Here is a 45846-nt window from a genome sequence, read left to right as displayed (position 1 = left end):
ACGCGGTTGCCGGCGTCCAGACATATGGCTTGCGAGTTTCAGGATGAATGCCATCGACCACTACCTGCTGGCCGATACCCATGATTTCGATTCGCTGCTCGATGCCGTCGATTTTGAACCAGGACGATTGCATTTTCTCCCGCGGTTCAGGCGTCCTGAAAAGAAACAGCGACTTCGGGGCTTTTCCCACGCGCATCGGCGCATACTCGCCGCCAGGCAATTCTCGAACCATGGCAATTACCGCGGCTGCCAGCTCAGGTCGCATGATATCAACGTCGATTGCCACGACGTCGCCGGTCAATATCCCGGTGTTTGTATGCTCCGGGAACGCTGTTTCCCAATAGGCGGCATTTTCGTAGGTGGCGTTAAGATTTTGCCAGCCTCTGAATGCATCCGGAGCCTTCCCCTTGCAGGGGACGATGCGGTAGCCGTACAGAATCAAATTCTGTCGCGTCGCCAGGATACTGGACGTGTTCTGTTTTACTGTTTGGGCCACAAAAACCTCGCGTGTGTGCCATGCCCATTCCGCACCTCGGAACAGGCTTTTCTAGATTCATGATGATGGGGTTGGGGTTGTTCGCCGGGTTTCGGGCCGGTTGCGGGTTCTTCTTGGCTCGCGGGACGGGTAGGGGCTAGGCGGCGCTCGACGCCAACGTTCCCGGCTTGAACATGGTGCGCCCGTCGATATGGCCGACCACGGTGCCGTCCTGCTTAGGGGTGGACGTTGTGTTGTCGTTGGCCGCTTGCCGGTTGGCGATCTGCTCGTCTATCCAGTCCATCACCTCGGCACGCACGAACGCTATGCGCTTCACCCCGATTTTCACGGGTTGCGGGAAGCGACCCTCTTTCGCCATCAAGGCGATCAGAAAGCGGGACATGGTTGTGGCGGCTGCCGCCTCCTTTGGAGACATCAGTCGGGGGGCATTATCGTTGGCGGGAATATTCATAGCTCTCCTCTCACGCCGGATAGAATCCGGGCGCGCAAATCTCAGGTGGATGAATGGTCGATGAGATTGATTTGGCCGCTGGGCCAGAGGGTTAATCGCAGGCCCTGGTGGACCGGGTTTGGCGCTAAGCGCCGAGGGCTTATGCTGCGATAGCAGCCGCCTCAGTAGTGATAGCGATTATGTCCTATTCGGAATGAAAGTCAACCTAGATACTACATATGGTGCAAATATTTATTTTTTCACCTCATTTAGTATTTAGGTAATCGGCCCATTGATTCATCATCTCGCGACGTTTCGCCAAGGCCGAGCCGCGGCGATAAGCGGCTTCAGTCTTGTCCCGCAGCACGTGCGCGAGCGCCGCCTCAGCGACATCACGCGGGTAACTCGTTTCATCCCCCACCCAATCCCGGAAGGAAGAACGCAGGCCGTGCAGCGTTGCGTCACCGCCCCCGGCTGCTCGCAACACCTTCGTCATCGCCGTGTCGCTGATGGGACGCCCCTCGCGGCCACCTTCGAACACCAGCGGCCCAGTCGATTGCTCCTGTTGTGCCTTCAAGATCGCAATGGCGCGGTCAGACAGCGGAACCTCGTGGGGACGGGCCGCCTTCATCCGTACTGACGGAATAATCCATAAGGCAGCGTCGAAATCAACCTCAGCCCAAGTCGCGCCGCGAACCTCTCCAGACCGGGCAGCGGTTAGCGCCACGAATTCCACAGCCCGTGCAGAAACCGCTGACGCTACCCGTAGACGCGCAATAACAGCAGGAAGGTCTTTGTACCCCACAGCCGCGTGGTGGCCACGGGTAAGCTTGCCGCGGGCTGGTAGTAGCTCCTTCAGCCCACCTCGCCAATCGGCCGGATTATCTCCGACATAGAGGCCGCGTGCCTTCGCATGGTCGATCACTGCGGCAATGCGCTGGCGCGTCCGATCAGCGGTTTCTGGTATCTTGGTCCATATCGGTTTCAGTACTTCATGAACATCATCCCGCGTGACGTCGGCGATGGATTTTTTATGAAGCGGCGCCGCGTACGTCATGAGGGTCATTGCCCATTGGCTTTTATGTTTTTCGTTTCGGAAGCTGGCTTGTTTGACGTCCAAGACGTCGTTCATGATGTCCAAAAACGTTTTACGGCTATGAAGCTCTTCACCGCGCGCAAGTCGCTGGCGGATTGCTTCGGCCTTCTCGCGCGCCAGCGCCAGTGACACAGGGGCCGTTCCGTGCCCGTATCCACCGAGGCCTATCTCCGTGCGATTGCCTTGGCGCTTGAATATGAATATCCATTGTTTGGAGCCTGGTATGGCAACAGTTATGTCATCGGTTATGGCGCGACGGATCCGCAGAAAAAGCCCGTCTCCATCGCTATATACCCCCGGTTTGTTCAGGGTTCGAATCCGTGTCTCCGACAGTTTGTTGCGTGCCATGCTCGTTTCCCGTTGCCATAACTTTATTATGGAATATACGGTGAAACTGGATATATCAACGAAATCGTGTCAATAAAATCAATATCTTACAGGAACAGGCGGGCTCCCTCTCCGCCAGTTTATCCCGATCCATTCGGGATACATAGATTTGGCTCCGGCTTTTGTCGCCTGACCCTGCCTGGCTATCGGGAATAATCACCTCTGGACTGATATGTCGGAGCGATTGTGGCCGCTCCATCCAGATCAAGTCATCCGGTCCAGGATCGCGCGCTGGCGGTGCATTTCCAGGAAGATGCGGTAGTCGCGATCGAGCGCTTCGCGCGCCTCCAGCGAAGGGCGCCGTTCCAGCCCGCCCTTCTGCATGCCGGTGCAGGCGGCGGCGAGATCGGGATAGAGCCCGGCGGCGGTCGCCGCCACCATGGCGGTGCCCAGCAGCATGGCGTCCTCGGCCTGCGGCTCGATCACCGTGCAGCGTGTCGCGTCAGCATAGAGCTCCATCAGCAACGGGTTCTTGATATGGCCGCCGGTCACATGCAGCGTGTCGATCGTATAGCCCTTGGCGTTCAGCGCCTCCAGAATATGGCGCACGCCTAGCGCGATGGCGACAGCGGTCCGCCAGTAGAGGCGGCAGAGACTGTCGAAGGAAGCATCGAGCGTCAGGCCGCTGATCACGCCGACGGCATGTGGGTCGGCAAGCGGCGAACGGTTGCCGTGGAAATCCGGCAAGACATGCACCCGTCCGGCGAAGCCGGTCCCTTCCTCCGCGCGCAATTGCTGGACCCGCTCGACGATGCGCCGGTGCATGGCGGCGTCCGGTTCGCCGCCCGCTCCGTGCCAACGGATGATATGGTCAAGCAACGCCCCCGTGGCGGATTGGCCGCCTTCGTTCATCCAGCAATCCGGAAGCACCACGCCATGATAAGGACCCCAGACCCCGGGGGCCGGACGCGGCGCCTGCGAAAGCGCCATGACGCAACTCGACGTCCCGGCGATCAGCGCGAGATGCCGGTCGATCTCGGCGATATTGCCCGCGAAGCCGCCGAGCACGCCAAGCGCGCCGGCATGCGCATCGATGAGCCCCACACCGACACGGCAGGTGCGGCTCAACCCCAGCTCTGCCGCTGCTTCCTCCGTGAGCGGCCCCAGATCCTTGCCGATAGGGCTTGCCTCGTCAGGAAGGGTGCCCTTCTCCCGCATGTCGGCGATACCAAGCGTCTCGAAGAAATCCTGGCTCCAGCCCGGCTCCTCATGGGCGAGATAGGCCCATTTGCACGTCAGCGTGCACTGCGAGCGCTCAAGCGAACCGGACGCCCTCCAGGTGAGGTAATCCGCGAGGTCGAGGAAATAACTCGCATTCTCCCAACTGGCGGGCAGGTTGCGCTTCAGCCACATCAGCTTCGGCGTTTCCATCTCGGGCGACATGACGCCGCCGATATAGTCGAGGACGCGATGCCCGGTCGCCGTGCATTCGTCTGCCTCGGCGAGCGCCCGGTGATCCAGCCAGACGATGGTATCCCAGCGATTTTCACCCGAGGGCGAGACGGTCAGCGGATCGCCATTGCGGTCGCGCACTACAAGCGAGCAGGTAGCATCAAAACTGATGCCCGCCACGTCCTCCGCCGCTATACCCGCCTTGGCGACGGCAGCGCGCACGGCACGGCAGACCGCCTGCCAGATATCCTCGGAATCGTGCTCGGCGAAATCCGGCTTCGGCCGGTTCATCAGGATGGGATGTTCGGTGCGACTCAGGAGATCGCCGTTGCGCGCGAAGACGCCTGCACGCGCACTCCCGGTCCCAACATCGACCGCCACGACTCTATCGCCCATCACCAGACCTCCCCAAATGATTGAAGCCGGGAACATAGAGCATGATCCCGGAAAATTGCAGACCTTTCGGATAAGATCATGGGGCTGAACGACGACATATGCGCAGGAAAGATGGGAACTGTTTGCAGGCCAAGAGGGTGAGCACGCTATTGCGCAGGAGAAGAATGCAGCATGTCCGGCAACCGCGCCATCTGGTCGAACATGCGGTCGGGCGCGAGCAGCCGGAGCGTGTCGCGATGGCTCTTGCCGCCCGCATGCCCGCCGCCGGTAAAGGCAAAGACATGCATCCCCGCCGCCTTCGCCGCCTGCACCCCGGCCGGGCTGTCCTCGATGACGAGGCAATTCTCCGGCGCAACCTTCATCCGCTCCGCCGCATGGAGAAACAGATCAGGCGCGGGTTTACCCTTCTTGACCATGGTAGCGCTGAAAATATCCGGCTCGAAGCGGTCGATGAGGCCCGTCACCGACAGGGAAAGGCGGATACGCTCCGGCTGGCTGGAGGACGCCACGCAGAATGGCACGCCGAGCCGGTCGAGCGCCTGGGCAATCCCCGGGATCGGCTGCAATTCGGCTTGAAACACCTCGTAGAGCCTCGCCCTGCCCTGCTCCAGCGCGGCATGGGTGAGATCGACCTGAAATTCCTCGCTTAGTATCGCGGTGATGCTTGCAAGGCTCCGGCCAAGGAAACGTTCATAGGCCTCCTCGGCATCCATCGAAAGGCCCGCATCGGCGAGCGTTTCCATTAGCACCCGTATCGCCAGCGGCTCGCTGTCGACGAGCACGCCGTCACAATCGAAGATCACAAGACCGGGGTCGATCACCTTTACATCCATCAGACCATTACCAGCAGGTATAGCCGCCATCGGCAAGGATAATCGAGCCGGTTAAAAGGCTCGCTGCATCCGACGCGAGGAATTGCACCACAGAGGCGATCTCGTCAGGCTGGCCGACGCGGCCCATAGGCGTCATTTCCAGCCAGGTCTTGTACATCTCCGGATTTTCCTTGATGCCGAAGGCGGTAAGCGGGGTTTCGATATAAGTCGGCGCCACAGCATTGACGCGCACGCCCCGCGCGCCCCATTCCGCGGCAAGCGACTTGGTCAGGTGATGCACCGCCGCCTTCGACGCGTTGTAGAAGGCCTGCGGCTGCGGCTTGTTGACGATGAAGCCCGACATCGAGCCGATATTGACGATCGACCCCCTGCCTTGTTCCAGCATCTGGCGCCCGAAGGCGCGGCAACACCAGAACAGCCCGTCGACATTGACATCCATGTGGAAGCGCCAGTGCTCGTCGCTCGTATCCTCCGCACGCACGTCGCTCTTCGCAACGCCCGCATTGTTGACGAGGATATCGACCCGGCCATGCTGCTTGACGATCTCGGCGGCAACCGCGTCCACATCCGCCGATTTGGTGACGTCGAGCGTGACGCCATGCGCCTTGATCCCAAGCTTTTTCAACTCCGCGACAATCGCCTCGACGCGCTCGGGCAGCATCTCCGCAACAACGACGGTCGCGCCGGCTTCGCCCAGCGCCTGCGCGCAGGCTGCGCCGATCCCCTGCCCGCCTCCGGTCACCACCGCCACCCGTCCGTCGAGTTTTAGCTTATCCATATACATCGGTATGCCCTTTCAGCTCATCCAGTTTCCGCCATCGACATTGTAGGTTTGCGCGACGACGTAATCGCTCTCGGACCCGGCGAGGAATATCGCCATGCCCGTCAGATCCTCAGGCTTGCCCATGCGCCCGAACGGCACGGCCTCGCCGGCCAACCGCTTCTTTTCGCCGAGCGGTCGGTTTTCATATTTGGCGAAAAGCGCATCGACACCGGCCCAATGGTCGCCATCGACCACGCCGGGCGCAATCGCATTGACGTTGATGCCGTATTTGATCAGGTCGAGCCCCGCGGACTGGGTGAGGCTGATGACGGCGGCCTTGGTCGAGCAATAGACCGCCACCAGCGCCTCGCCGCGCCGACCCGCCTGGCTCGCCATGTTGATGATCTTGCCGCCGCGCCCGCGCGCGATCATCGACCGCGCGACCGCCTGCATGGTGAAGAGCACGCCATGCACATTGACGGCATAGAGCCGTTCATAGCTCTCTCGTGTGATTTCGACGATCGGCGCCATGTCGAAGAGCGCGGCATTGTTGATAAGAATGTCGATGCCGCCGGCCTTCGTTTCCGCCTCCGCGACAGCCCGCTCGATCGAGGTAATATCGGTCACGTCGATATGCACGGCATGAGCGCGCTCGCCGATCTTTTCCGCGCTTTCCCGCGCCCGGGCGAGATCGATGTCGGCCAGGACAACGGTGGCGCCCTCGCGCGCAAAGGCTTCCGCGAAGGCGAGGCCGATGCCGCGCGCCGCGCCCGTGATGAACGCGGTCTTTCCTTCAAGACGGCCGCTCACAGCGCATCTCCGTTTTCGCCGAAGCGATAGATCTTTTCTGCCTCCGGAGTGAGGAAGACCCGCTCGCTGTGCTTGACCGCAAACTCGCCGGGCGCGCGCGCCGTCACCGGACCGACGCCATCGACATCCGCATGGACGAACGTGTCGGCACCCAGATGCTCCACGACGGTGACGGTCCCCTGCCAGGGACCTTCCCTCTTCGACAAGCCGATATGCTCCGGCCGCACGCCGATCGTCGTGGCGTTCTCCTTTGCCGCCGCCGCGCCTGTGATCAGGTTCATCTTCGGCGAACCGATGAAGCCGGCGACGAACAAATTCTTCGGATTGCGGTAGAGATCAAGCGGCGAACCGACCTGCTCGATGCGACCCGCATTCAGCACCACGATCTTGTCGGCCATGGTCATGGCTTCCACCTGATCGTGGGTGACGTAAACCATGGTGGTCTTGAGCTGATGATGCAGTTCGCTGATTTCGAGCCGCATGTTGACGCGCAGCGCCGCATCGAGGTTCGAGAGCGGCTCGTCGAAGAGAAACGCCTTGGGCTGGCGCACGATGGCGCGCCCGATCGCCACGCGCTGGCGTTGCCCGCCTGAGAGCTGACGCGGCTTGCGGTCGAGATAATCGGTGAGGTTCAGGACGCGTGCCGCGTCGCGCACCTTTTTGTCTATTGCGGGTTTCTCCTGCCCTGCCATCTTCAAAGGAAAGGCGATATTGCCGTAGACGCTCATATGCGGATAAAGCGCGTAGGACTGGAACACCATGGAGAGGCCGCGCTTCGCAGGTGCTTCGCGCGTCGCATCCGCTCCGTCGATGCGGATCGTGCCTGCGGTCGCGTCTTCGAGCCCGGCAATGATGCGCAGCAGCGTCGATTTTCCGCAGCCTGAAGGCCCGACGAAGACCACAAATTCGCCGTCGGCTATCTCCAGATCGATCTCCGGTATGACATTTGTGGTTCCAAAGGATTTCGAGACCTTTTCGAGTGTTATGCTACCCATGAAACCCTCCCTGGTTTAATTTTTTCTGGGCTCATTTCACCGCCCCGAATGTCAGGCCACGCACGAGCTGGCGCTGCGAAAACCAGCCCAGAATGAGGATCGGCGCGATAGCCAGCGTCGAGGCGGCTGAAAGCTTCGCCCAGAACAATCCCTCGGGGCTCGAATAGGACGCGATGAACGCAGTGAGCGGTGCGGCACTGGCCGCCGAGAGGTTCAGCGTCCAGAAAGCCTCGTTCCACGCAAGAATGATATTGAGGAGCAGCGTCGAGGCGATACCCGGTACCGCCATGGGCGTCAGCACATAGACGATTTCCTTCGCGAGCGAGGCGCCGTCCATGCGCGAGGCTTCAAGGATCTCACCGGGAATTTCCTTGAAATAGGTGTAGAGCATCCAGACGATGATCGGCAAATTGATCATCGTCAACACGATGACGAGACCGAGCCGCGTGTCGAGCAGGCCCCAGTCGCGGAACAGGAGATAGATCGGAACGAGCACGCCCACCGGCGGCAGCATCTTGGTGGAGAGCATCCACATCATGATGTCCTTGGTGCGCTTCGTCGGCGAGAACGCCATCGCCCAGGCGGCAGGAATGGCGACCAGCAATCCAATAAAGGTGGAGCCGAAGGAGATCACCACTGAATTCATCATGTGTTTGAAATAGTTGGAGCGGCTCTGCACCTCGTAATAGCTCTGCAACGTCCAGTCGAAGAACAGGAAATGCGGCGGCGAGGCGATCGCCTCGCCCTCCGTCTTGAAGCTGGTGAGCACGGTCCAGAGGATCGGAAAGAAGATCACGAAGCCGACGAGCCAGCCGATGGCGGTGAAGGTCAGTTTCCTGCGTGTGGAGATTGCGCGGGCCATCGGATCATGCCTCCAGATTCTTGCCGATGAGGCGAATGAGGAAAATGGCGACGATATTGGCGAGGATCACCGCGACGATGCCGCCGGCTGATGCTCCGCCGACGTCGAACTGCAGGAGCGCCTGCGCATAGACAAGATAGGTGATGTTGGTGCTCTCGGTGCCGGGACCACCATTGGTCGTCACCAGGATTTCGGCAAAGACGCTGAGCAGGAAGATCGTCTCGATGAGAACGACCACCGTCATGGCCCGCGCCAGATGCGGCAGGACGATATGGATGAAACGCGAGACCGGGCCCGCGCCGTCCATCTCGGCCGCTTCCTTCTGCTCCTCGTCGAGCGATTGCAGCGCAGTCAAAAGGATGAGCGTGGCGAAGGGCAGCCATTGCCATGCGACGATCATCGTCACCGAGAAAAGCGGCAGGCTGGAGAGCCAGTCCACCGGCTGCAGGCCAAAGAGGCGCGCGATCCAGGCGAAGATGCCATAGACCGGGTGCATCAGCATGTTCTTCCAGACGAGCGCCGAAACGGTCGGCATGACGAAGAACGGCGCGATCACCAGAAGGCGCACGATTCCCTGCCCGAAGAAAGGCTGATCGAGGAGAAGAGCGAGCAGCGTGCCGCCGACGAGGGTGATCAGGAGAACACCGCCGACCAACAGAAGCGTGTTGAGAAGCGCTGCACCGAACGCCGGATCGGTGAGGAAATAGCGATAGTTGAGCGTGCCCGCCCATTCCTCCATCCCCGGCATCAGAAGATTGTACCGCAGCAGCGAGAAATAGAGCGTCATGGCCAGCGGCACGATCATCCATACGAAAAGCATAAGGACGGCCGGGGTCATCATGAGACGGGCGGCGGACCGCGTTTGCAGCGTTGCCATGGGGTTTGATCCCATCTTTGGGAGCATCTTGCAGCCAGATGAGATCACCTGGCGTCGCATGAATGCGGCTGAAACCAATAGAGCGGAATTGACCGGGGCTGTCGTGTCGTCGGATGAACAGCCCCGGCCCGCGAAGAGGATCCGGGTGGGATTACTTGATATACCCGCCCTTCATCATCTCGCGTTCGCTGAGCTGCTGGGCGTTCTTCAGCGCCTGGTCGACCGTGGTCTGGCCAGCAAGTGCTGCCGAGAATTGCTGCCCGACCGCTGTGCCAAGCCCCTGGAACTCAGGAATGGCAACGAACTGCACACCGACATAAGGCACGGGCTTCACCGTCGGCTTGTTCGGATCGGCGGAATTGATCGAGTCCAGCGTCATCTTGGCGAAGGGTGCAACCTTCAGATATTCCGCATTTTCATAAAGCGACGTACGGGTGCCGGGAGGCACGTTGAGCCATCCGTCCTTCGAGGCGACGAGCTCAAGATAATCCTTGCTCGTGGCCCAGTTGATGAATTTCTCGGCAGCCTCGGTCTTCTTGGATCCCGCGGGAATGGCGAGAGACCATGCCCATAGCCAGTTGCCGCGTTTGCCGAGGCCCTTGTCGGGCGCCAGCGCGAAACCGACCTTGTCGGCGACTTGGCTTTCCTTTGGATCGCTGACGAAGGAGGCCGCCACCGTGGCATCGATCCACATGGCGCACTTGCCCGACTGGAAGAGCGCCAGATTTTCATTGAAACCATTGGAAGAAGCTCCGGGAGGCCCCGCGTCCTTCATCAGATTGACGTAGAAATCGAGCGTTTCCTTCCATTCCGGCTGGTCGAATTGCGGCTTCCAGTTCTCGTCGAACCAGCGGGCGCCGAAGGAATTGGACATGGCGGTCAGGAATGCCATGTTCTCGCCCCAGCCCGCCTTGCCGCGCAGGCAGATGCCGTACATTTCCTTGTTCTTGTCGGTCAGTTTGCGGGCGGCTTCGCCCACGAAATCCCAGGTTGGCGCGTCGGGCATCTTCAGCCCCGCCTGGTCGAACAGATCCTTGCGGTACATGACGAACGAGCTCTCGCCATAAAACGGAGCGGCATAGAGCTTGTCCTCATAGGTGAGGCCGCTGCGGATCGGCGGCAGGATATCGTCGGCGTCGTAATTCTTGTCCGAGACAAGCTTGTCGAGCGGCAGGAGCCAACCCTGCTTGGCCCAGATCGGAACCTCATAGGTGCCGATGGTCATGATATCGTACTGGCCGCCCTTGGTGGCGATGTCGGTCGTGACGCGCTGGCGAAGGACATTTTCCTCCAGTGTCACCCATTCCAGATCGATATCGGGGTTCTGCGTCGTGAAGTCGTCGGCCAGCTTCTGCATGCGAACCATGTCGCCATTGTTCACGGTGGCGATCGTCAGCGTTTCGGCCTGCGCAAACCCGGCCATGGCGATGACAGAGCAGGCGCCGAGCATCAAGGATTTCAATCTCATCTGTTCCTCCCAACATTCGAAATCGAGCATTTGCTATTAGTATGGGCAATTACTCACAATAGGACGGAAAGTGTCAAGCCCCATTCGTCGCCGCAACGCAGCAACGCGGGACGCTCCGATTCGGGAAAAGCCTATCTCTCGTGTTTGAGAAGTGCGGCTGCAGTCGCCTCGTCGGTGATCAAGCCGTTGATCAGCCGGCCTTTTACCGCCGCCGAGATGGCCGGCTGCTTCTTCGCCCCTTTGGCGAGTGCGATGACGAGGGCATTCTCGCCGCTCGGAATGGGGGAACTGGCGACCCGCTCATTGGTCAGCCCCTGGAGCATTCGGCCTTCGCCGTCGAACGCCCAGCCCAGGATTTCGCCGACGCCGCCCGCCTTCTGCAGCGCCTTCAGCTCCGCCTGCGAAACGAAGCCGTCGAGATAGAGGGGGGCCTCGTCGCCGAGATCGCCGATGCCGAGAAAGGTTACATCCGCCCTCGCCGCCAGTTCGAGCACCGGGCGGATCATCGCCTGGCCGTGCAGAAGCTCGCGCTCCTCCGGCGACGAGGCGATGACCGGCAGCGGCATGGGGAAACTGCGCGCCTTGATCGCATCGGCGATGTTGAAGATGACATTGTAGAACGCCGCCGAGCCGTCGGGCGCGATATTGCCGGTCAGCGAGACGACCTTGTGCTGCGGACATTCCATCGGCGACAATTGCTCGATTGCCGCCTTCAGCGTGCGCCCGGTGCCGATCGCCATGATGATCGGCACCGGCGATTTTAACCAGCGCGCCATCTCCTCCGCCCCCACCTCGGCCACGCCGAGCGTCGTCGAGGAGGATGCGGGGTCCGTCGGAACCACCTCTGCGAAGCGCAATCCGAACTGCGTCTTGAGCCGAGACGCGAGGTCGAGGCAATTGGCGATCGGATGATCGAGGCGCACCTTGACCAGCCCCTCGGAAACGGCGAGCGACACCATGCGCTGCGCCGACTGGCGGGAGATACCGAGCTTGGCGGCGATCTCGTCCTGCGTATTGCCGGCTATGTAATAGAGCCATCCCGCGCGCGCCGCATCATCGAGCCTGGTATTGTTGGTATCGCGCCTTGAACTCACTGTTTCCCGCCTTGAGAGAGCACGATCCCGAAAAGTTGCAGACTTTCCGAATAAGATCATGCGCCTGAATAAAGACCTGCAATATCTCAAAATGCGACAGCTGGGGGCGACACGCAACTCCTTTGGTAAACACGCTACCGGTCGCCTTCGATTAAAACTTGACTTTTATTGGCATATTTTGCTTTTCTGATTGAAACAGCCGTATGGCATCGGGCTCATGACGTTCCACCCCCAGATGAAAAGCAAGGTCGAAGGCGTGTCCGTCATAGGTGGTCTTCGCTGGCGCGCGTGGAACGGCGTCATCGCCGATGTCTGGTCGGTCATCTGCACCGAAGGCGCCTCTGGTCAGTATGTCTCGAGGGCGCCGCGCCTTTTCGTCGTTCTCGACAATGACGGCGTAGGCCGCTTCGCCATCCGCCAGAGCGAGCATCAGCAGGCGGTGGCCAGGAGCGCCGCCCCCTATCGAATGAGCTATATTCCCGCCGGAATGCCGATCTGGAGCCGGGCGGAAAACACCGGCTTTCTCCGCCATCTTGACCTGCATTTCGATATCGAGACGCTGTCCCGGCGCTTTGCCGGAGCGCTGGATACGGAGAAGCTTACCGTGCCCCGGCTGATGTTTTCCGACGAACGCATTGCCAGCCTCGCTGGTCTCATCGCCGCCGAATGCCTCAATGACGATCCGCTGCACGACCTTTATGGCGATGGTCTGGTGGCCGCGCTTTTCGCCGATCTCTTCAAGATCGGGCAGGCGTCGATACGAAAACGCAGCCAGCTCTCGCCGCGCCAGTTGCGCCGCGCCATTGATTTCATTGAGGAGAACTGCCTCCGCTCAATTCGCCTGGCCGAGCTTGCCGAACTCGCCTGCCTGTCGGAAACCTATTTCAGCCACGCTTTCAAGGCATCGACGGGCATACCGCCGCATCAGTGGCAGATGCAGGCGCGCATCCGCAAGGCGCAGGAACTCATGGACCGCAAGGCGGTTTCTCTGACCTGGGTTGCGTCGGCCACCGGTTTTTCGGACCAGGCGCATTTCACCAGGGTTTTCAAACGTTTCGTGGGCATGACGCCGGCCGCATGGCTGCGTGTACAAAGCCGTTGAACGGCTTTCCGACAAAAGCCCAAAACGCTTCAACATGCAGCAAGAACCGACAATCCACGTGCAGATAGCTGATATAAATAGTCATATTATCGACAGGGTTTAAGGGGTTGCGCCTTCCGATTGCCGCTCGGATCGGAGACGACGACCCGTCAAGCAGGGGCTTATTGCAATGACCACAACGCGCCGGAAGGTCACTCTCCGCGTTCTCCTCGGCAGCGTGGCGACGCTTCCCGTTTTTCTCTCTTCGCCGCTTTATGCGCAGGAAAACGGCTCGCCTATCCAGCTCCAGCAGATCACCGTCAATAGCGGTGAAGGCGGAGAAGCGAGCGCCACCGGCCCGGTGAAGGGATTTGTCCCAGAGCGTACGGCGACCGGCTCCAAGACCAGCACGCCAATCGAGGAGATCCCGCAATCCGTGTCCGTGGTCGGACGCGAGGAGATGGACGATATCGGCGCGCAGAAGGTCGATGAGGCGCTGCGCTATACCGCCGGCGTCTTCGCTCAGCCCTTCGGCCCCGACCAGGACACCAACTGGCTCTATATCCGCGGTTTCGACGCCACCCAGACCGGCACCTATCTCGATGGCCTGCAGAATTTCAGCTATGGCTTCGGCGGCTTCCTGATCGACAGTTTCGGCCTCGAGCGCATCGAAGTGCTTAAGGGGGCCGCTTCCGTGCTCTATGGCGGCAGCAATCCGGGCGGTATCGTCAACTATGTCAGCAAGCGCCCGACAGGCGAGCGCTTGCGCTATGTCGAGGCGGGCGTCAATTCCTTCGGCAACGGCTATCTCGGCTTCGATATCGGCGACAGGGCGTCCGATGTGGTCGATTATCGCGTCAACGGCATCATCGCAGGTGGCGACGGCTACACCGATTTCGCGCAAGATTTCCGCGGCGTCATTTCGCCCAGCATTTCTTGGAGCCCGGACGCGGCGACGAAACTGACCGTCCTCGCCAACTACACCCATCTCGACGGGACGCATAATGGCGGCGCCTTCCTGCCTTATTACGGCACGGTGCAGAATACGCCTTTCGGCAGGATTTCCCGGAAGGCCAATTTCACCGAGCCGTCGATCGATACCTATGACCGCGAGCAGGCGTCCATCGGCTATGAGCTTGAACATACGTTCGAGAACGATTGGACGATGCGCCAGAACCTGCGTTACGGCTTTTCTCATGTGAAGGAGCATTCGCTCTATGCTTCGGGATATGCCGGGTGGTCCCCCACGCCGGTGAACGGCGATTACGATCTCCAGCGCGTCAATTTCCGCCACGACACGACGGTCAACACCTTCCTCGTCGACAATCAGTTGCAGGGCGCGGTGACCACGGGCGCCATCGAGCACACGCTGCTCTTTGGCGTCGAATATAAATATTTCAACATCGACCAGATGCAGCAGACCGGCGGCGCGACCCCGATCAACCCGTTCGATCCGGTCTATGGCGAGCCACAGGGACCGATGTGGGACCCCTATATCGACCAGAATTTGAAGCGCAACCAGGTCGGCATCTATGCGCAGGACCAGCTTCGTTTCGGCGACGGCTGGATCGTCACGCTCAATGGCCGCTATGACTATGTTTCGGATAAATCCGAAGGTCTTCCGGCCTATGACGACCATCAGGGCGAGGCGAGCGGACGCGCCGGCATCGCCTATGAGTTCGACAACGGCATCACACCCTATGCAAGCGTTGCGACCTTCTTCAATCCCGTGATCGCGTCACTCAGCCCGGGTGAGCAGGCTAAAGCGGAAACCGGCCAACAATATGAGGTAGGCATTAAATACCGGCCGGAGGCATTCGATGGCCTCATCACCGCTTCATTCTTCGACCTGACCAAGCAGAATGTGGTGACCGGCCCCTTTAACAACCAAACACAGATCGGCGAGGTCAATTCGCGCGGTGTGGAGCTGGAAGTCCAGGCGAACATCACCGAGGCTTGGAGGCTAACCGCCGCCTTCACCACCTACGATCTGGAAGTGATCAAGGACGATAACGCCGCGCTCGTCGGCAACCGTCCCTATCTTCTTCCGGAAACGCAGGCCTCAGTCTTCGCGCAATATACCGTCCTCGACGGCGCGCTCGAAGGGCTCCAGCTCGGCGGCGGCGTGCGCTATGTCGGCTCCTCCTATGCCGATGCGGAGAACCAGTACAAGGTTCCGGATGTCACGCTGGTCGATCTCAAGATCGGCTATGAGAAGGACAATTGGGGCGTCGATCTCAATGTCACCAACCTCTTCGACAAGGACTATGTGGCCGGTTGCCAGACGCTCACCTCCTGCGGCTACGGCGAAGGCCGCAAGGCGCTGCTAAAGGCGCATGTGAAATGGTGAGGGCGGCATCCTGGGTGCAGTTCGCTTCCCAATGAAACGTGGCGGCAGCAATACCCCTTCTGCCCTGCCAGCCAGGGGGTAATCGGCCAAATCTTGCAAAGCCAGGGACAAGCCCGTACGGGACCTGATGGTCATCGATCGCCAAACCATTACCAGACGAACCGTGCTCGCTCTCGCCGCGAGCGCGTTTGCGTATCCTGCCGGCCTTCGCGCCGCGTCCCTCCCCCGCATCGCGGCGATCGACTGGGCGATGCTGGAAACCGCACTTGCCATCGGCGCGGTACCCGTCGCCGCGACCGAGCTCATTCAGTTCCGCAAGATCGCCATCGAGCCTGAGGTGCCGCAGAGCGTCACCGATCTCGGCCTGCGCGGCGCGCCCAATCTGGAGCTGCTGCGCATCGTCGCGCCCGATCTCATCCTGAGCTCCAGCTTCTATGAGTACCGCCGGGCAACTTTCGAACGTATCGCACCCGTCCTTTCCGCTACGATCTACCAGGCGGGCACACCGCCCTTCGCGCCCGCACGGGATGCCATGCTGGCGCTCGGCCAGAGGCTCGGCCTGGAGGATGCCGCACGGGCTTACATAGCGGCGACCGAACGGGAAATTGCAAACTTACGCCAACGCGTGAAAAACCGCATCCATCGCCCCGTCTTCCTCATCAGCATCGGCGATGCCCGGCATTTCCGCGCCTTCGGCGGCGACAGCATGTTCGGCGACGTCCTCCACCGCATCGGGCTTGCCAACGCATGGAAGGGGGAAACCAGCTATTCGGCCACCGCCCCCATAGGCATCGAGGCGCTGGCCAGCACACCTGCCGCCGATATCGTGGTCATCGGTCCCGTACCGCCGGAAGCGCGCGAAATCCTGCCGCGAAGCCCCATATGGAACGCCTTGCCGGCGGTTCGCGATAAACGGGTTGCAATGTTCGATCCGATCGATCATTTCGGCGGCCTGCCCGCCGCGCGTCGCTTCGTCCGTCTGCTTGGCCAGGCAGGATCGTTCCTGCAGGCGAGTTCCGATGGCTGAAACCGCACTCCCTCGCCGGTCCATTCTCTTCTGGGCGCTCCTGGCGCTGCTCGCCGCCATTCTTTGCGCCATCACCATCGCGGCACATCTCTCCTCCGACGTCCCCGGCACGGAAGCGCTCCAGCGCGTCATCCTGCTGCACGCGATTCTGCCACGCGCGGCGATGGCCCTGCTCTGCGGGGCAGCGCTCGGCCTCTCCGGCCTGCTTCTCCAAAGGGTGCTGCGTAATCCGCTGGCTGAGCCTTCGACGCTCGGCATCTCGGCCGGCGCACAGCTCGCCATGGCGGCGGCATCCGTCTATGCGCCATTTCTCCTCGAAGCGGGCCGCGAGGGCATGGCGCTGGCCGGCGGGCTGGCAGCGGTAGCGCTCATCCTGGCGCTAAACTGGCGGCGCGACCTTGAGCCCGTTTCGGTCGTGCTGGCCGGTATGATGGTCTCGCTGACCGCCACCGCCGCGAGCGCCGCGCTCATCCTCGCCAATGGCGAATATATGTTTTCGCTGTTCATCTGGGGCGGGGGAACGCTGGCCCAGCAGGGATGGGAACCCGCCTTCGCCATCACGCTGCGTCTGGTTCTGGTCGCGGGCTGCTCGCTTCTGCTCCTGCGCCCGCTCACCATTTTGGGCCTCGACGAGGCCAATGCCCGCAGCCTCGGCGTAGGGCTCTACGCCACCCGGTTCATGGTGATCGGGCTTGCCGTCTGGCTGGCGGCGAGCGTGACCGCAGAAGTGGGCATCATTGGCTTTATCGGGCTTGCCGCACCGGCGCTGGCGCATCTGAGCGGCGCCCGCTCGCCACGCCAGAAGCTTATCGCCGCCCCGCTGCTTGGCGCCATCCTGCTGTGGCTGGCCGATGGGCTCGTCCAGCTCTTCGGGGGCTCCGGCGGCGAGCGAATTCCCACCGGAGCTGCAACAGCCCTCCTCGGCGGGCCGTTGCTCCTATGGCTGCTGCCGCGCCTCCGGATGCTCGAATGGCCATCGCTGAATGCAAAACCGCATGTCACGCGACGGGCCACACGGCCCGCTTTCCTGCTCGCCCTTCTGCTGATCCTGGCTCTAGTCGCCTCGGCCATGGCGCTGGTGCTCGGGCGCGGGCCCGACGGCTGGAACCTCGCCCACGGTACGCTGCTGAACGACCTGCTGTCCATCCGCGGCCCGCGCGTCGCCATTGCCGCCGCCGCAGGCGCGATGCTCGCCGCCGCGGGCACGATCATGCAGCGGCTGACCGGCAATCCGCTCGCGAGCCCCGAAATCCTCGGTATCGGAACCGGCGCCGGCGTCGGGCTTGCCGCCGTCCTCTACCTGAGCGCCATGCCTGGAGCAGGCGCCCAGCTCGCCGGTGCGACGGCAGGCGCGGGCACGGTGCTCGCCGTTATGCTCGTAATCGCCGCGCGCAGTGGCTTCGGCCCGGAACGCCTGCTGCTGGCTGGCATCGCCATGAGCGCTCTGTGCAGCGCCATCCTGACGGCGGCCATCGCCACGGGCAACCAGCAGGCCTTCAGGCTCCTCGAATGGCTTGGCGGCTCTACGAACGAGGCCTCGGCTGGCGAGGCCTGGCTCGCCAGCGCCGCCACTGTGCTCCTCATCGTGCCACTGTTCTTCACCTCCCGGTGGCTCGGTATCCTGCCGCTCGGCCAAACGGCAGCGCGTGCGCTCGGCTTGCCGCTCGCAATGAGCCGGTTCCTGCTCGTCATTCTCTGCGCCGGCCTCACCGCTATTGCCTCGCTGCTCGTCGGCCCGCTGAGTTTTATCGGTTTGATTGCGCCGCATATGGCGCGGCTCATCGGCCTTCACCGCCCCCTGCCCGGCCTTTTCGGTGCCATGTTCATCGGCAGCGGCCTGATGGTCTTTTCCGACTGGCTTTCGCGTATGGCGGCCTTCCCATATCAGTTACCCCTCGGCCTTTTTGCCTCGCTCATCGGCGGCACCTATCTCATCTGGATGCTAGGGCGCGGAGAAAGCCGCGAAACCGCATAATAGCTGCGGCGCCCCTCAAGCTCCACGGCACCGGCGGAACCAAATAGCCATCCGCGCGGTTTTCCGGCATGGAAGAAATTCTGGCCAATATCGTTGCCGATATGCTGCCCGGCACGGCTATCCCGTATCCTGTCATTCTGGCGCGGATTTGTGGCGCCTTGGTCCTCGTCGCGATCATCGGCATTGATCGGGAGACCCGCAACCGGCCGGCGGGGCTGCGCACCCATTTGCTGGTAGGGCTGGCCGCCGCCATTTTTGGCATCCTCGCCGGTGAAATCACCAGGGCGCCTCTTTACCAGATAGAACAGGTCCGCATCGATCCGCTGCGCGTCGTCGAGGCCGTGACGGCAGGCGTGGCGTTTCTCGCCGCCGGATTGATCGTTTTCGGTAAGGGTCAGGTGCATGGACTGACAACTGGCGCCGGCATGTGGCTCGCCGCCGCCATCGGTCTTTCCACCGGCTACGGCTTCTGGATCATCGGCTTCTTTGCAACATTGGTCGGCACCGTTGTTCTGCGCCTGCTCTATCGTGTGGAAAGATGGTTGGAATGGAAATAGCATTTCAGCAGCAGGAGAATTTCCGGCGCAGAATGTAGAAAGCCTGCCCCGCCTGCCCGACTTCGCGCCTGAGAGAACAGATCGGAACCGGGATAGATATCCGTATTATGCGATAACGCCACCGGCGACGTGCAGATCATCCGGCGTATCGACATCCACCATCGCCGCCGGACCGATTTCCACGTCGATAACAGGGGCATCGCCAGTTTCGATCAGGTGACGTGCGCCGATATCGCCGGTGAGGCGCTCGATCGCACCGAACAGGCTTCTGGGCAGGATCACCGGGTTGCCCCGCTTGCCATCGAAGGTCGCGCGGACCACGGCACCCCCGCCCGCTTCGGCGAAGGCCTCGATGAGCCGCCTGAGATGCTCCGGCCCGAGCGCCGGCATGTCGGCCAGAAGCACCATCATGCCATCCGCATCGGCCGGCACGTGCAGCAATGCGGTCTTGATCGACGAGGAAATACCTGTCGCATAGGCACCATTGGCGGCGATCACAAGGTTGAGTCCGGAGAGCGCCGCTTCGATTTCGCCGGCCATATGCCCCAGCACTGCGATGACAGGACTGCCGCCCGATTTCAACGCACGTTGGGCCGAGAGCCGGACGATGGGCTCGCCATCGATTCGCGCCAGAAGCTTGTTGGGGCCGCCCATTCGGCTTGACCGGCCGGCAGCAAGCAGCGCGATGGCGACGCACACCGCGCGGGCAGCTGGCTCCGCCTGGCGCGGCTGCGGCCGTGTCGGAATCTCCATCAAAAGGCCACCGACGCCCATGCCGATGATATCCCTCGGCGTGACGGGAATGCCCGCCATCAGCCGGTCCAGCACCCAGTCGAAACCATTCTCCTTCGGGCTGCGCGCGCAGCCGGGCGCGCCGATCACCGGCTTGCCGCCGAGTTCGCCGAGAATGAGCAGATTGCCTGGATCGACCGGCATGCCGATGTGATGCACCACGCCGCCGGCCTCACGAATTGCCTGCGGTACCGTATCCGCCGGGTCGGCCACGGCGGAAGCGCCGAAAACGATCAGCATATCGGATGTGGCCGACATCTGCCGGATAGCCTCCGCCAGATTGGTCGTCCGGTGCGAAACACGCATTTCGCCCGCAATCAAGCCGCAGTTGTGTACGACCCGCGCCTCCGTCACGCGTTTGGTCTTGTCGAGCACGCCTGATTTTACCGATGGCAGGACCGTCTGGATGAGGCCGACGCGCTGCTTGCGAAATGGACGCATGCCAAAAGCCGGACGCCTTGCGACCTGCGTCTCGATCCGTTCGATGAGCGCGGCATCGACCCCGAAGGGAATGATCTTTACCGTCGCCACCATCTGGCCGGGCTTCACCCGATCATAGTTCTTCAGCGTCGCGATCGTGACCGCGGGATCGACCGCGTTGATGCCGTGGATGATATCGGAATCGACCGTGAAGAGCCCGCTCTCGAGGGCGAGGAAATTGACCCGCCCGGTGGAAGCAGGGCCGCCCCGCACGCCGTCAAACTGAAGCGCACGGGCAAGGCGAGATGCGGCGTCGTTTTCGTCTATGTCACCCACCTCGAGCCGCGCCACCGTCACGCGCGAGACCCCGGCCTTGTGAAGCGCCTCGATATCGTCGCGCGTCAGCACATGGCCTTTCCTGAGGCTCGTTATGCCCGTCGACGCCGAATGGGCGAGGATCGCGCCTTCCGCCTCAAGGACCGGGATCTCGCCAAATCTCATGCCGTCTGTCCTTCAGCTCGATCCGCATACGATGCGAAACTGTTCAACACCGTGAGGGTCGTCTCGATTTCCGTCTTGTCATTGGTCGGATAACGACCTCACGTCCTTTCGCAATATCCCGGAAATGCAACAGATCATAGACCCCAAAACGGATTGTGGCCCTCCCCTCGCCGGTCAGACAGAACCGGTGCCGGTGGGCCTTGACCTTACTACCATGGTAATCTTATTTCTAACGTAACCACTAGCGCGCTGGGCCCGTGCCGCAAGCTACATCTTGGCGGAGCTCCGGCAGAATGAGAGGAAATCGCCGTGAATATCGGAGAAGCAGCGGCCGCATCGGGCGTTTCGGCAAAGATGATCCGCCACTATGAATTGATCGGGTTGATCAAATCGGCCGACCGGACCACATCCGGTTATCGCGTCTATTCCGGTAAAGATCTCGATACCCTGCGCTTCATCCGCCGGGGCCGTGATCTAGGTTTCTCGATCGAACAAATCCGCCACCTTCTGGCCCTCTGGCGCGATCGCAGCCGCGCCTCGTCTGACGTCAAGCGCATCGCGCTGCAACACGTGGATGAACTGGAGGCCAAGATGCGACAGCTCAGCGAAATGGCCGATACGCTCCGCCATCTCGCCACCCACTGCCATGGCGATACGAGACCCGATTGCCCCATCATCCAGGATCTGGCTCATGCAGATGGCGACGATCTCGCAGGGTCCGTTTCGTCCAAACGGCCCGGCGGGCTCAAGGGAACGCTGGCCAACTGATCACACCGGGTTATCCGGCCAGATATCAGGATTGCGCCGTGGGCGGACCTCTGCTACGTCGAATAATCGGAAGTTTCCGTAACGGCAGATGCGCGTATCCAGGCGTGGAGCGAGACGCTGGTCGTCCGGAAAACCTGGCCTCTCTTTAGGTAAGGATGTCGGCAAGAGCGCCATCATTTCGGCCAATCAGGGCATTAAACGGCCGCTCAGTACGAGTTTTTTGATCATCATCTCGCCCGATCGGCCGCTTTAGGCGAAACCGGTCCGGTTCCCGCGTAACCCAGTCCTCATCAAAATCAAGGAATGACCGAAGTGCCTGTTCGCACAGTTGTTTGGGGTGAAAACATCCACGAAAATACCAGTGCCCTGGTCCGGAGCATCTATCCCGATGGCATGCATATGACCATTGCCAATGCGCTCAACAGCGACGCAGCGATCAAGGCGACAACTGCTACGCTACAGGAGCCGGAGCACGGCCTGAGCGAAGCGAGGCTTGCGGGCACCGATGTGCTGGTCTGGTGGGGCCATAAGGCGCATGGCGAGGTTTCCGATGCCGTCGTGGAACGGGTCGCCAGGCGCGTATGGGAGGGTATGGGCCTGATTGTCCTCCACTCCGGCCATTTTTCCAAGATCTTCAAGCGGCTGATGGGAACGCCTTGCGCCCTCAAATGGCGCGAGGCAGGCGAGCGCGAGCGCCTGTGGACGATCAATCCCCGCCACCCGATCGCATCCGGCCTCGATGAAAGCTTCGTCCTCGAAAACGAGGAGATGTATGGCGAGCAGTTTTCGGTTCCCGAACCGCTGGAGACAGTGTTCATCTCCTGGTTCCAGGGAGGCGAAGTGTTCCGCTCCGGCCTCACCTGGCGCCGTGGCGCCGGCAACATATTCTATTTCCGCCCCGGCCATGAAACCTACCCGACCTATCACGACGCCAATATCCAGAAGGTTCTGATCAATGCGGTCAAATGGGCCCACAATCCGCAGGGCGATCTGAAGAGCATCACCGATGCGCCAAACGTGCCGGTCGAAAAGGCGCACGAGCCAATCACCGAGCGCGGCCCCAAATTGCATCAACCCGGCAAAGCCGGTTATCGCTAGAGCGAGTCCAGGGAAAGGGCGTAGCGGTTTTCGAAAAACATCCTGCTCCAGTTATGGAATCTATCACGATGAGACTGATTGTTGTTGGAACCGGTGCGATGGCCACAAGCCAGGCGAACCATTTCAAGGCCATGGACGGTGTCGAGATCGTCGCCGCCGTCGATACTGATCCCGTCCGGCTCGCCGAATTCTCCGATCATTTCGGTATCGAAAAGCGCTTCCTGTCACTTGACGAGGCGATTGCCTGGGGCGAGTTCGACGCCGCAACCAACGTTACGCCCGACCGCATGCATCATGCCACATCGCTGGCGCTGATTGCCGCCGGCAAGCACGTTTTCTGCGAAAAGCCCCTCGCAGAAAATCATGCCGACGCTCTGGAGATGGCCCATGCTGCCGAGGCGGCCGGTGTCATCAACATGGTCAATCTGACATACCGTAACGTGCCTCAGCTGCAATATGCCCGCGGGATGGTGCTGGCGGGTCAACTCGGCACGATCCGCCACGTGGAAGCCTCCTATCTCCAGAGCTGGCTTGTTTCCCGCGCCTGGGGGGACTGGCGGAGCGAATCCCGCTGGCTCTGGCGGCTGTCGACGAGCCATGGTTCAAACGGTGTTCTGGGCGATGTCGGCATTCACATTCTCGACTTCGCCGCCTATGGCGCAGCGACCGATATCGACCACGTGTTCTCCCGACTTAAGGCCTTTGATAAGGCGCCGGGTGGTCAGATCGGTGAGTACAAGCTGGATGCCAATGACAGCTTCACCATGTCCGTCGGCTTTGCCAATGGTGCACTCGGCGTCATCCATGCCAGCCGCTGGGCGACCGGTCACCTCAACGAACTGAAGCTGCGCATCTATGGCGAACTCGGCAGCATTGAGGTCACCCATCGCCCGACGGATTCCGAACTGCGCGGTTGCCTCGGCGAAGATATCGAAACCGCGACCTGGAGGAATATCGATGTCCCTGCGGTGCCGACCAATTACGAGCGGTTCGTCAAAGCGGTCATAACGGGCCAACAGCCCGATCCGAGCTTCCGCTACGCCGCCGATTTGCAGAAGGTGATCGACCTCGCTATCGTGTCGGAAAAGGAACGGCGCGAATTGACGCTCCTGCCTCCGGTCGAAATTGTCAGCATGCCGGAAATACAGGTTTTTGCGGATCTCGAACCACTGCCCGTCGCAACTGAGATGCCGGCGTTGCGCCTCATGGACGACACGCTTTGGCAGGAACCGGAGCCGCGACCGGCTGCCGATTAGAAAGGGCGACATCATGGAGATCATCAGAAATGGCGAACAGCCATCGGGCAAAGGGCCCGCCGACTGGTTCACCGGCATGGTCCGCGTCGATCCGTTGTTCCAGCCTAATGACGCCAGGCGCGCGGCTGCGGCGAACGTCACGTTCGAGCCCGGTGCCCGGACGGCATGGCACACCCATCCGGTAGGTCAGACGCTTATCGTGACATCGGGTGTCGGTCTCGCGCAGCGTGAAGGCGGTCCCGTCGAGGAAATCCGCCCTGGCGACATCGTCTGGTTTTCACCCGGCGAAAAACATTGGCACGGCGCCTCGCCCGCAACGGCGATGACCCATATCGCCATTCAGGAACATCTGGACGGCAGGGTCGTCGATTGGCTGGAGCATGTAACGGACGAGCAGTATCAAGGCAAACGAGCCTTTTAAGCGGGTCAATTCGAGACAAAGAAACCGGTGGGCCGCCTGCACTGAAGTGGCAACCGGCCTGTGGCCGGGCCACCTGCTCATTACTTCACGGCGTAACGCATTTCCGTCCTCACGGATTTCGGCATCTGCCGCTTCAATGATTTGGATAGATGACGGTCGCCAGTCCCTCGATCACCAGCGTCAAGACCTTGCGAGGACATATTTATAGGATCCGGATCGGGCCGCAAGTGGTCCGCATTGTAGATAACAAAAAAGCCCCTGGCTGGAAGAGCCAAGGGCTTGATTGAACATTGAAAGTGTCATTAATTTTGGTTGCGGGCGCTGGTTTCGACTGCTCGCATAAAACCGCCTGGCCGATTGGTGTCTTCGGCCTTGGCGAAGTCGTGGATGCCAAACTCGCCCGCGTAGCTCGGCATGGACCTCGCCCCGCTTGGCTCCCGGTGTGAGCACGATTTCACCGATGAGCGAGCGCAGCGTTTCCGCCGCCTGCCTGCCGCCCTCAGGGTCGTTCAGCGCCTCGGTGAAACGCTCGATGCGCAGCCGGTAGGCATTGGCGATATTGGGGTGGATGTCGGGAACGTCTGTTGGAATCTGCGCCATGCGGGCGATGATTTCCGCCTTCTGCCATTCAAGCTCGTCCATCCGCGCCTTCATGGATGGCTGGTACATGCCTTCCTCGATGGCGCCCCGCAATGGCTTTTTCGATCTTGGCGAGAGCTTTCTGATCGGCGGCGGCTTGCGCACGGCGGTCATGGTTCAGGCGGTTCATCTCCGCCGCATAGGCCTTCACGGCTTCCGCAACGGCTTCCGAGGACACCAGTCTTTCCTTGAGGCCGGTCAGCACACGCGCCTCGATGTTTTGGCGGGTGATGGTGCGGTTGTTGTTGCAGGTGCCACGCCGGTGATGTTGAGGCAGGCATAGCGGTTCGGCGTGATAATGCCGACCTTGCCGCCGCAGCATCCGCAAATGAGAAGCATAGCATGCCCCACTCGCGCGCGATTGCCCTGCGCTCGTTGCGCACGCGGCGGCGGGCCGCGCGGTCGGCTTGGCTGTCGGCGAACAGCTCGAACGGGTCGTTCTGGTCGTTCTGGTCGTTGAGCCGCGAAATCTTGAGCCGCCGCTCGGCCAGCGACTTGAGGCCGTATTTGGCGTCGATGAACTTGTAAAGCCGCATGGCTTGCCCTCCGTTCGGCCGCCGGACTAGGGGCCCGGCGCCGTCAGGCTTCGGCACCGCTTCTTCTCACCATACCATAGGCTCATCATCCTGTCCGTGTAGACGAACTCGTCTACCGCATCGCTGCTGGTCGTCTCGTCGTTCTGCGGGTCATCGTCCCGCTCCGCCGGCGCATGCAGCCGTTTGGTCGTGTCGGACCACACCGCCTCGCACCGCGCGGCAAACAGGTTGCTAAGCTCGCTCAGCACGTGCGGCTCCGACCAGCCTTGCTCCATATCGCCGGCTGGGTCGGTGCGCTGATCGTGCTGGCCGAGACGAAGGATGCGGACAAGAGGGCGGCATGGGCGAAACGTGGGGCTGCGTTCTTTCGCAGCAAATCGCGGCGATCTGCTCCGACATCTGAAGGCGACATTGGCGGCGCTCCGGCAACCGGCATCAGGCGATACGGGCGCGGCATGATATACGCACCTGGCAAGTTGAGCGCCGCGAGCGCACGCGACATCTGATCGAATTGGGCGTGCTCGTCGTCAAAGCAGGGGTCGTTGAACTGGCCGGCGATGACCGCGCCTTGATCTACGGCGCGCTCATCTGGATGGCCGAAAAGCTCAAAGGCGATCAGGGCGAACAGGCGCGAGCGTTGTGGACAGCGAAGGGAAAGAACGCATTCGAAGATCGCGGGGCGACCCCATGACAGACGCCTGCTTGAAACCCAACTCGCCCAGCAGGCGGATTAGTCTGAAGCGCCTCGCTGGTCCAGCCTGAGGGTTCACTCCGATCCCGGGTCAGCTCTCAGTGCATATCAACAGCGGGACATCGGACAGCATGACAACTCTTCCGCCGCTTCTCCTTCCGCGTCGCTCACTATCGGCCCAGAAGCGTATCACCCAATTGCCGGTTGGTAACTTATTACGAACATCGCACTTCAATCCGGATTGCGTTGTACTGAAGAGACGCTCTTCTAGGGGAAAAGAAAAGAATGGACACTGCTAGCCAAGCATGCAGTCCGGGTGGCAACTTAGTATCAGCTATCTCTTTGGCATGCTCCGCGACCTGGCAAGCTGCCGGACGGTGGTCACAGCCCCCACCCTAGCAGTTTAACTGTTGACAGGCTGTATTGCTTGTAACGCGAAGCTCGCTATTCTCAACCTTCTATAGACATAGCCGATTGAGCGGTCGATGTTGGCCCGACAGAAGGAAGGAAGATGGTGGAGGACGAGGTCCAATTCGGCCCATTCGTCTTGAGTCCGGGAAGGCGTACACTCACGCGGGATGGCAATCCCGTCACATTGGGCAGCCGGGCGATTGACATTCTAGGCTACTTGACCGCCAGCGCCGGAAAGTTGCTCACGAACGCTGAGATCATTCGTCATGCCTGGCCTAACACCTTCGTCGATGAAACCAATCTGCGCGTACATATCTCCGCGATACGGAAGGCTCTGGGGGACACCAAACGCGAGCCAAGGTATATCACCAACGTTCCCGGTCGCGGCTACACCTTCATCGCTGCGGTAGCATCGCTCGCAAGCCCCGATTTGGGAATACCGTTAAGGAGTCCGGCTCAGCTTGTAGCTGCGGAACGCCGTATCAACGCTGGAGTTTTCGGGCGCGCCCAAGTGGTCGAGGCGCTGTCTGAGCGGTTGCTCAACGTGCGGCTTCTCACCATCGTTGGGCCCGGTGGTATCGGGAAGTCGACCGTGGCGCGTGCCTTGCTAGGGCGATCGTCCAACGAAGTCGTTTGGGTAGACCTCGCCGAACTGAGTTCAGGCGAACTCATCTCGACCGAGGTGGCGTCCAAGCTCAACATCTTGTCGAGGTCCGACGACATTGACCGGGAGATAGCGGATGTGCTGGAGAAGCGCGACATCTGCATCGTGCTCGACAGTTGTGAACATGTCGTTGATGAGGCAGCGCTTTTCGTGGAATCCATTCTTGGCCGAACATCGTCGGGGCGATTCCTCGCCACAACCCGGGAGCCGCTGAGGGCTGACGGAGAGTGGGTACACCGTCTCAGCCCCCTAGACCTGCCTCAAACTGGAACTTCGGCATCGGAGGCTTCGCAGTCGCCCGCAGTTCAGCTGTTCGTCGAGCGTGCGGCCGCATGCATAGGTGGATACCAGCTCAGCGAAGATGACGTTGCACATGTTGTGGAGCTCTGTCGGCAGTTAGACGGCATCGCGCTCGCCATCGAGTTGGCGGCTGCACGAATGGATACCATGTCGGTGAAAGCCCTTTCGACATCATTGAAGGACAGTTTCAGGGTTCTCAGCAGAGGCAGGCGAACAGCGTTGCTCCGCCATCAAACTCTGCGCGCAACGCTTGACTGGAGCTACTATGTCCTTTCACCCGTGGAACAGACGGCTCTCCAGCGACTGTCTGTTTTTCGTGGCTGGTTCACGGCTGATGCCGCCATGGCGGTTCTTGATGATCCCGAAGATGTTGTCGAAAGCCTTGTTTCGAAGTCACTGGTTGTCGCCGAAGCCTTGTCGGATGCCACTCGGTACCGTCTTCTGGACACGACCCGCCTGTATGCCGGTGAAAAGCTCGTGGAGAGCGGAAGTTATCGTTCGATTATGCTGCGACTCGCCGAATATCTGTCCGACCTTTTCGAGATGAGCGAACAGGAGCTTTACTTGACGTCCATGGACGAGTGGTCCGAGGACTTTTCGCGGCATGTCGCAAGCCTGAGGCTCGCTCTAGAATGGGCGTTCGAGCGCGAGGGGGACGAGATGATGGGCGTCAGGCTTACCGTCGCAGCACTGCCGCTGTTTTTCCGTCTTTCGCTTCTCGATGAATGCTTCACCGCGGTTACCAAGGCGATCGCCTATCTCGATGCCCACCCCGATATCGACGAGCGACGCCGCATGAAGCTCTACGCAGCTTTAGGATGGCCGCAGATGCGGTCGACGGAGGCTCCGGAGAAAGGAATCAACGCGTGGACAGCGGCCCTGCGGATTGCAGAACGTCTTGGAGATGTCGACTATCAACTCCGCGCGATATGGGCCATGTGGGTCGATGCCATAAACCGCGCGCAGCCCCAGTTAGGCCTCGAATACTCAAATCAGTTCGCGACTGTCGCGGCAGGGTCCCGCGATCCGGTGGACCAGATTGTCGCGAAGCGCCTCTTGGGCGCGACGCTACATTGGCTGGGACGACATGAGCAGTCGCGCGAAATCCTGGTGCAGATGATCGCCGAGTACGACGCTCTGCCGACCGGCCAGACGGCTCGGTTCCAGTTCGATCAACGGATCACCGCCAAGATCATCCTCGCGCGAGACTATTGGGCGGTTGGCGAGGGCGAACGCGCGCTGTCGGAAGTCCAGGCATGTGTCGAACAAGCTATCTCCATCGGGCACGAATTGTCTCTAACCAACGTGCTTGCAGAGGCCGCGTGCCCCCTTGCGCTGTTGGTAGGCAAGATCGATCTCGCCAAGGACTATATTGCGCTCTTGAAAGACCATACTAAGTCGCTGTCGTTGGATGTCTGGCACTGCTATGCAAGTTGTTTCCAAGCAGAGATGAAGCTTTGGGAGGGGAATGCCCCTGAATGCCTAGATGAGCTTCGGGCAAGCATGGCGATCCTCGACCGCGCAGGCTTCGTCCTGTTCAAGACCTATTTCCAATCGGTCGAAGCGAAAGCGCTGGCGGCTTTGCTTCGTTTTGATGAAGCTGCGGCGAAGATCGAAGAGGCGCTTGCGCATTGCGAGACGTCGGGAGAGCGCTGGTGCAAACCGGAATTGCTTCGGGTCAAAGGCCTTCTGGTTCTTAAGGGCGGCGGTCCAAACGGCTCCGCGCTTGCTGACGTTTGGTTCCAGGCAAGTAGGGCCGAAGCCAGAGCTCAGGGCGCCATCGCATGGGAACGACGGCTCGATCCAAGTCTCTCATGGCTGCCAGCGGCTTTCGATGCCGATGGAAAGACAGAGATCGTCGACTTGCCAGCCGCCGAGCCGAACGCATCCGATCGTCGAGCCCTCCACTGATCGGTCCCCTTTACACAGATTTACAACTCCTCACTGGCTCGCCCAGAGCCGCGCCAATAATCTGCGGGCAAAGAGGCATTGGCATGGCGACCGTTCAATTCAGAGTGCTGATCGTATTGGACGGCGAAGATCGAGTGGGTTTTTCCAACAGAAATCTCACTCTCGACCTCGCAATGACCTACAATGCCCTCCGACGTTCAGGAGTGGAGGTCGTGTTCGCCTGCGAAGGCGGTGGCTTCCCCGCTGTAGCCGGCCACATGCGCAAGTTTACGGACGAGCCTGAGATCGCAAGATTTCTAAGCGATAAAACGGCTCGGAGCGACATCGCGGACGCGCTCACGATCGAGCAGATCGTCGTAGATGACTTCGACTTTGCGATTTTCTTTCTTGCAGAGCCAACCGACCTTGGTCCTGCGAATGCTCTGAAGTTGTTGTTTCTCGACGAGGGCAAGAAAGTTGTGCTTCCGCATGGTACGCCAGCCCGCCAAAATGGTCGAGGCTTGCTCATCGTTCGGAATTCGGCTGTCGACTTTGACTGGCTAACCTCCATCTTTGAGTGAGAAGATGGGGCTCTTTCGCATCGATTCACAACCATTGACTCGGCAGTACGCAAGCACGCTCCCAGAATTGACGTGTTCTATCCATCCTATCGGAGACACGTCGATGACCAATTTTTACCCAAACTCGATCAATCGAAGGGAGTTCTTCTCGCTTGCGGCCGGCGCGGCGCTGGCGGGCGTGGCCGGAGTACCGGCTCATGCCCAGGCCATACATCGATTTGACCACGGTGATTTCGACATCGCGGTATTCAGCGACGGCTTTCTCACGCTTTCAGCGGACATCCTGCTCCCCGACGCCACACCCGAGGTTCGTGAACCGATCCTGAGGTCCATGGGCGGCGACAAGACGGGCGCGCGGGTCCAAGCGAATGTTCCCTTGATCCGCTACGGCAATGACCTAATTCTGATCGACAACGGGGCCGGTGGTAACTTTCAGCCGAGTAGCGGGCGGCTTGCGGACAATCTCAGGTCAACCGGAGTCGATCCTGCGTCGATCACCAAGGTCGTGTTCACTCACGCCCATCCCGACCACTCAGGCGCAACGACCACTGCCGACGGGAAGGTCCTCTATCCCAACGCCAAGTACTTTATCGGTCAGGCCGAGTGGGATTTCTGGACCGACAAGGACTTCGAAATGCGTCGGCCGGTGGCGCTCCATGGGTTCGCCAAGGGCGCTCAACGAGACCTGTTCGCCGTCGCGGACCGCATCACGCGCGTGAAGGAGGGTGACGAGATCGTCCCAGGGATGTCGGTCGTCAATACGCCTGGCCACACGCCTGGCCATATCTCGATCGAACTCGCCGGCCGTGACAACCTCATTGTCACGGGTGACGCCTGCACAAACGACGTCATCTTCTTCCAGCATCCTCAGTGGCATTTCGGATTCGACACCGACGCGGAGCTTGCACTCAAGAATCGGCGCGATCTGCTCGACCGCGCCGCAAATGAAAAGCTGAAGTTGCTTGGCTACCATTGGACCTATCCAGGCGTGGGATACGCCGAGATAAAGGGCAATGCCTACAGGTTCGTGGCAGCCTGACGAGAGTCCGATCGTGTTCGTGAGAGGGACCGGGCCTGCACGGCCGGGTCCCTTTTCTTTATACGCTGCACACCACCTGGAACTTCGATTCTCAGAGATTTACGGCCCTTAACTCGCGTTAAGCTGCCAGCTCCGCCACGCTTCATCTCGTCGAACAGAGGCATTCACGCCGCCAAGGAGACGAACATGAAAGCGACAGTCATCTCGCTGCCCTCGGTCACAGCAACGCGGCGTGATCTTCTTATCGGCGGAGGTGCGGCGCTCGCCGTCGCGACTCTTCCGAAACCGGCTCCGGCCGCTACCGCATCCACCGCACTCGAACAGGGAAGCTCCACCATGTCCTACATCACCACCAACGATGGCACTGAAATCTTTTATAAGGACTGGGGTCAGAAGGACGCCCAGGCAATCGTCTTCCATCATGGTTGGCCGCTCTCGGCGGACGACTGGGACAACCAGATGATGTTCTTCCTCGGCCAAGGGTTCCGCGTCATTGCGCATGACCGCCGTGGCCACGGCCGCTCAACGCAGACGGATACCGGCAACGAGATGGATACCTACGCCGCAGACGTCGCGGCGCTGGCCGAAAAGCTCAATCTCAAGGAGGCCATCCATGTTGGTCACTCCACGGGTGGCGGCGAAGTCGTCCATTACGTCGCCCGCTCCAAGCCGGGCCGCGTATCCAAGGCGGTCATCATCGGTGCCGTCCCACCGATTATGGTCAAGTCCGAGAAGAACCCCGGCGGGTTGCCGATCGAGGTGTTCGACGGCTTCCGCGCTGCGCTGATCGCCAACCGCGCCCAGTTCTTCCGCGACGTGCCCGCAGGTCCGTTCTACGGCTTCAACCGTCCGGGGTCCGAAATCTCCGAGGGCGTGATCCAGAATTGGTGGCGGCAGGGCATGATGGGGGGTGCCAAGGCGCACTATGACTGCATCAAGGCCTTCTCGGAAACCGACTTCACCGAAGACCTCAAGAAGATCGATCTCCCGGTCCTAGTTATGCACGGGGACGACGACCAGATCGTGCCTTACGCCGACTCCGCGCCGCTGTCGGCCAAGCTGCTGAAGAACGGCACACTCAAGACCTACGCGGGCTTGCCCCACGGCATGTGCACAACCCATCCGGACGTGGTCAACGCCGATCTCCTGGCGTTCTTCAAGTCCTCGTCCTGACACACCTCAGCTCAAGCAGCGAGACAAGGAGAATTCCAATGACGAAGACAATTATGCTCATCCACGGAGCCTGGCTGAATGCCAAGAGCTGGGAAGGCTTCAAGGCCCGCTACGAAGCCAAAGGCTACACCGTTGTGACCCCGAACTGGCCTTATGACGACCGCGATCCGGCTGATCTGCGTGCCAATCCGCATCCCATGCTCAAGACAATCGGTGTGAAGGGAATCGTCGAGCACTTCGAGGCGGAAATCCGCAAACTGCCCGAGCAGCCTATCATCATTGGCCATTCGGCCGGCGGGGTGTGGACCCAGATACTGCTCGACCGTGGTCTCGGCGTCGCCGGCGTCGCGATTGACCCCGCGCCGACGACCGGAATTCGGCTCGGCATCCATTCGATCGTCTCTGCTCTCCCGGTGCTGTGTTCCTGGGGCAGTTGGAAGCGAACCATGCACATGTCGCGCGAGTTCTTCGGTAAGCGCTTCGCCAATACGCTCCCGAAGGATAACGTCGACTATTACTACGACCGCTATATCGTCCCGACTGCGGGCAAGGTCTACTGGGACGGCATCCTGACTTCGGTCGGAAAGATCCGCTGGGACAATCCCGACCGCGCCCCGCTGCTCCTCATTGGCGGCGGCTTCGACCTCATCGCCGACGCGAGCATGACTAAGGCGATCTACGAAAAGCAGAAGCGTGCCGCATCTCACACTGCCCTCAAGATATTCGAGGACCGTTCGCATTTCATCTGCATCGACGCGGGCTGGGAAGAGGTCGCCGATTTTGCGCTCGACTGGGCGGTGCGCCATGCACGCCTTGTTACGTCCAATGTTGCCAATCTCTCAATTGGCAATGCCGCTTGAAGCCTGACGGGCGCGACCGAGAAGCCCCTGCGCGGTTCGCCCGAAGTCCTAGTCAGCCATCTGAAGGAGATCACTATGACCAAATCCATCGCCATCGTCACTGGAGCATCCTCCGGCATCGGTTCAGTTTACGCCGACAGGCTCGCCGCCCGAGGTTATGACCTCATCATGGTCGCACGAGATCTTGAAAGGCTGCGCAACGCCGCCAACCACCTGACTGAGAGTTACGCAGTCGCCATCACGCCACTGCCTCTCGACTTGAGCAAGCACAGCGACCTAGACATCCTTCTCAAGCGCATCCGAGAAGACGAGAATATCGAACTTCTCGTCAACAGCGCCGGCATCGGGCCGAGCGGCAATGTCCTGGACGCCAGTGAGGACACTCTCGGCCGAATGGTGCATCTCAACGTCGATGTCCTGCATGCCCTCACCGTCGCCGCCGCAAAGACATTCGCCGCCAAGGGCGCGGGAGCGATCATAAACATCGCGTCCGTCGTCGCTCTGATGCCAGAACGCTTCAACGGAAGCTATGCCGCCGGAAAGGCGTTTGTGCTCTCGCTCACACAGGCGCTCGATGTCGAACTGCGGCCCAAGGGCGTCCGCATCCAAGCGGTTCTGCCAGGCTTCACCAAGACTGAAATTTTCGAACGCGCTGGTTTCGACAGCTCCGTTATCCCCACAGCAATGATGATGGACGCAGGGCAGATGGTCGATGCCGCGCTCTCCGGCTTCGACGCTGGCGAACTCGTCACGATACCATCGCTCGGCAACGAAGGCCTCTGGAAGGCTCTTGACGACGCCCGCCACGATTTGGGGCCGCATCTCTCCCTCGACAGACCAGCCGCCCGGTATCTCGGCTCACCCGATGCATCTTTCTGCAGGCGAGATAGCTCTTCGACAGAGACGATGCCACATTGATGTTCCCGATGCCGCGGTCCTCGGGCCAAAGTCCACCATTCTACCGTAAGCGATTCGAACTTTTTCACCGCCCATTGCCGCCGGTACTACGCCTTTTCACGCGCAGGCTCTTTCCTGCTCCTATGCGCAGGGGTCGCCCAGCACGACAGTGCGGTTCGTCAGATCCTCGGCGATGCGTCGGAAAATGGGCAGCACCAAAGACTCAGGGTGAGTGAGCTGAAATTTGCTTCGGCTGACGCTGATGCCGACGCGATCGCGCAGTCCTTCGGAGGAGAGAAGCCGGTTGACCGTCGACCAGGGTATCTTCTTCGCCGGCAACATTCCGGCAGCCTCCAGGCGCTTTTCGATCTCGTCAGCGACGTTCACGCCGCTGCCCTTGCCGGTCCACTCGACGAATGTGGCCGTCATCCGGTCTGTCCAAGAGTTGCAACCGACTCCGCCCCGTGTGCCGGCGTGTCGCCTCAGGAGGATTTCGTCGATCCGCTCGCGGTCGGTTTCAATCTGGCAGTCTAGCCGGTCGGGAAAGACGCCTTTCGTCGCCCAGCAGCGCCACCCCATCGCGAAACTGCGTGTAATCGTAGGATCGATCACCTTCGTCTCGGACACCTGGCGCGGCTCGGTCGCCGTCCAAGAGTCCGAATCCAACAGGATCAAAAGTGGCAATACGAATGATGAAGGTATCTGCCGCCGACCGCTGCGGATCACTGCACTTAGCCCGTTCAAGAAAACAGCAGGCTGAGCTCGCCCAGAAATATCTATCGCTCTGCTCGTGGCGAACTCCGCCGCTGTGCCAAGCGCGCCCGTGACGCTGTTGGATCACCCGAATTGACATACCGGCACTGCATCTTGCCCCTTAGACGGCGATCAGGACGTCACGGGCCTTGGGCATCCAGATCCTAACGTCCTGATCCGGTACATGTGCCCGGCCTCCGCTCTGGCCGGGCCGGTTGCTTGGGGGCGCTGTCCCCTGGCGCGCCGCATCGGGTGATGATGAGAACTATGTCTACTCTGTTGCACTCCAGAACCTCCCAATTGGGCGTGAGCCAATCGCGCGGGTTAATATCCTCTTGCCTCAATCCCGATGTCGTAGCGCGTCGACGATGATCTTGAACGCGGGAAGATTCTGACGGCGGCTCGGGTAGTAGAGGAAATAGCCGTCGAAGAAGGGTGACCAATCATCGAGAACCTGCACTAGCAGGCCCGAAGCGATGTGCCGCTCCACGATGTTCTCGGGCACATAGGCGATGCCGTAGCCGTTCACCGCCGCGTCGATCATGGCATAGGAATTGTTGAAGGTAAGCTGGCCAGCAACGCGGACACGCAACGCCTGCCCATTCTTCTCGAACTCCCAGGCATAAAGGCCCCCGGCGGTCTCGTGGCGCATGTTGATGCAGATGTGCCTGACTAAGTCCTGTGGGTGTTCCGGCACGCCCCGGGTGGCGAAATATCCGGGCGACGCGACGGCCACTAGGCGCCAGTCCGGACCGATGCGCACCGCGATCATGTCTTTTTCGACACTCTCCCCCAGCCGGATGCCGGCGTCGAAGCCTTCCTCGACGATGTTGCGGAACGTGCTGTCGAGGATCAGTTCGACACCGATATCGGGATAGGCGCTGAGGACCGGCTTGAGCTTGGGCCAGACCACACTTTCCAACGCGTGGTCGGACAAAGTCAGCCTGATCGAGCCTGACGGTTTCTCGCGGAAGGCCATCAGTGCCGCGATCTCATCCTCTATTTCGGCGATGCGCGGGGCGATCGTCTGTAACAGCCGCTCTCCTGCGGCGGTTGTCGCGACATTGCGCGTGGTACGGGTCAGGAGGCGTATGCCCATTCGCGCTTCGAGCTGCTTGATCGTGTGGCTGAGCGTCGACTGCGCCACGCCAAGCTTGGCCGCGGCCCTGGTGAAGCTGCGTTCCTCCGCGACGGCCTGAAACCACGTCAGTTGATTGAGATCGGTTCTGGCCATGAGGTTCCTTCTTTTGCCGTCTCGCGACAGATTATTCGATGTAGTCGATTAGTTCATGCCAATTTCGATGGGTAATCGCTTTATGTCAAAACCATTAGATTTGCACTGCAACATTTCAGCAGGAGCGTATGAATATGGCGATTGCCGCCACGGCAGATGCAGGTCGCAAACCGGACGCAGCCTGGGGCGCGGTTCTCTCGATGGCGCTCTGCGTGGCGATACTGACCGCCTCGGAATTCATGCCGGTCAGCCTGCTGACGCCGATGGCCAAAGGACTGCGCGCAACCGAGGGACAGACCGGACAGGCGATTTCGATCAGCGGCCTCTTCGCGGTGGCGGCGAGCTTGGTCATCACCACCGCCGCTGGAACGCTGAACCGCAAATGGATTCTGGTCGCGATGACGGCTCTCATGCTGTTGTCACTGGTTCTGGTTGCGGCAGCCCCAAATTTCCCGATGCTGATGATCGGTCGCGCCCTCTTGGGCATCTGCATCGGCGGGTTCTGGGCGCTGGGGCTCCTGCTTTTAGGCGGCTCGGTGGTCACGGCGGGCCTGTTTTCTCGCACTCTGGGGCGCGATGAACACCGCAATGTCGGTGATCTGGATGACTTGGCTGTCGCAGAACGCGGACGACGCCCCGGAGGCCGCCGGCAGCCTGATGGTCGCAGCCATCCAGGCGTCGATCCTGCTCGGTGCCGTGGTCGGCGGGCTGCTGCTCGACAGCATGTCGATCGTCGCGACCTTCATCGGCAGTGCAGTTCTCGCGGGCTTCGCAATCATACTGATCGGCAGTGGCCGGCGGCTGCTGAAACCCGAATGACCGGCAGGATCGGCCAATCTCAAACCCACGCTAACCTTGCAGGAGATCACAGATGCCTACGAACACCCCTGATACGACAAACCGGAAAGCGCCGGCCCGAACCATCCACCGGCGCGAGTTGATGAAGCTGACCGGGGCGGGCATCGCCGCATTCGGTACTATGTCACTTGGAAACCTAACCTTCGCAAAGGCTCAAGACATGTCCAATGGTGCGAACAATTTTTATACGAGCGATCAGGTGACGCTGGAGAAAGTCACCTTCAAAAGCCAATACCAGATGAATGTCGCGGGGAATCTGCTCGTTCCCAAGAACCTCGACCGCAATGCGCGTCATCCGGCGATCGTCGTTGGCCACCCAATGGGTGCGGTGAAGGAACAGAGCGCGACCCTCTACGCCACCAAGATGGCCGAGCAGGGCTTCGTCGCCATGGCGATCGATCTGCCGTTCTGGGGCGAAAGCGAGGGCGAAGCGCGACAGATGGTTTCGCCGGATGTCTATGCCGAGGCATTCAGCGCGGCGGTGGACTTCCTCGGGACACGAGCGTTCGTGGACCGCAACCGCATTGGCGCGATTGGTGTTTGCGGCAGCGGCAGCTTCGTCATCAGCGCCGCCAAGATCGACCCGCGCATGCGCGCCATCGCCACGGTCAGCATGTATGACATGGGCGCGGCGAACCGGAACGCACTCAATCACTCGCTCTCCGTCGAGCAGCGCAAGCAGATCATCGCGGCGGCGGCCGCGCAGCGCTACTCCGAATTCGAAGGCGGCCAAATCCAGTATACGGGCGGAACTGATCTCGAACTGACCGCTTCGACGCATCCCATCCAGCGGGAGTTCTACGACTTCTATCGGACACCCCGCGGAGAGTTTACCCCGGTGGATGTCTCCAACCAGGTAACGACCAAGCCGACGCTGACCAGCAACGTCAAGTTCATGAACTTTTACCCGTTCAACGATATCGAGACGATCTCGCCGCGCCCGATGCTGTTCATCAGCGGCGATCAGGCGCATTCCAAGGAATTCAGCGAGGAAGCTTACAGACTGGCAGCCGAGCCGAAGGAACTAGTCTGGGTCCAGGGTGCCGGTCACGTCGATCTCTACGACCGTGTGGACCTGATTCCGTTCGAGAAGTTGACCAACTTCTTCAATCAGCACCTCTCCGCGTAAGTGGCGAGATGGGGCCTGCGCTTGCTGAAACAGGCTCCATCTGCATAAAAACGGAGGAATGAGCCATGCTGAAATCACTGCTGAGCGCCGGCGTTATTGCATTTGGAATGGTTGGACCCACGATGGCTCAAGAACGTATTCGCATTTCATCAGACTGGGGCGAGGTCACCGCCAATCTTGCCGATAACGAAGCCGCAAAATCTCTTGCTCAGATGTTGCCGCTTACCATTGAGATGAGCGACCACCTTCGCCAGGAGAAGACCGGCAATCTACCGGCTCCATTGCCGGAACAGACACGGCAGCGCGACTTCTCGGTCGGCACGCTCGGGCTGTGGAGTTCCGATCATTTCGTGATCTACTATCGGGATGGTCGCGTCCCTTCGCCTGGCATCATTGTGCTCGGGAAGGTCGCCGGCAATGTTTCGATCTTTGACCGTCCCGGTTCCATCACGGTGAGAATTGAGCGTGCTGACTGAGGCGCATGTAGCGCGGTGCAGCGGCGTTCTGCGTTCGCAGCCGAAATAGATTTAGAGTGAAATGGCTCATGCCGATCCAAGTAATAATATGGCACGTGCCTGCTGATCAGAAATCAGCCACTCAACCCGAAGAGATTCGAACTTCTTCCACCGCCTAACGCCGCCGTTTCCACGCTTTTTCGCTCGCGGCTATCACCCGCTCTTTTGCACGAGTGTAGTCCGGCGGGAATCGGCGGCTATATCGCACTATCGGCTGCCTTGCCGAGAGATGGGTGACAGTTCATTCCGGAGACATGGGTTACACCTTTTGCCTTTGCGAGGAGAGCAAAGGTGCCTTGGCAGGAGTGTAACGTCATGGATGAGCATCTCAAATTCGTCGCGCGGCTTCTCGATGGCGAAAAGATGGCGGCGCTGTGCCGGGAGTTCGGCATCTCGCGCAAGACCGCTACAAGCTGATCAATCGCTATAATCACAGCGAACTGGAGGGGCTGAGCGACCGCTCACGGCGACCTTACCGGCACGCTAATCAGCTTCCTTTCCAAACCGAGACGCTGATTGTGCGTGACCGGAAGTGGATTCGGTAACATCGGGTTCAAACGTGGTTCAGCTTTCAGCTAAGCAAAGGCTGAAATCGACACTCCGTTCAAGGAGGCCGTTCTTGTCGGAGCTATCGTCAAAGCCTTCCACGACGACGGTGGCCAGCCGATAGGTAACTTCCGTCTGCAAAAGGCGGTTTACTTCGCACGTCGCCAGATGGGCGAAAGCGCGCTCGACAAGGAATATCTGCGCAAGGCCGCAGGCCCCTACAATCGAAAATGCGCTATTCCGGCGGCATCAAGATTGCCACGGACAAGAACTGGATCAAGCGCGCGACCGGCAAATATGGAGAAGGCAACGCGCTGGTCGATACTGCCGCAGAAATGGAGGAATGGATTGAACGCTACCAGTTCGCTCCCGCCGCCGCATGGGTGCGCGACCGCTTCAAATACAAATCCAACGACCTGTGGGAAGCGCTCGCAACCATCGACTACGCCAAGCTGGCCGTAGAACACGACGCCACCGGGCCAAGCCCTGCGGTGATCCTTGCCTACATTGAAGCCGACGACGAATGGCGTCACAAAATCGAAAGCTACGCCTCACAGAAGCGTCGATTCAAAACGTCATGGTCGAGCTTGAGACCTTGTTTGCAGGCGTAGGCGGTAGCGACTGATGCGAGCAACGTAAATAGCGCAGATGGCACGGGTACACGTGACATCTGCGTCGGACAAATGAGCCAACGACCGCAAGTGATTCGAACTTTTTTACCGCCACCTGCTCATTACTTCACGGCGTAACGCCTTTCCGTCCGCACGGATTTCGGTATCTGCCGCTTCAATGATTTGGATATGACGGCGGTCGCCAGTCCCTCGATCACCAGCGTCAAAGACCTTGCGAGGAGATATTGTAGGAACCGGATCGAGCCGCAAGTGGTCCCGCATTGTAGATAACAAAAAAGCCCCTGGCTGGAAGAGCCAAGGGCTTGGTTGAACATTGAAAGTGTCATTAATTTTGGTTGCGGGGGCTCGCTCCTCTCTTGACCTGCTTTGTTCTTCACTCAACCTGAAGCCAAAGCTAAGTCTCTGAACAGGAAAGAAAATAGCGCCTCGCGCGCGACTTTAGCTGTCGCATCAGGTTCATTCTCGGAGCACCGAAATGAACCCAGAAACGTCAATCAAAACCCCCAAGCCGATCTCGCTCCGGCTCACCAAAAAAGAACGGGCTGCCCTCGAAAGGGCGGCCCAGGGTATGACCTTGAGTGCCTACATCCGCGCCTGCATTTTTGCGGACGGAGAGGCCAAACGCAAAACCAAAACCCGTATGCCCGTCAAAGATCACGAGGCGCTTGCCCGTGCCCTCGGCCTGCTTGGCCAGTCTCGGATCGCAAACAACCTCAACCAGCTTGCCAGACACGCCAACTCCGGATCACTGGCCGTGGATGAGACCACCGTTGAAAAGCTGGAAGAATCCTATGCGCATGTGATCGCGCTGCGCGACCAGCTTGTCGCTGCCCTCGGACTCCTGGAGGAAAAAGCACGATGATCCTCAAGGGCAATCAGCGCGCAGGCGGGATGCAGCTCGCCGTCCACCTGATGAACACGCGTGACAATGACCATGTCACGTTGCACGACATCCGTGGCTTCGTTGCTGATGACCTTTCGGGCGCCTTCAAAGAGGCGTTCGCCATCAGCCGGGGCACGCGCTGCAAGCAGTTTCTGTTCTCGGTAAGCCTAAGCCCGCCGGAGACCGAAAATGTCCCCGTCGATGTGTTCGACGATGCCATAGAAGCAATCGAGGAAAAGCTTGGTCTGTCCGGCCAGCCGCGCGCGGTGGTGTTCCACGAGAAAGACGGTAGACGTCACGCCCATTGCGTATGGTCACGCATCGATATCGAAACCATGACGGCGATCAATCTTCCCCACTACAAGCTCAAACTGCGCGACGTGTCACGCCAGCTCTACATTGAGCATGGCTGGTCGATGCCAAAGGGCTTGATGAATAGCCAGGAGGGAAATCCGCTCAATTTCAGCCGCGAGGAATGGCAGCAGGCAAAACGCATCGGACGCGATCCACGAACCATCAAGGCGATATTTCAGGATTGCTGGGCAACCTCCGATGGCCTGCGCGCCTTCCAAAATGCTCTGGAAGCAAGGGGCTATTACCTCGCATCCGGCAAGCGTGGCTTTGTCGCCGTCGACTGGCAGGGTGAGGTTTTCGCCGTATCAAAGTGGACAGATCAGCGCGCCAAGGATGTCAGGGCAAAGCTTGGCGATCCTTCGGCACTCCAAAGTGTCGAGGATGTCTCTGCACACGTCGCCAAGCTGGTGGACCAGAAGCTCGAAAAATTCTCGGCCGATATGCGCCAGCAACTTGAAAAGGCGCGCACTGGCCTTGCCGAAAAGCGTGAAGCCCTTGTTCAGCGGCAGCGGACGGAACGCCAGGAGTTGAAAGAACGGCAGGCCGAGAGGCTAACGCAAGAAAACCAGACGCGCGCTGATCGCTTCCGAAAAGGCCTGCTCGGTCTTTGGGATTGGGTGACGGGTCGGCGCGCGACAACCCGAGAGCAGAATGAGGCAGAACTCGCCGAATGTCTAAAGCGCGACCAGGATCAGCAACAAAAGCTGATCGAACGGCACCTAGCCGAGCGGCGTGAACTTCAGCTGCAAATGAAGCGTCTTCGCGACAGGCATGAACTTGATCGAAACAGTCTGGGCAGTGCCAAATCACTGCTTGGCCAAGATCGACTAGTAAAAAGCGACGATGACTCATCGCCGCGTTTGGAAAAGGGGAAACAGCTAAGATTGAACCCGTAAGGATGCTTTCAAGTTCAATCGCAGAGGAACCGAACTCAGCTGTCAAGGTTTCCTTGACAGCTGAGCGCCCGACGCCTGCGGCTATGCCACCTCCGTCTTCCAGGGTATCGAAGCTTCTTCTCGCGCCAAAAGCCAATTGGCGGCTTCAGATGCCTTCGAAGCGGCGGTGAAAATCGCCTTCTTGTCGCTCTTGAAGACAGTCAGCCAGTTGCGAATATAGCTGGCATGATCCTCGCGCGGCGTAGGCGTGATACCAAGATCAGCGCATAGAAAGGCGGCCCCGAGTTCAGCAATCAGCTCCTCGACAGCATAAGCTTCGTTCCCAAAGCGCCCCGCCAGGTCGCGATCAAGTCGCGCCTTAGCGCCTGTCCAGTGGGTCAATTCGTGAAAGAGCGTCGAATAGAAACATTCGGCGGCGGTCGACGTCTTTGTATCCAGGAAACGCCTGCGCTCCGGCATCAAGATTTTGTCGGCACTTGGAATGAAACAAGCCTCATCGCCAGTCTCGTCTATGCGTGCTCCACTTGCAGCCACGAAGGCCTCGGCTCGAACGATGGGGTCAAACTTTGCCTGATCGGGAAGATCGACGGTATCCTGGTCATACCCTTCGACCTGCGCAGCATTGAATACCCAGCTCGCTCTGGCAATCATGCGCTGATGTGGTTCATCAGCATCCTTCTCAGCTTCACCAATTTCGATTGTCTTGTAGAAGACGACGAGTGAAGCCTTTTCGCCTTTGCGAACGTGATGACCCTGCGCTTGCCACTGACGATATGTGCCCCAGATGTTTGACGGAAACTCGTGGGCAAGGGCTGCGACCCACAACGAGATGATGTTGACACCGTTGTACGCATTCTTGCTGGCGACGTTTACGGGCCTGCCGAAGCCACCGGCCTTGTCGGTGATCCAGGGTAGCTGGAATTCACCTGCGGTTTCGAGTGCATCAACGATGCGGTTTGTGATCTCCTGATGGACATCGAACTTTTTTGAAGATTGGGACATGGTTTCTCTCCTTGCCGGTTTGAAGCCGCGACCATCGCGGCCTGATGGCGTCCGGAGAGACAGGCCAGCGCAGCGCTGGCACCCCGTAGGGGCGGGCAACGCGGAAAGACGGCGAATGCCGTTGCGAGCGATAAGCAGGACTGTCAGGAAAGCCGATAAGAAGGCCGCTTAGGTCCCGGATGTCCGGCTGAGAAGGCAACAAAAACTAAGCTAAAAAGCCGATTAGGATATACACGCAATCCGTTTATACGCTTAGGCGCATAAATTAGCTTTATACGCAACAGCGCATAAGGGGGCGATATACGGCACAGCGTATATTGACAATAAATACGCTTCCGCGTATATTCATGCGCAGAGAGGTCGCATGAATAACATTGTCCGGACACCGCCCCACATCGGAGCAGCCATAAGACGGCAGCGCAAATTGAAGGGGCTCACGCAAACCCAGCTCGGAGAAAAAACCAAACTCCGGCAGGCTACGATTTCGCAGTTAGAGAACGGCGAAGGTGGCGTCCAGCTCAAGACGCTGACCGATGTGCTCGCTGCCCTGAATCTGGAGCTGGTCATACAGGAACGGTCCACGTCTGCGCGTGACATTGAGGATCTGTTCTAGATGGCACGTACCAAGAAAAATCCACCTCTACGGGTACTGCTCAACGGAAGAGACGTCGGCATGCTGACACGCGCCTCCAGCGGCGCGATGATTTTCAGTATGCGCGGGAGTGGCTTGAATGGGACAATGCTATAAGCGCCACGCTCCAACCTGGCGGCAGAAGGAGTTGAACCAGCTTCTCGTCAAATACCGGGGACAGCTGGAGCCGAAACTGACGCCGAAATACGTCCTGAGCACCGAAACCTCGCCAGCGGCATTGAGCAGACAAGCCTGGACCAACGTCGAGCAGCGCATTCAGCAGCGGCAGAAGCGTCTTCTGGAAATCAGCAGCCGTATGCAGCTCCGTGCCGGTGAGAAAGACGCCATCTCCCTGAAAAACAACAACAAGCTCGATATCTAGCCAGCTTACGGAAAAGCGCTAGTTAAAACAAATATTTAGAAGACAAGAGAACAAGGCAAGATTGTTTCAAAATTCACAAAATACTTCAAAATAGGATCTTTTTCCTATATTGTAGTTCTTGTTTTGTTCTTGTATTGTAAGGAGGAAGAATTTGACCAAACGGACCGGAAAGGCAGACAATGGGCGCAAGGCTCTCGACCGTCAGGTCGGGGCACTTGACCCCCGTATTGTCGAATTGGTCCGTTTTCTGGCGCGTCGAGCGGCTGAGCAGGACTACGAGGCAATGCGGGCTGTCCAACGCAACAATAAGAGTCTGCCAGAAAGGAACAAAGACCCATGATCCGCGCCGCCATCTATGCCCGCTATTCCTCCGACCTCCAACGCGATGCCTCCATCGAAGACCAGATTAGGGTCTGCAAAATGCGAGCCGAACGCGAGGGGTGGACGGTCATCAACTGCTATACGGATCATGCGATATCCGGCGCGTCCTTGATGCGCCCTGGCATTCAGATGTTGATGCAGGACGGCGCAGCGGAACGCTTTGATATCGTCATCGCGGAGGACCTCGACCGGTTGTCGCGCGATCAGGAGGACATTGCTGGCTTTTATAAGCGCATGTCGTTTGCTGACGTCGATATCTACACCGTGGCTGACGGCAAAATCAGTGACCTTCATATTGGTTTGAAGGGCACGATGAATGCGCGCTTCCTAAAGGACCTTGCTCAGAAGACGCGGCGCGGTTTTGCGCGGCCGTGTCGAGAAAGGCAAGTCAGGGGGCGGCAATGCCTATGGCTACGATGTCGTGCATCAGTTGAGCGCGACGGGAGAGCCTATTCGCGGCGACCGCACCATCAACCAGTTTGAAGCCGATGTCGTTCGACGCATCTTCAAGGAATATGTGTCTGGCCTATCGCCCAAGGCAATTGCGCATCGCCTGAATAAGGAAGGTGTACCCGGCCCGAGAGCCAGTGAATGGGGACCCTCAACGATCTACGGCAATCGCCGTCGTGGCACAGGCATTCTGAACAACGAGCTCTATGTCGGCCGTCTTGTCTGGAACAAGATGCGCTACGTGAAGGACCCGGACACCGGCAAACGGATTTCACGTCGAAATCCTGAAAGCGAATGGTGCATTACCGAGACGCCTGAGCTGCGTATCATCGATGAGGACACCTGGAACGCCGTGAAGGCGATGCAGAAGGATCTCAACGAAAAAGAGCAATTCTGGGAGAAGCAGCGTCCGCGCAATCTGTTCTCCTACCTCGTCAAATGCGGCGAGTGTGGTGGTGGATGCTCGAAGATTTCTGCCGAGCACTATGGGTGCTCGACATCGCGGAACAAAGGCACCTGTACAAATCGGCGCTCCATCAAGCAGGCCGATTTGGAAGGCGCCGTTCTCGGTGCTTTGCAACGACACCTGATGCAACCCGAGGCGTGCGACCAGTTCTGCCGCGAGTACACGATGCATCTCAATGAGATTCGCCGTGAGCGCAACGTCGCCTACGCGCGTCATGAAGCCGAGCTGAGAAAGCTGGAAAAGGATACGCGAAAAATTATCGAAGCCATCAAGTCCGGCTTCGCCAACCCCAAGCTTAAAGCTGAACTTGATTATATCGTTCAGCGCGAAGAAGAATTAAAAGTGCTGATGGAAGGCGCGGCGGAAGACCTGCCCGCACTCCATCCATCCATGGCTGACCGCTACAGAAAGGAGGTCACAAACCTAATCGATTCACTCAATGACCAAGAGAATCGCACCGAGGCAGCGACCCTGCTGCGAAAACTGATCGACAAGATCGTTCTCAAACCGGACCCCGATGGGCCTGGCTTGCTGATCGATCTGCATGGCGATCTAGCAGGGATACTGACCATGGCAGCGAAAAACGGCAAATCTCTCACACCGGGCGATTTGTCGATGTTGCAGGAAAAGCTAGGAAAAAGCCCGGAAACCAATGACGCCAGCCCTAAAAGCACTGAGGGCCGCCCTGAACTTTCGTTCTCGGGCGACCCATCAGTTAAGCTGGTTGCGGGAGCTCGCTCACCGCTTGCCCTTTCCTTCGAGGAAAAGAGCGCGTTCAAGATGGTTGCGGGGGCAGGATTTGAACCTGCGGCCTTCAGGTTATGAGCCTGACGAGCTACCGGGCTGCTCCACCCCGCGTCAAAGAAGTTATCGGCGATGGGCCGTTTGTTTAGAGAAGATGTTTAATT

The 45846-nt window shown here is 59.7% G+C and carries 45 protein-coding genes, 1 tRNA gene and 4 pseudogenes; 30 read left to right on the top strand and 20 right to left on the bottom strand.

Features of this window, described 5'->3' with window-relative positions:
* From DUT91_RS22375 to DUT91_RS22320, 12 genes are all read right to left on the bottom strand, one after another.
* A partial coding sequence (locus DUT91_RS22375) for a bifunctional DNA primase/polymerase (protein WP_200835063.1) occupies positions 1-496 on the bottom strand: 496 nt, incomplete at its 3' end.
* Positions 497-632: 136 nt separating this feature from the next.
* The gene (locus DUT91_RS22370; protein WP_200835062.1) at positions 633-947 is read right to left on the bottom strand and encodes a helix-turn-helix transcriptional regulator; all 315 of its coding nucleotides are present in this window, start codon (positions 945-947) and stop codon (positions 633-635) included.
* Between the two features lie 244 nt (positions 948-1191).
* Positions 1192-2370, bottom strand: a complete 1179-nt coding sequence (locus tag DUT91_RS22365) for a tyrosine-type recombinase/integrase (protein WP_114442683.1) — start codon at positions 2368-2370, stop codon at positions 1192-1194.
* A 243-nt stretch (positions 2371-2613) separates the two neighbouring features.
* Positions 2614-4197, bottom strand: a complete 1584-nt coding sequence (locus DUT91_RS22360; RefSeq protein ID WP_114442682.1) for an FGGY-family carbohydrate kinase — start codon at positions 4195-4197, stop codon at positions 2614-2616.
* A 146-nt stretch (positions 4198-4343) separates the two neighbouring features.
* Complete coding sequence (locus DUT91_RS22355; protein WP_114442681.1) at positions 4344-5030, bottom strand: HAD family hydrolase; 687 nt, start codon at positions 5028-5030, stop codon at positions 4344-4346.
* Positions 5031-5037: 7 nt separating this feature from the next.
* Positions 5038-5814, bottom strand: a complete 777-nt coding sequence (locus tag DUT91_RS22350) for an SDR family NAD(P)-dependent oxidoreductase (RefSeq protein ID WP_114442680.1) — start codon at positions 5812-5814, stop codon at positions 5038-5040.
* A 12-nt stretch (positions 5815-5826) separates the two neighbouring features.
* On the bottom strand, positions 5827-6603 hold the full coding sequence (locus DUT91_RS22345) for an L-iditol 2-dehydrogenase (protein ID WP_114442679.1): 777 nt from the start codon (positions 6601-6603) through the stop codon (positions 5827-5829).
* A complete protein-coding gene (locus DUT91_RS22340) occupies positions 6600-7598 on the bottom strand; it encodes an ABC transporter ATP-binding protein (RefSeq protein WP_114442678.1) in 999 nt (332 codons plus the stop codon). Before DUT91_RS22340 ends, DUT91_RS22345 begins: the two co-directional genes overlap by 4 nt.
* A 31-nt stretch (positions 7599-7629) precedes the next feature.
* Positions 7630-8460 carry a carbohydrate ABC transporter permease gene (locus DUT91_RS22335; protein WP_114442677.1) on the bottom strand — a complete coding sequence of 277 codons (831 nt, stop codon included), beginning with the start codon at positions 8458-8460 and terminating at the stop codon, positions 7630-7632.
* Between the two features lie 4 nt (positions 8461-8464).
* Positions 8465-9337, bottom strand: coding sequence for a carbohydrate ABC transporter permease (locus DUT91_RS22330; protein ID WP_114442676.1), 873 nt, complete (start codon positions 9335-9337; stop codon positions 8465-8467).
* Positions 9338-9488: 151 nt separating this feature from the next.
* Positions 9489-10805: an ABC transporter substrate-binding protein gene (locus DUT91_RS22325; RefSeq protein WP_114442687.1), complete on the bottom strand. Its 1317-nt coding sequence runs from the start codon at positions 10803-10805 to the stop codon at positions 9489-9491.
* Positions 10806-10936: 131 nt separating this feature from the next.
* Positions 10937-11899, bottom strand: a complete 963-nt coding sequence (locus tag DUT91_RS22320; protein WP_114442675.1) for a sugar-binding transcriptional regulator — start codon at positions 11897-11899, stop codon at positions 10937-10939.
* A 217-nt stretch (positions 11900-12116) separates the two neighbouring features.
* Here DUT91_RS22320 and DUT91_RS22315 point away from each other — a divergent pair, with 217 nt between their 5' ends.
* The 5 genes from DUT91_RS22315 (at position 12117) to DUT91_RS22295 (ending at position 18889) form a co-directional block, all read left to right on the top strand.
* Positions 12117-13001, top strand: a complete 885-nt coding sequence (locus DUT91_RS22315; protein ID WP_114442674.1) for a helix-turn-helix domain-containing protein — start codon at positions 12117-12119, stop codon at positions 12999-13001.
* Between the two features lie 169 nt (positions 13002-13170).
* Positions 13171-15330: a TonB-dependent siderophore receptor gene (locus DUT91_RS22310; protein WP_114442673.1), complete on the top strand. Its 2160-nt coding sequence runs from the start codon at positions 13171-13173 to the stop codon at positions 15328-15330.
* A 127-nt stretch (positions 15331-15457) separates the two neighbouring features.
* On the top strand, positions 15458-16357 hold the full coding sequence (locus DUT91_RS22305; protein WP_114442672.1) for an ABC transporter substrate-binding protein: 900 nt from the start codon (positions 15458-15460) through the stop codon (positions 16355-16357).
* Positions 16350-18332: a Fe(3+)-hydroxamate ABC transporter permease FhuB gene (gene fhuB / locus DUT91_RS22300; protein ID WP_114442671.1), complete on the top strand. Its 1983-nt coding sequence runs from the start codon at positions 16350-16352 to the stop codon at positions 18330-18332. Before DUT91_RS22305 ends, fhuB begins: the two co-directional genes overlap by 8 nt.
* Before the next feature lie 68 nt (positions 18333-18400).
* Positions 18401-18889, top strand: coding sequence for an MgtC/SapB family protein (locus DUT91_RS22295; RefSeq protein ID WP_114442670.1), 489 nt, complete (start codon positions 18401-18403; stop codon positions 18887-18889).
* Between the two features lie 105 nt (positions 18890-18994).
* On the opposite strand, the gene DUT91_RS22290 is transcribed toward DUT91_RS22295, so the two are convergent.
* A complete protein-coding gene (locus tag DUT91_RS22290; RefSeq protein WP_114442669.1) occupies positions 18995-20602 on the bottom strand; it encodes an NTP transferase domain-containing protein in 1608 nt (535 codons plus the stop codon).
* Positions 20603-20911: 309 nt separating this feature from the next.
* Here DUT91_RS22290 and cueR point away from each other — a divergent pair, with 309 nt between their 5' ends.
* The 4 genes and pseudogenes from cueR to DUT91_RS22270 all read left to right on the top strand — a co-directional run bounded on the left by cueR (position 20912) and on the right by DUT91_RS22270 (position 24145).
* On the top strand, positions 20912-21370 hold the full coding sequence (cueR, locus tag DUT91_RS22285; RefSeq protein WP_114442668.1) for a Cu(I)-responsive transcriptional regulator: 459 nt from the start codon (positions 20912-20914) through the stop codon (positions 21368-21370).
* Positions 21371-21682: 312 nt separating this feature from the next.
* Positions 21683-22468 (top strand): ThuA domain-containing protein, encoded by a 786-nt coding sequence (locus DUT91_RS22280; RefSeq protein ID WP_114442686.1) that lies wholly within the window; start codon positions 21683-21685, stop codon positions 22466-22468.
* A gap of 68 nt (positions 22469-22536) precedes the next feature.
* Positions 22537-23571: pseudogene (locus DUT91_RS22275) on the top strand (Gfo/Idh/MocA family protein); the annotation flags it as partial.
* 166 nt (positions 23572-23737) lie between these two features.
* Complete coding sequence (locus DUT91_RS22270) at positions 23738-24145, top strand: (R)-mandelonitrile lyase (protein WP_114442667.1); 408 nt, start codon at positions 23738-23740, stop codon at positions 24143-24145.
* A 180-nt stretch (positions 24146-24325) separates the two neighbouring features.
* Here DUT91_RS22270 and DUT91_RS26300 read toward each other — a convergent pair whose 3' ends face one another.
* Both DUT91_RS26300 and DUT91_RS26295 read right to left on the bottom strand, forming a co-directional pair.
* A complete protein-coding gene (locus DUT91_RS26300; protein ID WP_200835061.1) occupies positions 24326-24787 on the bottom strand; it encodes a hypothetical protein in 462 nt (153 codons plus the stop codon).
* Positions 24774-25106, bottom strand: coding sequence for a hypothetical protein (locus DUT91_RS26295; RefSeq protein WP_200835060.1), 333 nt, complete (start codon positions 25104-25106; stop codon positions 24774-24776). Before DUT91_RS26295 ends, DUT91_RS26300 begins: the two co-directional genes overlap by 14 nt.
* A gap of 85 nt (positions 25107-25191) precedes the next feature.
* Between DUT91_RS26295 and DUT91_RS25875 the strand changes: the two genes are divergently transcribed.
* Positions 25192-25350, top strand: a complete 159-nt coding sequence (locus DUT91_RS25875; protein ID WP_160113688.1) for a hypothetical protein — start codon at positions 25192-25194, stop codon at positions 25348-25350.
* Here DUT91_RS25875 and DUT91_RS26290 read toward each other — a convergent pair.
* Positions 25347-25568, bottom strand: coding sequence for a hypothetical protein (locus DUT91_RS26290; protein ID WP_200835064.1), 222 nt, complete (start codon positions 25566-25568; stop codon positions 25347-25349). The genes DUT91_RS25875 and DUT91_RS26290 overlap by 4 nt on opposite strands.
* Positions 25569-25610: 42 nt before the next feature.
* Between DUT91_RS26290 and traD the strand changes: the two are divergent.
* The 8 genes and pseudogenes from traD to DUT91_RS22225 form a co-directional block, all read left to right on the top strand.
* Positions 25611-25826: pseudogene (gene traD, locus DUT91_RS26870) on the top strand (conjugal transfer protein TraD); the annotation flags it as partial.
* A gap of 11 nt (positions 25827-25837) precedes the next feature.
* Entirely contained in the window at positions 25838-26011 is a 174-nt protein-coding gene (locus tag DUT91_RS22255) for a conjugal transfer protein TraD (RefSeq protein WP_245419903.1), read from the top strand.
* Between the two features lie 511 nt (positions 26012-26522).
* Positions 26523-29297: an ATP-binding protein gene (locus tag DUT91_RS22250; RefSeq protein ID WP_245419901.1), complete on the top strand. Its 2775-nt coding sequence runs from the start codon at positions 26523-26525 to the stop codon at positions 29295-29297.
* Positions 29298-29380: 83 nt separating this feature from the next.
* Complete coding sequence (locus DUT91_RS22245; protein WP_114442664.1) at positions 29381-29857, top strand: type 1 glutamine amidotransferase family protein; 477 nt, start codon at positions 29381-29383, stop codon at positions 29855-29857.
* A gap of 103 nt (positions 29858-29960) precedes the next feature.
* Complete coding sequence (locus DUT91_RS22240; protein WP_114442663.1) at positions 29961-30896, top strand: MBL fold metallo-hydrolase; 936 nt, start codon at positions 29961-29963, stop codon at positions 30894-30896.
* 336 nt (positions 30897-31232) lie between these two features.
* Positions 31233-32069, top strand: a complete 837-nt coding sequence (locus DUT91_RS22235) for an alpha/beta fold hydrolase (protein WP_245419907.1) — start codon at positions 31233-31235, stop codon at positions 32067-32069.
* Between the two features lie 38 nt (positions 32070-32107).
* A complete protein-coding gene (locus DUT91_RS22230; protein WP_114442661.1) occupies positions 32108-32929 on the top strand; it encodes an alpha/beta hydrolase in 822 nt (273 codons plus the stop codon).
* A 75-nt stretch (positions 32930-33004) separates the two neighbouring features.
* On the top strand, positions 33005-33847 hold the full coding sequence (locus DUT91_RS22225; protein WP_114442660.1) for an SDR family NAD(P)-dependent oxidoreductase: 843 nt from the start codon (positions 33005-33007) through the stop codon (positions 33845-33847).
* A gap of 120 nt (positions 33848-33967) precedes the next feature.
* On the opposite strand, the gene DUT91_RS22220 is transcribed toward DUT91_RS22225, so the two are convergent.
* Entirely contained in the window at positions 33968-34552 is a 585-nt protein-coding gene (locus DUT91_RS22220; RefSeq protein WP_147272238.1) for a hypothetical protein, read from the bottom strand.
* A gap of 367 nt (positions 34553-34919) precedes the next feature.
* Positions 34920-35813, bottom strand: coding sequence for a LysR family transcriptional regulator (locus DUT91_RS22215; RefSeq protein ID WP_114442658.1), 894 nt, complete (start codon positions 35811-35813; stop codon positions 34920-34922).
* Positions 35814-35941: 128 nt separating this feature from the next.
* Here DUT91_RS22215 and DUT91_RS27310 point away from each other — a divergent pair.
* From DUT91_RS27310 to DUT91_RS22180, 8 genes and pseudogenes are all read left to right on the top strand, one after another.
* Positions 35942-36283, top strand: a pseudogene (locus DUT91_RS27310) (MFS transporter); the annotation flags it as partial.
* A gap of 118 nt (positions 36284-36401) precedes the next feature.
* A complete protein-coding gene (locus DUT91_RS26860; RefSeq protein ID WP_245419898.1) occupies positions 36402-36632 on the top strand; it encodes a hypothetical protein in 231 nt (76 codons plus the stop codon).
* A 52-nt stretch (positions 36633-36684) separates the two neighbouring features.
* Positions 36685-37800, top strand: coding sequence for an alpha/beta hydrolase (locus DUT91_RS22205; protein WP_200835059.1), 1116 nt, complete (start codon positions 36685-36687; stop codon positions 37798-37800).
* 65 nt (positions 37801-37865) lie between these two features.
* Positions 37866-38276 carry a cyclophilin-like fold protein gene (locus tag DUT91_RS22200; RefSeq protein ID WP_114442656.1) on the top strand — a complete coding sequence of 137 codons (411 nt, stop codon included), beginning with the start codon at positions 37866-37868 and terminating at the stop codon, positions 38274-38276.
* Positions 38277-38606: 330 nt separating this feature from the next.
* Positions 38607-38848: pseudogene (locus DUT91_RS22195) on the top strand (helix-turn-helix domain-containing protein); the annotation flags it as partial.
* Between the two features lie 243 nt (positions 38849-39091).
* Entirely contained in the window at positions 39092-39472 is a 381-nt protein-coding gene (locus tag DUT91_RS22190; RefSeq protein WP_114442655.1) for a hypothetical protein, read from the top strand.
* A gap of 496 nt (positions 39473-39968) precedes the next feature.
* The gene (locus tag DUT91_RS22185; protein WP_114442654.1) at positions 39969-40355 is read left to right on the top strand and encodes a plasmid mobilization protein; all 387 of its coding nucleotides are present in this window, start codon (positions 39969-39971) and stop codon (positions 40353-40355) included.
* Positions 40352-41626: a relaxase/mobilization nuclease domain-containing protein gene (locus DUT91_RS22180; protein ID WP_114442653.1), complete on the top strand. Its 1275-nt coding sequence runs from the start codon at positions 40352-40354 to the stop codon at positions 41624-41626. Before DUT91_RS22185 ends, DUT91_RS22180 begins: the two co-directional genes overlap by 4 nt.
* An 81-nt stretch (positions 41627-41707) precedes the next feature.
* Here the strand turns inward: DUT91_RS22180 and DUT91_RS22175 are convergent, their stop codons facing one another.
* Positions 41708-42628, bottom strand: a complete 921-nt coding sequence (locus DUT91_RS22175; RefSeq protein ID WP_114442652.1) for an ArdC family protein — start codon at positions 42626-42628, stop codon at positions 41708-41710.
* Between the two features lie 364 nt (positions 42629-42992).
* Between DUT91_RS22175 and DUT91_RS22170 the strand changes: the two genes are divergently transcribed.
* The 4 genes from DUT91_RS22170 (at position 42993) to DUT91_RS26855 (ending at position 45763) form a co-directional block, all read left to right on the top strand.
* Complete coding sequence (locus tag DUT91_RS22170; protein WP_114442651.1) at positions 42993-43241, top strand: helix-turn-helix domain-containing protein; 249 nt, start codon at positions 42993-42995, stop codon at positions 43239-43241.
* A 118-nt stretch (positions 43242-43359) separates the two neighbouring features.
* Positions 43360-43641: a hypothetical protein gene (locus tag DUT91_RS22165; RefSeq protein ID WP_114442650.1), complete on the top strand. Its 282-nt coding sequence runs from the start codon at positions 43360-43362 to the stop codon at positions 43639-43641.
* A gap of 336 nt (positions 43642-43977) precedes the next feature.
* Entirely contained in the window at positions 43978-44505 is a 528-nt protein-coding gene (locus DUT91_RS26285; protein ID WP_200835058.1) for a recombinase family protein, read from the top strand.
* Positions 44444-45763: a recombinase family protein gene (locus DUT91_RS26855; protein ID WP_342634473.1), complete on the top strand. Its 1320-nt coding sequence runs from the start codon at positions 44444-44446 to the stop codon at positions 45761-45763. Before DUT91_RS26285 ends, DUT91_RS26855 begins: the two co-directional genes overlap by 62 nt.
* Here DUT91_RS26855 and DUT91_RS22155 read toward each other — a convergent pair.
* Positions 45720-45796 (bottom strand) — tRNA-Met (locus tag DUT91_RS22155). The genes DUT91_RS26855 and DUT91_RS22155 overlap by 44 nt on opposite strands.
* Positions 45797-45846 lie beyond the last annotated feature (50 nt).

Origin of the sequence: Paramesorhizobium salinisoli, assembly GCF_003335045.1 — a bacterium.
GTDB lineage: Bacteria > Pseudomonadota > Alphaproteobacteria > Rhizobiales > Rhizobiaceae > Paramesorhizobium > Paramesorhizobium salinisoli.
This window is presented reverse-complemented; position numbering and strand designations above follow the sequence as displayed.

Coding starts and splice junctions, on each gene's coding strand:
- DUT91_RS22370 (WP_200835062.1), bottom strand. CDS start 947: ATGAATATTCCCGCCAACGATAATGCCCCCCGACTGATGTCTCCAAAG.
- DUT91_RS22365 (WP_114442683.1), bottom strand. CDS start 2,370: ATGGCACGCAACAAACTGTCGGAGACACGGATTCGAACCCTGAACAAA.
- DUT91_RS22360 (WP_114442682.1), bottom strand. CDS start 4,197: ATGGGCGATAGAGTCGTGGCGGTCGATGTTGGGACCGGGAGTGCGCGT.
- DUT91_RS22355 (WP_114442681.1), bottom strand. CDS start 5,030: ATGGATGTAAAGGTGATCGACCCCGGTCTTGTGATCTTCGATTGTGAC.
- DUT91_RS22350 (WP_114442680.1), bottom strand. CDS start 5,814: ATGTATATGGATAAGCTAAAACTCGACGGACGGGTGGCGGTGGTGACC.
- DUT91_RS22340 (WP_114442678.1), bottom strand. CDS start 7,598: ATGGGTAGCATAACACTCGAAAAGGTCTCGAAATCCTTTGGAACCACA.
- DUT91_RS22335 (WP_114442677.1), bottom strand. CDS start 8,460: ATGGCCCGCGCAATCTCCACACGCAGGAAACTGACCTTCACCGCCATC.
- DUT91_RS22330 (WP_114442676.1), bottom strand. CDS start 9,337: ATGGCAACGCTGCAAACGCGGTCCGCCGCCCGTCTCATGATGACCCCG.
- DUT91_RS22325 (WP_114442687.1), bottom strand. CDS start 10,805: ATGAGATTGAAATCCTTGATGCTCGGCGCCTGCTCTGTCATCGCCATG.
- DUT91_RS22315 (WP_114442674.1), top strand. CDS start 12,117: ATGACGTTCCACCCCCAGATGAAAAGCAAGGTCGAAGGCGTGTCCGTC.
- DUT91_RS22310 (WP_114442673.1), top strand. CDS start 13,171: ATGACCACAACGCGCCGGAAGGTCACTCTCCGCGTTCTCCTCGGCAGC.
- DUT91_RS22305 (WP_114442672.1), top strand. CDS start 15,458: ATGGTCATCGATCGCCAAACCATTACCAGACGAACCGTGCTCGCTCTC.
- fhuB (WP_114442671.1), top strand. CDS start 16,350: ATGGCTGAAACCGCACTCCCTCGCCGGTCCATTCTCTTCTGGGCGCTC.
- DUT91_RS22295 (WP_114442670.1), top strand. CDS start 18,401: ATGGAAGAAATTCTGGCCAATATCGTTGCCGATATGCTGCCCGGCACG.
- DUT91_RS22290 (WP_114442669.1), bottom strand. CDS start 20,602: ATGAGATTTGGCGAGATCCCGGTCCTTGAGGCGGAAGGCGCGATCCTC.
- DUT91_RS22270 (WP_114442667.1), top strand. CDS start 23,738: ATGGAGATCATCAGAAATGGCGAACAGCCATCGGGCAAAGGGCCCGCC.
- DUT91_RS26300 (WP_200835061.1), bottom strand. CDS start 24,787: ATGGACGAGCTTGAATGGCAGAAGGCGGAAATCATCGCCCGCATGGCG.
- DUT91_RS26295 (WP_200835060.1), bottom strand. CDS start 25,106: ATGCTGCGGCGGCAAGGTCGGCATTATCACGCCGAACCGCTATGCCTG.
- DUT91_RS22250 (WP_245419901.1), top strand. CDS start 26,523: ATGGTGGAGGACGAGGTCCAATTCGGCCCATTCGTCTTGAGTCCGGGA.
- DUT91_RS22245 (WP_114442664.1), top strand. CDS start 29,381: ATGGCGACCGTTCAATTCAGAGTGCTGATCGTATTGGACGGCGAAGAT.
- DUT91_RS22240 (WP_114442663.1), top strand. CDS start 29,961: ATGACCAATTTTTACCCAAACTCGATCAATCGAAGGGAGTTCTTCTCG.
- DUT91_RS22235 (WP_245419907.1), top strand. CDS start 31,233: ATGTCCTACATCACCACCAACGATGGCACTGAAATCTTTTATAAGGAC.
- DUT91_RS22230 (WP_114442661.1), top strand. CDS start 32,108: ATGACGAAGACAATTATGCTCATCCACGGAGCCTGGCTGAATGCCAAG.
- DUT91_RS22225 (WP_114442660.1), top strand. CDS start 33,005: ATGACCAAATCCATCGCCATCGTCACTGGAGCATCCTCCGGCATCGGT.
- DUT91_RS22215 (WP_114442658.1), bottom strand. CDS start 35,813: ATGGCCAGAACCGATCTCAATCAACTGACGTGGTTTCAGGCCGTCGCG.
- DUT91_RS26860 (WP_245419898.1), top strand. CDS start 36,402: ATGTCGGTGATCTGGATGACTTGGCTGTCGCAGAACGCGGACGACGCC.
- DUT91_RS22205 (WP_200835059.1), top strand. CDS start 36,685: ATGCCTACGAACACCCCTGATACGACAAACCGGAAAGCGCCGGCCCGA.
- DUT91_RS22200 (WP_114442656.1), top strand. CDS start 37,866: ATGCTGAAATCACTGCTGAGCGCCGGCGTTATTGCATTTGGAATGGTT.
- DUT91_RS22190 (WP_114442655.1), top strand. CDS start 39,092: ATGCGCTATTCCGGCGGCATCAAGATTGCCACGGACAAGAACTGGATC.
- DUT91_RS22185 (WP_114442654.1), top strand. CDS start 39,969: ATGAACCCAGAAACGTCAATCAAAACCCCCAAGCCGATCTCGCTCCGG.
- DUT91_RS22180 (WP_114442653.1), top strand. CDS start 40,352: ATGATCCTCAAGGGCAATCAGCGCGCAGGCGGGATGCAGCTCGCCGTC.
- DUT91_RS22175 (WP_114442652.1), bottom strand. CDS start 42,628: ATGTCCCAATCTTCAAAAAAGTTCGATGTCCATCAGGAGATCACAAAC.
- DUT91_RS22170 (WP_114442651.1), top strand. CDS start 42,993: ATGAATAACATTGTCCGGACACCGCCCCACATCGGAGCAGCCATAAGA.
- DUT91_RS22165 (WP_114442650.1), top strand. CDS start 43,360: ATGGGACAATGCTATAAGCGCCACGCTCCAACCTGGCGGCAGAAGGAG.
- DUT91_RS26285 (WP_200835058.1), top strand. CDS start 43,978: ATGATCCGCGCCGCCATCTATGCCCGCTATTCCTCCGACCTCCAACGC.